Origin of the sequence: Kosakonia sp. H7A (assembly GCF_003028445.1) — a bacterium.
GTDB classification, from domain to species: domain Bacteria; phylum Pseudomonadota; class Gammaproteobacteria; order Enterobacterales; family Enterobacteriaceae; genus Kosakonia; species Kosakonia radicincitans.
Window position 1 is genome coordinate 1 of record NZ_PYTZ01000012.1, and the last position, 56,672, is coordinate 56,672.

Here is a 56,672-nt window from a genome sequence, read left to right on the forward strand (position 1 = left end):
GCAAAACTGCAAAACTGCAAAACTGCAAAACTGCAAAACTGCAAAACTGCAAAACTGCAAAACTGCAAAACTGCAAAACTGCAAAACTGCAAAACTGCAAAACTATTATTCGAGTAATTTTCTGTTTTTTTCTTCAATTTCCCTTTGTGGTACAGGCCGCCACGGTGGATATCACAGCAGAATTTGCGGCAGACATCAGCAAGCCGCAAAATAATCAATTTACCAATACCACTCCCGTTTCAGGATATTGCGTCAGATACAATTGCGCGAGTAATGAGAAAAGTTTTGCTGTTTCTGGCGTTTGGGCAGAAAAATATCTGGATTATTTATCCCCCGATCTGAATAAACATCATCCATCATTTACATTTGATAGTACTGCGCGAACAGTAACCTTAACCGATACGAAAACTGGCAACAGCATAAGTGCAGTTTTCCGGTTCGCGATGTTTGGTGCGACAATTAATCGTCTGGATGCCAATAACGGTATATTGAGTGATGCATTGAGTGGCTTAGGAACGGCCCCTTTGGGAGGGTGTGATGGAAATAGCACTGCAATGGATGAAAACTGGTACCGCTTGGGTTGGAGAATGCTACAAAGCACGAAGTTGACCTGTTACAGGAAAATGAATAATACAGGATTTCAGGGTAAGGTTAATATTGACCAGGTCAGTATAGGATATCTGTTAACTATCACTCCGAAACCGTTAAATATTTTAGCGGGAACATACGAAGGTGACCTTATTTATACGATTGGAGATAATGGTGACCTTGATTTCCATGCCGATGCGACTTTTGATAATGAAATTAGAATCCACTTAAAAGCGACCGTTGAACATGCATTTTTTATTAAATTCGCACCGGGCAGCGAAAATGTCCTGCTGGGCGCACAGGGAGGCTGGGAGCCGTGGATGAATGGCGGTCATATACCCCAGTCATTGAGTAAAGAGGTGCCTTTTATTGTCTCTTCATCCTCGAAATTTACCGTCAAGATGCAGTGCGGTATTGATGGCGGTAACCAGAATTGTGGTATAGAGAATACGCAAACCAACGAGAAAGTACCTGTGGAAGTGAGGCTGACACTCCCTGGATTTAAAAGCAATGGCACCGATGTCAATAACCTGCGGCTTACTTCGGCTGCCAATGGGGCAGTTATTGATCCGCCGGGTGCTTTTATTACATATCGTCGTTCGCACGTTGATTTTCGCGTGCTCAGGCCTGCGGTGGAAACGATGGTAAAAGCGCCAGGCTCAACGTGGAAGGGGTCGGTAACACTGGTTTTTGATGCCCAGACGCAGTAAACCCGCCAAAAAAGAAATCCCCGCGCATTGTCGCCAACGAGCGGGGGATTTCACCTTTACCGGGGTGGTTTCAGGAATGCTTAGCGGGCAACGACAAAACGTTTGTCATCGTCCATAAAGGCTTTTTCGCCCGCCGGAGCCACGATGGAACCAAAGTTCATATGGCCGCGCAGTTTCCAGTTCGCCGGAATATTCCAGCTGCTCTGCACGTCAGCATCAACGAGCGGGTTGTAGTGCTGAAGGTTAGCACCAATACCTTTTTCCGCCAGCGCCAGCCAGACGGCGTATTGGGCGATACCGGTACTGTGTTCTGACCAGACAGGGAAGTTATCGGCGTAGGCAGCGAACTGCTCCTGCAACCCTTTCACCACGTCCTGATCTTCAAAGAACAGCACCGAACCCGCAGCGGCGGCAAAACCATCCAGTTTGTCGGATGTCGCTTTGAAACTCTCTTCCGGAACAATTTTTCTCAACTGCTCGCGGGTCAGTTCCCAGAACTTCGCATGCTCTTTACCTAACAGAATCAACGCACGAGAACTCTGAGAGTTAAACGCAGAAGGTGCCTGGCGAATGGCTTCTTTAATGGTCTCGATAACAACCTCTTCTGCAACCGGCAGATCTTTACCAAGGGCATAAATGGTTCTGCGCTGTTTCGCTAAAGCAAGAAAATTGTCTGACATAACGGCTCCTGAAGTTGATGGTAATTCCGTGGTGTCGCTATTTGCGGCCTGCGGGAACAAAGCGCTAAAAAGTTTCTGCAACGGGTTCATGGCTCGCCTTATCCTGTTTGTTATTCCGGCTGGGTAATTTATTTCGTCAGTTCAGCAGTCATATACACGCCGTTGTCAGCACGTGCGCTGGTGATTTTGTAAGACGCATTGGCTTTTTCCGCCTGTGCAGCAATTTTGGCTTCAGCGGCGGAGAGCGTCGATGCACTGGCGCTGATGCTCTGGGCAAAAGAACCGAAAGAGAGGGCGGACAGTGCGGCAACTGCAACGAAAGTTTTGATGAATTTCATGGTCGTATTCCTGCATCATTTTGTTTGGGAGGGCTGTGTTGCCCTGATGTGATAAATCATATGCCTGATGAATACGAAGAAAAAGCTGAACTATTTGCGGATAACGTTCAAATAATTAGAACAACTATGGAATTAATTCTGCGCTAAAAGCGTAGCGATACCCTGCCGCAGACAGGGCAGGGAGAGGGAGCAAACATACTCAGACGGCGAACCAGCGCCGCCAGATAAAACGCAGTACGAAAAACTCAATGCAGCCAAGCAGTAAAAACCACAGGCAGTAGAGCAGAGTATAAAGCTGGTTCAAATCCAGCAGATGAAAGCGCTGCATCAGACTTTGCGCCAGTTGCAGGCCCAGTGATGGCGCGGGCAGCAGCAGGACAGAGATAAAAGCCATCAACAGGATTCCTGCCAGCGTAACCAGCGATTCGAGCGGGTGTTTCATAAGCGTTAATCATCGGTGAAAAAAAGCATTGTCGGGGAAAGCACGCCGCAGCGCAACGTTCCCCGTATGACGGATCACGCCACCACGAAGCGATCGACCAGCGTCGTCATGGTTTGTGATTGTTGATCCAGCATCTGGCTGGCGCTGGCGGCGCTGGCCACCAGCCCGGCGTTTTGCTGGGTCACCTGCTCCAGTTGGTTCAGCGCTTCATGCACCTGCGAGACGCCGAGTGACTGCTCGCCTGCCGCATGGGCGATATCGCTGACAAACGCCAGCATCTGGCCGGTATTGGCTTTCGCCGACTGCAACGCCCGGTCGGATGCCTGCACCAGCGTCACGCCCTGCTCGATCTGCTCCATGTTCCTGCTTATTAATTCGCGGATCTGCCGGGCATCGCTGGCGCAGCGCTGCGACAGATTACGCACCTCGGAGGCTACCACCGCAAAGCCCTTGCCCAGTTCCCCGGCGCGGGCGGCTTCTACCGCCGCATTCAGCGCCAGCAGGTTGGTCTGGAAAGAGATCTCGTCGATGGAACTGACAATGCTGGAGATCTGCTCGCTGGAACCGCGAATGGCGAGCATACTGCTGCTGGCTTCTGCCGCCACGCGACTCGCTTCCTGCACCTGCTGCTCCATCTCTTCGGTCAGCCTTTTCGCTTCAATGGCATTATCTGCCGTCAGATTCACCGCCGTGGCAATCTGCTCCATACTGGCGGCCGTTTCAACCAGCGATGCGGCCTGCTCATCGGTACGCGAAGCCAGATCCTGATTGCCATCGGCAATGTCTGCGCTGGCGCTGCGCAGCACGGCAGCGCCCTGTTTTATCTCGCTGACAATATGCTGAATGTTCTCAATGGCCTGGTTATAAGCGCGATTAAGCAGCGACAGCTCATCGCTACCGGGCACGTCGAGGCGCTGAGTCAGATCGCCATCCATCCCTTCGATGGTTGCCAGAGAGTGATGCAACTGACGGTGAATGCTGCTGGCGACCAGCAGGGCGAAGAACAGCGCCACCACCAGTGCCGCGACGCTAACCAGCGCAAAGATAATTACCCCGCGCCAGGCGCTGTCCGCCAGCGACTGCGCCGTGGCGAGTAGCGTATCGGAGGCTGAATCCTCCACCGTTTTGAGTGCATTAATCCGCGCCGTCTGAGCGGTGAACCAGTCTGCGGGAGCCACGCCAAAACTGCCGCTTGCCGCATGGTCAATCGCCTGCTGGCGCATTTCAAGGGCGTGCGTCGCCTGCGGTGCCTGCAACTGTGCGGCCAGTTTTTCATTCACTGCTGGCGTATTGAAGGCCTGCGCCGCCGCGAACCACGATAGTTGCTTGCCTACCGTTTCATTCAACTGGCGAAACTGGCCGTCGGTAAAGCGATCGGCGGAGAAGACGTTCGACATCAGCGCGCGCTCGATGCCGGTCTGCTCTTTGGCATTCAGGATGCTGTAATAGGCCGCCAGTTGGTTGACGATCGCCCCGTTATCGGTCAACTGGCTGATCCCACCAACGACATTCAGCAGGTCGTTAATCATTGCGCTGTACCACGCCAGGGATTCGGTACCGGTTACGCTCTGCCCGCGAATTTGCTGACGAAACGCGTCGATTCCCTGCTGATGCTGCTGAAATTGTTCCAGCGCGTGACGAATATCGTTATTCGCTTGCTGGAGAGGAAATTGTTTAAGCGCTTCAGTTAATTGCGTAATGGCTTTCGAAGAGTGTGGATATTGAACGTTTAATTCAGCGGAGAATTGTTGGCCTTTGCTGCCTAAATATCCGGCGCTCAATCCACGTTCTTTTTGCAATTCATGAATAACGCTTCCGGCATATTTTGCCAGCAATGTTAAGTTCATAATGGTGCGCATTTGCTGGCCTGTTTCAAGACGACTCAGGATGCCGTTAGACGCTAACCCTATGAGTGCAAACAATAAAGGAAAAAGTGCCAGCAATAATTTCAATTTCATTGATAAACGATAAATCCATCTCATACCGATGCCTCAGGTTGGCTTTAACTTATATGGCTTATCGGGGATAAAGAGGCATTCTTTATTTTTAACACGAGGCTTGTTGATATTTATCAATTCCGACAGGGGGTTCTACCACTTTATGATTACTATTTTGTAAGTAACACTGAAAATATATTTTAGCGCAGCAAAGCATTAAGCTGCGCTAAAATTATCGATTGAGTAAATTCTGATTATCCTGCCGCCCAAATTTCGGCATGTTTCTGCACCAGGCCAATTAATGAGCCGCCATCCGCTACAAAATCGCGCATCAGTTGCGCCTCATTCTTGCCGCGTTTGACTCGCGCTGCCAGTTCATCCAGTGCGCTACCGGCATGGAGCCTGTCGGCCCACGGCGCGATTTTTTCCAGCAGACGCGTGAGATCCTCGGCAATGGTGTGCTGCTCGCCGCTGTGAACGTCAGTAATAATCCCGTCCAGGCCGTAACGACACGCCTGGAAACGGTTGAACTTATACAGCAGGTAATCCTGCGGCTGGTGCTTAAAGGGGCGCTCGGCCAGCAGCCAGTGCGACACTGCCTGAATAAGTCCGGCAATATTAATGGCGTGGGAAAGCGTCAGTGGCGTGTCCATCACCCGCACTTCAACCGTGCCAAAATTGGGGCTGGGGCGAATATCCCAGTGCAGATCTTTAATGCTCTCAATCATTGAGGTGTAGCTTAAGCGGCGAAACAGACCGGTAAACTCCTGCCAGTTTGCCACCCACGGCATCGGGCCATTATCCGGAAAGGCGGAGAAAAGATTGAGGCGCGACGAGGCGTAGCGGGTGTCGGAGCCCTGGCTGTAGGGAGAAGCGGCGCTGAGCGCAATAAAGTGCGGGACAAAGCGGGAAAGGCCATGCAGCAAATAGATGGCGTCGTCGCCATTCGCGCAGCCGACGTGCACATGCTGGCCAAACACTGTTGCCTGCTGCATCAGATAACCGAACATCTCCACCGTGCGGGCATAGCGCTCATCCTCACACACCAACTGGCGCTGCCATTTCTGGAACGGATGCGTGCCGCCGCCGCAAATCTGTACGTGGTGAGCGGCCGCGGTTTGCAAAATTATCTGCTGCATGGCGGAAAACTGGTGAGCCGCCTGATGGATGTCGCGGCAGACGCCGGTGGCGATCTCCAGCATACTTTCGGTGATATCGTGCTTCACTTCGCCACCAGTCACCTGGCTTTTCATCGCGTCTATCAGCCGGGATGAGTCCTGGCTTAAATCGTAGCCCGGCGGGTTAACCACCTGTAATTCCACTTCAATACCGAGGGTCAGCGGATCCGAAACATGAAAATCGGCTAGTGGCATAGTCATCCCTTATGAAATGAGTTTCCATTATTATGGAAGTGAATGACTGATCCTTCCTCTTTTGCCGCCACGCACGTTATCCGCACTACAGTGATTACTTATGATTTATGCATGATCATGAAAAGATTTAATAAATAGTCGCACAGGAAAATAATATCGCTATGAAACCACCATTCTCCCGATTTAATGGTGCATTTTTGCAACATTTTTCCCGAAATGGGTGCGCTTACTGCCGCGAACTATATAAAGCTGTTATCCGTAACACCGCATAATGCCCTGAGTAATAACCGTTTCTGATATTTTCTGCGTCTGAATGCGATAAATTCTTGTTTATTCGGCTGGTATGTATCTTGCCTATTAAATGTCTCATTTATTTAACAGGGACACTGTGATGCTTAATCAATCTTTTTGGCGTAAACACCGTATTGCGGCCGCGATTGGCGCACTGGCGCTGGCAGGGGGATTACAGGCGCAGGCCTCAACATTGCGTATCGCCATGACCGCAGCGGATATCCCGTTAACGCTGGGCCAGCCTGACCAGGGTTTTGAAGGCAATCGCTTTACCGGTATTCCGTTATATGACTCGCTGGTGGAGTGGGATCTGTCGCAAGGCGAAAAACCGAGCGGGCTGGTGCCAGGGCTGGCAACCGAATGGCATGTTGATCCGCAAAACCAGAGCCGCTGGATCTTCACGCTGCGCCCTGGCGTGAAGTTTCACGACGGCACGGAAGTGAATGCCGACGCCATTGTCTGGAACGTGGGTAAAGTGCTGGATAAAGCCGCGCCGCAATATGCGCCGGGGCAAATCGGCAACACGTTGTCGCGTATGCCGACGCTGACCGGCGCTGAAAAAATTGACGATCACACGGTCGCGCTCACCACCTCAGAGCCGGATGCACTGCTGCCGTACAACATCACTAACCTGTTTATTGTCTCGCCGACGGCGTGGCAGAAAATTTATGACGCGGTTCCGGCTTCGACAGGCGATACCGCCGCACGCAGCAAACAAGCGTGGACCACCTTTGCCTCGCAGGCCGTCGGCAGCGGGCCATTCAAGCTGGAAAAACTGGTGCCGCGCCAGCAGTTAATCCTCGATAAGAACCCAGATTACTGGAATAAAGACCGCATTCCGCGCGTCGATAAAGTGGTGCTGATCCCGCTACCGGAAGCTAACGCCCGCACCGCCGCGCTGCTGTCGAAACAGGTGGACTGGATTGAAGCGCCAGCACCGGATGCGGTCGATCAGATCAAAGCGCAGGGTTTTAAAATCTACTCCAACACCCAGCCGCACCTCTGGCCGTGGCAGTTCTCATTCCTGGAAGGTTCGCCGTGGCGCGACATTCGTGTGCGCAAAGCCGCCAACCTCTGCCTCAACCGTTCCGAGCTGAAAAGCTATCTCGGCGGTTATATGTCCGAAGCGACCGGAGTGTATGAAGAGGGCAACCCGTGGCGCGGCAAACCGACATTCCAGATCAAATACGATCCCGATACCGCGCGTAAGTTGATGACCGAAGCAGGCTACAGCGAAAGCAAACCGCTGCACGTTACCGTGGCGACGTCCGCCTCGGGTTCCGGCCAGATGCAGCCGCTGCCGATGAATGAATACATCCAGCAGAGCCTGAAAAGCTGCTACTTCAACGTCGATATCAAGGTCAACGAGTGGAACACGCTGTTCACCAACTGGCGTTTAGGAGCGAAAGATCCGTCCGCACAGGGGGTTAACGCCATCAACGTCAGCGCTGCGGTGACCGACCCGTACTTCGGCATGATCCGCTTCTCTACCGCAAAAGCCTTCCCGCCTACCGCCACCAACTGGGGTTACTTCACCTCGCCGGAAACCGAAAAACTGGCGGCCGCCGTCAAACACGCTTTCACCCCGGCCGAGATGGATAAAGCCGCCGGTGAGCTGCATGCCGCGCTGGTGGATCAGGTGCCGTTCCTGTTTGTGGCGCACGACGTTGGCCCGCGCGCCATCTCCCCGGCCGTGACCGGCGTGGTGCAACCGCAGAGCTGGTTTATTGATTTAAGTCTGGTGAGCAAGAAAGAGTAACCGAGGAGGGGCCATGATCAGCACACTTTTTTACCGCGTTTTGCTGGCTATTCCGACCATGTTAGGGGTAGCGGTAATCTGTTTTCTGCTGGTGCAAATCGCGCCGGGCGATCCGCTGGTATCGGTGATGCCGCCGGATGCGTCCGAAGCGATGCGCCAGACGCTGATGCAGGCCTACGGTTTTGACAAACCGCTGCCGGTGCAGTTTGTGCACTGGCTGTGGCGGGCGCTGCATGGCGATCTGGGTATGTCGATCGCTACCGGTCGTCCGGTAATGAGTGAGGTGATGACTGCCGTCACGTACTCATTGCGCCTTGCGCTGCTGGCAACGCTGATTGGCTTTGTGCTCGGTAGCCTGTTTGGTTTTGTCGCGGGCTACTTTCGCAACAGCATTATCGATCGCGTGGCCTCGCTGCTATCGGTCTTCGGCGTCAGCGTGCCGCACTACTGGCTCGGCATGCTGCTGGTGATTGTTTTCTGCGTCAAGTTTGCGCTACTGCCCGCGACCGGCGGCGGGCCGATTGGCGAAACCGGCTGGCAGTGGGACTGGGCGCATCTGCAATTTATGCTGCTGCCCGCCGTCACGCTGTCGGTGATCCCCACCGGCATTATCGCCCGTACCGTGCGTTCGCAGGTGGCGGATATCCTGAGCCAGGAGTTCATCGTCGGGCTGCGCGCACGCGGCCTCAATGAATCACGCATCTTTCTGCATGTGGTGAAAAACGCCGCGCCGACCGCGCTGGCGGTCATGGGCTTGCAGGTTGGCTACCTGATGGGCGGCTCGATTCTGGTCGAAACGGTCTTTTCATGGCCCGGCACCGGGTTGCTGCTCAATACCGCCATCTTTCAGCGCGACCTGCCGCTCTTGCAGGGGACGATATGGGTGCTGGCGCTGTTCTTCGTGCTGCTCAATCTGCTGGTGGATGTGCTGCAAACCTCTCTCGATCCGCGCATTAAGAGGAGCTAACGATGGTGGATAGCGTAACGCCAAAAATCAACGTTGCCGCCGCGCCGGTTGCGGCGACGCAGGGCTACTGGCGCGGTGTGGGCGCGCGGTTATTGCGCGATCCAACGGGCATGGTAGTCGGAAGCATTATTCTGCTGTTGCTGCTGATGGCACTGTTCGGGCCGTGGCTGATCCTCAAAGATCCTTACCAGACCTCAATGTTTCTGCGCCTGAAACCGATCGGCACCGAGGGATTCCCGCTCGGTTCCGATGAACTGGGGCGCGACATGCTCTCACGCCTGATCCTGGGGACACGCCTGTCGTTGTTTATGGGGATTGTGCCGGTGGTATTCGCCTTTTTTATCGGCGGCGCCATCGGGATTATCGCCGGTTATGCCGGCGGGAAAACCAACACCCTGATCATGCGCACCATAGATATTTTCTACGCCTTTCCATCGGTGTTGCTGGCGATTGCGCTCTCCGGCGCGATGGGCGCTGGCATTGGCAATGCGCTGCTTTCGCTGACGCTGGTGTTTGTGCCGCAAGTGGCGCGTATCGCCGAAAGCGTTACCGCGCAGGTGCGACATATGGATTATATCGATGCTGCCCGCGCCACCGGTGCCAGTGCGTTCACCATTATTCGTGTGCAGGTGCTGGGCAATGTGCTGGGGCCGATTTTCGTCTTCTCTACCGGCCTGATTTCCGTCTGCATGATCCTCGCCTCCGGCTTGTCGTTTCTCGGCCTTGGCGTGCGTCCGCCGGAACCGGAATGGGGATTGATGCTCAACACGCTGCGCACCGCCATTTATACCCAGCCGTGGGTGGCGGCGCTGCCGGGGATGATGATTTTTATCACCTCCATCTCGTTTAACGTTCTGGCGGATCGTCTGCGCGCCGCCATGGCGATCAAGGAGTAACAGCATGCAACCTTTTATCAATGTCGATATTGGCGGCCCGGCGCAGCCGCTGCTGCGGGTGAACAATCTGCTGAAGCATTTTCACCTCGGCGTGCGTAAAGGCCATGACGTGGTGCAGGCGGTGGATAACGTCAGCTTCGAAGTGCACAAAGGGGAAACTCTCGGCGTGGTGGGGGAGTCCGGCTGCGGGAAATCAACCACCGCCCGGTTACTGATGCAACTGCTGACGCAGGACAGCGGCGAACTGGTGTTTGATGGCGAGGCTGTTGGTTCGTCGCGCTTGCCGCTGAAAGCCTATCGTCGCCAGGTGCAGATGGTGTTTCAGGACAGTTACGCCTCGCTGAACCCGCGTATGACCATGGAAGAGAGCATCGCCTTTGGCCAGCAGGTACATGGCATCAGCCGCAAAGAGGCCAATGAATATGCCCGCTATCTGCTGGCGCACGTCGGGCTGGAGCCTGCGCGGTTTGCGCATCGCTATCCGCACGCTTTATCCGGCGGTCAGCGCCAGCGCGTCAATATTGCCCGCGCGCTGGCAATGAAACCCCGGCTGGTGATCCTCGACGAAGCGGTTTCCGCGCTGGATAAATCCGTGGAAGCGCAGGTGCTGCAACTGTTGCAGGAGTTAAAACGCACCCTCGATCTTACCTATGTGTTTATCAGCCACGATCTGCACGTGGTGCGTTGGTTGTCGGATCGCATTCTGGTGATGTACCTCGGCGAAGTGGTGGAAATTGGCCCATCGGAAGCGCTGTTTACCGCTTCCGCACACCCTTATACCCGCGCGTTACTCAGCTCGATGCCGTCGATGGACCCGCATAACCGCACCGAGGTTTCACCGCTTTCCGGCGATCCGCCAAGCCCCATTTCACCGCCTGCGGGCTGCCGTTTTCACACCCGCTGCCCGCACGCCAAAGCGGTCTGTTCGCAGGTGAAACCGCAACTGGCGCTGGTCGGCGAGGCGCATCAAAGTGCCTGCCTGATGGCGCAGCCGGATTCGCCCTGGCACCGGGATATTCCGCTACAGGAGGTGAGTGATGTCGCATGAAGCGTTCGTCCATATTCGCGATCTTCGCGTCGAGTTTCGCCGTGACGGGCAGACCGTCAATGCGGTCAACGGTGTTTCGTTTGATGTCCGCAAAGGCGAAGTGATGGCGCTGATTGGCGAATCCGGCTCCGGTAAAAGCGTCACCCTGCGGGCCTTGATGCGCCTGCATCCGCCGCAGAGCAGCCGGCTTAGCGGCACGATGAATGTCGGCGGTGCAGCGGTGCTGGCGATGAACAGCCGCCAGTTGCGCCACTATCGCGGGAAAATCTGCGCGATGATTTTCCAGGAGCCGCTGCTGGCGTTTGACCCGGTTTACACCATCGGCCAACAAATTGTGGAAGGTTTGCAGCGTCACGAAGGGCTGTCGCGCAATGATGCGAAAGCGCGGGCGCTGGAGGCGTTGCGCCAGGTGCGTATTCCCAGCCCGGAGCGTCGTCTTGAGGCCTATCCGCACGAGATGTCTGGCGGCATGCGCCAGAGGGCGATGATTGCGCTGGCGCTCTCCTGCAACCCGGAACTGCTGCTGGCCGATGAACCGACCACCGCGCTGGATGCCACCGTGCAAATCCAGATCCTGATCCTATTGCGCGAGCAGCAAAAACTGCGCGATTTGTCGATTATCTTCGTCACTCACGACATTGGTGCGGCGGTGGAGATCGCCGATCGGGTGGCAGTGATGTACGCCGGGCGCATCGTGGAGGAAGCGCCGATTGCCGATATCCTCGCGCAGCCGCGCCATCCCTACACCCGCGTACTGCTCGGCAGCCGCCCGAAAGAGGGGCTGAAAAAGGGCGATGTGCTGCACTGCATTCCCGGTTCGCCGCCGGATCTGGCCGCTCTGCCGCCGGGGTGCGCCTTTGCCGCTCGTTGTCCTCACGCGCAGTCTGCCTGTCACCAGCAACAACCCGTTACGGAACAGGTCGCTGAACGCCATGTGGTCAGTTGCCACCGCTGGCGCGAACTGACAACCGACATCACACCACAGCAGGCATTCGCCTGAAACCGGGGAGGTAACATGCAGGACCCACGGGCTTTTATGCCTTATCCCTTCATCGCAGTGCCACAGGCGGAAAGCGGCCCGCTGAGCGGCCTGACGTTTGCCGCAAAAGATCTGTTTGATGTCGCAGGCTATCCCACCGGCGGCGGCAACCCGCACGTGCTTGCCGCCTCGGGCATCAAGACCACCACTGCGCCCGCCGTGCAAATGCTGCTGGACGGCGGGGCGCGGTTTGTTGGCAAAACCCACACCAGCGAACTGGCCTATTCGATGAGCGGCCATAACATCCATTACGGTACGCCACGCAATGGCGCGGCACCGCTGCGCATTCCTGGCGGCTCGTCGTCCGGCTCGGCCTCGGCGGTCTCCAATGGTCTGTGTGATATTGCGCTCGGTACCGACACTGGCGGTTCGGTACGCACGCCTGCCAGCTATTGCGGCCTGTTTGGTCTGCGCCCAACCCACGGGCGCATTTCGCTGGCAGGCTGCCAGCCGCTGTGTGCCACCATGGACACCTGTGGGTTCTTCGCCCGCACGCCGCAGGCCTTTAGCGCAGCGGCCAGTTGCCTGCTCGGTGACGACACCTTCACGCCTGCGCAGATCGAACTGGCCTGCCATGAAGCGCTGTTTGCCGCGCTCCCGCCGCATAGCCAGCAGGCGCTGTTGCCGGTACGGGAAAAACTCGCGCAGCACTTTGGTGAGATCGCCTTGCTGGATGCGCCGCTGCCGGAGCGCGAAGCCGTTTACACCGCGTTTCGCCAGATTCAGGGCTATGAAGCCTGGCAATCACAGGGACACAACATTGAAAGACTGGGCATGCAACTGGGGCCGGATGTGGCGGAGCGCTTTGCGTACGGCAAAGCGGTCACGGAGGCGGAATTCGCTGCGGCGTGCCAGCTTCGCGAAGCCTTTACGGCCTGGTGGCAGACGCAACTGGGCGATCGCATTCTGTTGCTGCCAACCGTGCCGGATGCGGCACCATTATTAACGGCCGCGCCAGAAGAGATCGAAGCCACGCGGCGCATCTCGCACGACCTGTTGCTGATCGCGGTGTTGACCCGTCGCCCGCAGGTCAATATTCCGGTGACGACGATTGACGGCGCGCCGCTGGGGATTTCACTCATCGGCCCGTGCGGCAGCGATGCGCTGCTGGTGTCGATGGCCACCACCTTTATGCAGGAGAAATAAGATGACAAGCGAAGTTTTGCACAGCCACGCGCTGACGCTGAGCGACTGCCGGGTTAACGGCGAGCGGTTATGGGATTCTCTGATGGAACTGGCGAAAATCGGCGCGACGCCAAAAGGTGGTTGCTGTCGCCTGACGTTAACCGATCTCGACCGGCAGGGGCGCGATTTGGTGATTGGCTGGGGCAAAGCCGCCGGGCTGAGTATCACCATCGATAAAATCGGCAACGTGTTTATGCGCCGCGAAGGGCGCAACCCGAACCTGCCGCCGATTGTGGCGGGCAGCCATATCGACACGCAACCGACCGGCGGAAAATTCGACGGTAACTTTGGCGTGCTGGCGGCGCTGGAAGTAGTGCGCACGCTCAATGATTTGCAGATTGAAACCGAACATCCGCTGGAAGTGGTGTTCTGGACCAATGAAGAAGGCTCGCGTTTTGTGCCAGTGATGATGGGTTCTGGTGTTTTTGCTGGCGTTTTCCCGCTGGAGAAAATCTACGCCGCCACCGATGCCGAAGGCAAAACCGTGCGGCAAGAGCTGGAGAAGATTGGCTACATTGGCGAGCAGACACCGGGTAATCATCCGCTGGCAGCCTACTTTGAAGCGCATATTGAACAGGGGCCGATTCTGGAAGAAGAGGACAAAGTGATCGGTGTGGTGCAGGGCGTACTGGGCATCCGCTGGTATGACTGCACCGTCACGGGGATGGAATCCCACGCCGGGCCAACGCCGATGCACCTGCGGCAGGATGCGTTGCAGGTGGCGACGCGCATTATGCAGGAAGTGGTGGCGATTGCCGGGCGCAGCGAGCAGGGGCGCGGTACGGTAGGTATGGTGCAGGTGCACCCGAACAGCCGCAACGTGGTGCCAGGCGAAGTGAAATTCTCCGTGGATATGCGCAACATCAGCGATGCCGCTGTCGATGAGATGGACGCGCAACTGCGCGCTTTTACCGCCAACGTGGCTCAGGAAACGGGGCTGGGCGTCACGCTGGAGCAGGTCAGCCATTATCCGGCCGCGCCGTTTGACGCGCAGTGCCAGCAGGCGATTGGCCGCGCGGCGCAGCAGCTTGGTTATCCGTCACGCCCGATTGTCTCTGGCGCTGGTCACGATGCGGTTTATATGAGTTACCTTGCGCCGACCGGAATGATCTTTATTCCCTGCAAAGACGGCATCAGCCATAACGAAATTGAGTATGCCTCGCCGGAACATGTTACTGCCGGAGCGAATGTGCTGCTGCAGGTGATGATGGAGTACGCGAAAGCACAGTGAGAAAACCGCCCTCATTGGGGCGGTTTAGCAGAACTGCTCAAGCTGCCCGCGCAGGACTTCCACACCGGGGGCAATGGCCTGCGGGTTAATGGCGTGAAAGCCCATGCGGAAGAAGTTATCCGGCGGCGCGGCATTGAGAAAATGGCGCGCGCCAGGTTCAATCAGTACGCCCGCATGCGCGGCCCGCCAGGTCAGTTGCTGTGTGCTGATATGCTCCGGCGTGCGCAGCCAGAACGCGTTGGCATGCTCGCTGCCGTCCATCATCTGGCACTCCGGTAAAAAGGTGCGCAGTGCATTGTACAAGCTGTCCCAGCGGCGAGCGGAATCCTCGTGGTAGCGGCGCAAATGGGTTTCGTAGTGCCCCTGAGAGAGGAAATGCGCCATCTGATACTGAATATTGGTCGGCGGATGGCGATACACCAGACGGCGCAGCGCGCGCGCCTCATCAATAATCTCCGGCGCAGCAACCATAAATCCAAGGCGCAGCCCCGGCGACAGCGCTTTCGACAGGCTGCTGACGTAGATTACCCGTCCGCTGCGATCGCTGGCTTTCAGCGCGGGCAGCGGGTTCTGCATAAAGTTACTTTCCGAGTCGTAATCATCTTCAATCACCACCGCATCGTGGCGGGTGGCGTATTCCAGCAACTGCGTGCGCCGCGCTTTGCTCATCGTCACCCCGGTCGGTACCTGATGGCCCGGCGTCACGTAGTAGTAGTCGCAGGGCGTTTCATCGAGCACCAGCCCTTCGCTGTCTACCGGGTGCGGCACAATCTGCGTATCGCTTAATAAAAAGGTGTTGATGGCTTCGCGAAAACTGGGGTTTTCCACCGCCACGCGGGTTTCCTCAGACATCAGCAGGCGCGTCAGCAGGTAGAGCGCATTTTGCGAGCCAAGGGTAATCAGAATCTCATCCGGCGCGGCGACAATGCCGCGTTTGGGCAGCACGCGTGTGCGGATCTGCTCAACCAGCATCGGCACATCCTGGTCGATATGGTCAATCACCCAGGCCGGATCGCGCACGCCGCCATGCAGCCAGTTCGCCGCCGCGCGCCAGGTGGCGAGGGGAAACTGCTGGGTATCGGGCTGGCCGTAGATAAACGGGTAGCGGTAGTGCATCCAGCCGGCGGGTTTGAGAATCGACTCCTGCTGGCTGGGGGTAATTTTCAGGCGATTGCCCCATCGTGGTGCATCGCCCTCGCATTCGGGTGCAGCCGCGACACTCTGCCCACTCGCCGGGCCAGCGGAGTAATAATCCGGATGCAGGTAGTAACCACTGCGCGGGCGGCTAACCAGGTAGCCCTCGTTGACCAGGCTTTCAAACACCAGCGCCGTGGTATTGCGCGAGACGCCAAGCTGGCTGGCGAGCTGTCGGCAGGAAGGGAGAGGGGTATCAGCCGGGAAAATACCGCTCAGAATGGCATTGACCAGCGATTCGCGAACTTGCTCCTGAAGTCCACGCCGGGCATCAAAATTTACGTTCAGTAGATGGCGAATCATGCTGCACTCCTCTCGATATATCTTCTACAGGAGTTGAGCAAGTTTCATACCAGATTCCGGCAAACTGACACATCCATTTGCAAAAACTGGCTCTATTCAGAAGCGACTTTGCCTCCCTATTGTAAAAACGCAGTCACAAAACGTCGGGCGAGTTCCTGTTTCGGCATATATCTTGCAAAGCTTCCGGCACCCCTGGAATGTACCGGTCTGGCAAATTAAATAAGGGTGGAGAGATGAAAAAAGTATTCGGCAAATATTGTCTTGCAGCCATGATCTCTTTGGCATTTTCATTACACGCAGTGGCAGCGGATTTACCTGAAATTGAAAAATCCGGCACGATGAAAGTCGCGACCGAAGATGATTATGCGCCGTTTAACTTTATGAATAACGGCCAGACGGATGGTTTTAACAAGGACATGCTTGAAGAGCTGCGTAAATACGCAAAATTCAATATCAACCAAAGTATTCTGCCGTGGACCGGATTACTCGCAGCGGTCTCCACCGGGCAATATGATATGGCTCTCACTGGCGCGGTAATTACCGACGAACGCCTCAATGTATTTAATTTCACTCCGCCGTGGGCCTCCGCGCAGCACTATTTTGTGAAACGCGCAGATGACAAAACGTTAAATACCATTGCCGATCTCAGCGGTAAAAAAGTGGGCGTTCAGGCGGGCAGCGCACTGCTGGCGCGTTTGCCGGAACTGAAAGCGATGCTGGAAAAAGTAGGCGGTAAACTTGGCCCGGTCGTTGAGTATCAATCCTACCCGGAAGCCTATGCTGACCTGGCGAACAAACGTGTCGATTACGTGATCAACGTGGTGATTTCGGTGAACGACCTGGTGAAAGCGAAGCCGAAAGTGTTCGCCAAAGGGCTGGCGGTTTCTGGCCCTGGCTATATGGCCTGGCCAATCCCGAAAAACTCGCCGGAACTGCTGAAGTTCATGACCGGGTTTATGAATCATATGACCGAAACCGGCAAGCTGACTGAGTTGCAGAAAAAATGGTTCGGTGAGACCTACGAGTTGCCGAAAGAACCGATCACCAGCGCCGATCAGTTCCACAAGTTAGCCGGTCTGTAAGTGTAACGCGGCGGGGCACCGCCGCACGTTTTAACAGGAGGGAACATGGACTTAATCTCGTGGCAGTTATTGATTGAAGGCGCATGGACGACCCTCTGGATCTCTTGCGTGGCGATTGCTTTCGGCGTGGTGATTGGCCTGGTGATCGCCTTTATCCGCATGATGAAGATCCCGGTTATTGATCAGTTATTGGTGGTCTACATCAGCCTGGCTCGCGCGACGCCGCTGGTGACGCTGGTGCTGTTTCTGTTTTTATCGCTGCCGACGCTCGGCATTAATCTCGATAAAACGCCCGCTGCTATTCTGGCGCTGACGTTGAATACCTCGGCATTTAACGCTGAAATCTGGCGCAACGCATTTCGTAATTTCCCGCGTGAGCAGCGGGAAGCGGCAGAATCCGTCGGTATGCGCCGCTGGACCTATTTCCGGCAAATCATGCTGCCGCAGATGTGGATTGAAAGCCTGCCTGCGCTGGTCAACGAGATGTCGTTCCTGATTAAAGGTAGCCCGGCAATTGCGATCATCGGTGTGGTGGATTTAACCCGCGTAACCAACCGCATTTCCTCGGTGACCTATGAACCGCTGTCGCCGATCCTGGCCGCCGGGTTGTTGTACGTCATTATTATCGGTCTGCTGCTGAAGTTGCAGGGCGCGGCCGAACGTAAAGCGAAGCGCCTGGCGCGATAAGAGGCGGAGGAGATATGAATCAGTGGGGAATTATTTGGGCGGCGCGTGAGAGTTTTTTTAACGGGCTGCTGGCAACGCTGGAACTGTTTATTATCGCTGCCGTTGTCGGGTTGTTTATTGGTATTACGCTGTGCTATGTCATGGAGTATCAGCATCGCGTTATTAATCGTCTGATTATCGCTTTTGTCAGCCTGATGCGCGCCGTGCCATTTTTAATTCTGGCGTATCTGCTATATTACGGCTTGCCGCAAGTTGGTATCAGTATGGAAGCCTGGACCGCCGGTCTGCTGGCGCTGGTGATTTATCACGGGGCTTATTTCTTCGAAATATTACGCAGCCAGCGGCGGATATTTTCCGCCGGGTATATTGAGGCCGCGCAGTCGCAGGGTTTTTCGCGCTATAAAACCTTTCGCCGTATTATTCTGCCAAATATCTTTTCGTCGTCGCTGCCGTTAATGGGTAACCAGCTTATTATTTGCCTGAAAGATACCGCGTTTCTGTGCATTATTACCGTGCAGGAGATTACCGCCGCCGCGAATAGCGTGCAGTCAACTTACTTTATTCCGTTTAACGCCTTTATTGTCGCCATTGCGCTCTACTGGGGGATCAGCATTTTGCTGGAGTTGTTGATTAAGCGGTTAAGTCATTATGGAGCTAAAAGAGGAATGAGCCATGCCTGAAGCAAGCGCGGTTAGCATCAAAAACCTGTCCAAACAGTTTGATAACGTTGAAGTGCTGCGGGATATCAACCTGACGGTGGAGAAGGGCACGGTGGTGAGCATTCTGGGTTCGTCCGGCTCCGGTAAATCGACACTGCTGCGCTGCATGAACTGGCTGGAGCAGCCGGATCGCGGTGAAGTGCGTATCAGCGGCCAGCGCATAGGGGTGGATGAGAAGACGGGCAAAGCGATGTCGCACAAAGATCTCTCCCATATCCGCGAGCGGGTTGGGATGGTGTTCCAGAGTTTTAACCTGTGGCCGCATTTGACGGTGCAGCAAAACGTCACCGAAGCGCTGGTGCATGTGAAAGGGATGAAGCGCGACGCGGCAAACGAGATTGCCCGCCGCCAGCTGGAAAAAGTGGGCATGAGCCACAAGGCCGATGTCTACCCGATTACCCTTTCCGGCGGGCAAAAACAGCGTGTGGCGATCGCCCGTTCGCTGGCGATGTCGCCGGAAGTGATCCTTTTCGATGAACCGACCTCGGCGCTGGATCCGGAGCTGGTGAATGAAGTGCTGGGGGTGATGAAAGATCTCGCGGCAGAAGGTTATACGATGGTGGTGGTGACCCACGAGATGGATTTCGCCCGTCAGGTGTCGGATGAAGTGGTGTTTCTGGAAAAAGGGCTGCTAATCGAGAAAGCACCGCCGGAGAAGTTTTTTACCAATCCGGATTCGGACAGGGTGAGGAAGTTTTTGCAGTCGAGCCGGTGAAGTTGGTGGGCTCTGCGGAATAGTTCCGTTCACCAGACTGTACCTTAATGAAAGAACGAAAAGCACGGGCCAGTTATATCGCCGGACGGCATTCCTGTCGCGATACAGAGTTTTTATAAGCCACAATATTACAGCGGCGGGGTTGGTCCCCGCTGAAATCGGCGAAACGAGACAGGACGTCGAGTCGAGCCGAGCCGACCGCAGGCAGATGTGCGGGAGGTGAGCACGGTGCGAAGCTCCGATTTCCCGCGGGGCCGCAGGGATTGAAAAGGGGAGCGCGGCAAGCTCCCCTTTTCCTGTTCACGTATGTTGATGTTCAGCTGGTTACCGAACGTCTGGTGAACGGAACTATTCCTCAGAACCAGGCAACCCTCAATGCTGAATATTTTCCCGTGAAAAATTGACCTTTACCGGTGCGGGAAAAAAAGCCTCATGCAGCGCGACCTGGTTTCGCCCACGTTTTTTCGCGTTATACAGCGCGCCGTCGGCTTCGCTGTACAGCGTTTCGAAGCTGCTCTCTTTCACGCCGAGACTGACGCCGAAACTGGCGGTGACCAGCTGCTGCGGCAACACGTCCAGCGGCGAAGCATTCAGCGAGGCGTGAATATAGCTGGCGGTAATCATCGCCTCTTCCACCCTGGCGTTCGGCAGCACAATGGTAAATTCCTCGCCGCCGACGCGGCCGATAGCGGCGCTCTCCGGCACGGCGCGGCGTACGCGCGACACCAGCGCGCAAATCACCCGATCGCCGGTCGGATGACCATATTCGTCGTTAATACGTTTGAAATGATCAATATCCAGCAGGATCAGCGCCACATCGCCTTTCAGCAGGCCACTGTTGATCTGGTTGATGATCGCGCTGCGGTTAAACACATCGGTCAGCGGATCGTGCGTTGCTTCGTACTCCAGGCGCGCGGCAAGTTGCTGGAGCTGCTCGTTCATTCGCGTCAGTTCGCGCTCGGCGCGGTCGCTGCGGGAGATCAGACGATACGATTCACGGATCAGACGCTGGTAATGTCTGGAAACGGCCCACAGTTTTTCGCGGCAGACCTCCGCCGGAAGTTGCGCATCGGCAGCCGCCAGCCGGGCTTCTTCGAGTACGGAATATTCCTCCCTGAAGAGCTCATTAATATCTAGCATGCGGTGATGTCCGGGATAAGAAACACAGCCAGTGACGGGAAGTCGATGCGCAGCTCCTGACCAAACTCTTCGGAGATGTCATCTTCCGGGTCGTAGTACCAGTACAGCTCGCACGGCGCGCCGCTTTTCGCGTGATTATTCAGGATCTCAAACAGTGTAAACAACAGCTTGGTGCTTGAACTGTTGAAATAGCTAAGCGCGACATGTAATTGCAGCGGCGCGCTGGTCTGTTGCCCGCTTTGCAGCCAGCCCTCCAGCGCATCCAGCAGCGGGCGGAAGAACGCGGCGGCATTCTCCGGGTAGGCTTCGCCTTTCAGCAGCAGCTTTTGCGCGGCAAAATCAAATTTCACCTCCGGCGTGGCGGCGGTGGCGGACAATTCAATAGCAGGCGTCAATGTCATATCAGTCATGGCAAAACGTTGCCTTTAAGTGAAAGGCGGAAAGGGAGCTTGCCGCCAGTGGATGAATGCGATACTCCAGCGGAACGCTGGTATCGCGCGCCATGGTCAACAAACCGATATTGGCCCCTTTGCTGGTTGCCGGCGCTTCGCTTCTCAGCCCCTGCTTCCAGGCGTCGCGGATTTCTGCCTGCGACATGCCACGCAACACTTCAAGGTTCGTTTGCAGCAGGGTGGAAGCTTCCGGCCCCACCAGGTTTGCCGTTTCCAGGTAGTAATGGGTCTGATCCATATGAAAACAGACCGAACCAAAGCGCAGCTCGTGTTCAACGGCCGATAAAAACCGATCGTCGGCGGAGTAGCGCACAATGTTTTGCCCCATCTCGATAAATGCCGAGAAGAGTTTGCGGCGCGTCACGGCGGAGGATTCATGTTTATCCAGCCAGGCGCGGATCACTTCGCCCAGCGAAACAATATGTTGCTGGGAAAAATAGCCGGTATAAAAAAGCTCAACGGCGTTTTGCCGTTGCAGCGTAAAAAGGGGTAACAGAACGGCGTCTTTGACCTGCAGGTCGTTTATTTGCATGCTTTTATCTACCAACGAAAACCAAACCATGTCATGTCATCGCGCGACGTTTGCTGCCCCTGCCACGCTGTCAGCGCCGTCAGCAGGGCGTCAGAAAGCGCAGGTAGCGGTAGCGCACGGTGCTGCGCCAACAATGACTGAATACGTTTCTTACCAAACATCACGTTGCGCGGGCCGCCGGGCTGATCGGTGACGCCATCGGAAACCAGCAACAGTGTGTCACCACGGCGCAACGGCGCCTGATAACGTTGCCACTGGTAATCCACCGGCGTATCGGTATAGCCCACGCCTTTGCGGCAACTCTCCAGTACCTCGCTCTGCCGGGATTCTGCGCCCAGCAGAAAAGCGTGCATACGGGCGCTGGCCCAGCGCATCTGTTCGTTTTTCGTATCAACAAACAGGGCGATGGCGTCGCAACCATCATTTGACTGGCCGCTGTCCGCCGACGGATGCATCTGGCTGAGCGTCTGTTTTATATGTTGATTGATATGGCTCAGCAGTTGTTCCGGCGCGTCAATCGGCGCCAGCGTCAGCGCTTTTTCCAGCGCCGAGGAGAAGATAAAGGTCATAAACGCGCCCGGCACGCCGTGTCCGGTGCAATCGGCCAGCACCATCAACCAGCCATTCTCCGCGCGCTGAAAAGCATAAATATCGCCGCCGACGCAGTCGCGCGGATGCCAGTGCAGGCACCAGTCTTGCAGGGTTTTATCAATGGCAGTGCGTGAACGGCTGAGCATGGATTCCTGAATAATGCGCGCATATTCAATGCTTTGCATAATTTGCAGATGCTGTTTAGCCTGCAAGTCGGAAACGGTACGAATCAGATCGATGCCGAGGCCAATGCCGACATATTGCCCCTCTTCAGTGAGGATAAAACCTTCGGTCACCGCTTTGTCGCCGGTTTCAATGACCCGCCCGGAGAGATATTCAAGACCTGCACTCGCATCGACAATCAGCGGGTTTTTATCCATAAACGCGATACAACTCTTCTGATCGTACAGCTCGTGGAAAAAGGGGCGGCTCATCTGCGAGAGGAAAATATGTCGGTTAATCATGCCGATAGGCCGGTTTTTTTCCAGCACCGGCAGACCGATCAATGACTTGTGTTCATTGAACAGCGACATCACCTGCAGGTTATTGGCGTCCGGCGTCACGTGCGGGACGGCAAGGCGCAAAATACCCGCGTTAAGCTGCCGGGAAGAGATCGGTATGTCCATCATCCACGCAAAACCCTGTATTAAGAATAATCCTAGATTATGGGGCGTTTGTGACGGTTTGATTTCAATTAGGTAACTCGATGAATAACGGGAGATTATTGCTACTTAAGTGAAATATTGGCGGTAAGAGCAGTTGTGCAGGCAAAAAAAAGCCCGCGCTTGACGTGCGGGCAAAAAATACTGGAAGCAATGTGAGCAATGTCGTACCGAATATCTGAGTGATTAACTCAACTATTCGGTAATGAGAAAGATAATCTTTATCATCTTTCCGATCAACCCCAAATTTTGTGCGACTTCATGCTGTTAAGGATTCCAGGGCGACAAACTCCTGCCAGCTCACCTCATCGATGGCGATCCCTTCTTCAATCCGGCGCGCCCTGGCCCGCTGTTCCGGCTCGCCGGGGATCTGCACGTCGCGGCCCTGCTGGTCGTGGCGTACCCAGTCCACCTGCGCCAGCACTTCCTGCTGATAACTTTCGCCTGCGCCTAACTTTTTGGGATCGAACAGAATCGACAGCATGTTGTTGATAATGCCAGCGCGCGGCGCAATGTCATGACTTTCGGTTTCGCCGCCGGTCAGCGCTGCCCCCAGCAGACTGCAAATCAGCGACAGCCCGGCACCTTTGTGCCCGCCGAATGGCAGCAGCGCACCGCGCGGCTCGCTCATCAATACGCCGGGATCGGTGGTCGGCTCACCGTTAGCATCCACCGCGCAGCCTGGCGGGATTGGGCGACCTTCGTTCCATGCCACGCGGGCTTTGTTCCCGGCGATAGCGCTGGTGGCGAAATCGAGCACTACCGGTGGGCGATCCGCCAGTGGAATACCCACGCAGAAGGGGTTGGTGCCGAGCCGCGCCCGCAGCCCGTCAAACGGCAGCACCGCCGAAGGGGCCGCCACATTGGCAAAATGGATCGATACCAGCCCGGCAGCGGCAACCTGTTCCGCCCATGCGCCAATGCGACCAAGATGGTGTGAATTGGATAAACCGACCAGCGCCACACCAAATTGCTGCACGCGATCGATCCCGGCCTGCATCGCCTGTTCGCCCAGCAACTGGCCGAAACCGTGCCCGCCATCGAAGGAGAGCACCGCGCCTGCATCACGTACGGTATGCAGGCGGGCATCCGGTTTCAGATCGCCTGCGAGAATGGCGCGAATATAGCGCGGTAGCAGCGTGACGCCGTGGGAATCGTGGCCTTTTAATGAGGCTTCAACCAGATTATCTGCGACTTTTTGCGCAATATCCGCAGGCGTATTCACCCGTAGCAGATGCTGTTGCAGCAGCGTGCGCAATTGTTGATGTGAAAATAACGGCATAATCCCTGAACTCATTAAGGAAATAAAGAGGAGCTTTCGACTATAACGAGGATATATTTGTCACCTAACCATTAAAAATAACTATCCTTTCCCGCCCGCTGAATAACGCCTGCGCCTTATCTGGCTATTGTTAATTTTTAACTAAGCATTGCAGATTAAATCATTTCCTTTTTCTGACCCCGCCAGCCAATCATTTTCTTTTGAAAAATTAAAAAAACGGGGAACAGAGATGAAGAAATTACACCAGACGCTCGCAGGCGTTTTGGCGCTTGCCACGCTTGGCGGTATCAGCCCGTCCGCGCTGGCGGAGGGGAAAATTAGCATTGCACAGCAGTTTGGCATTGGTTATTTAATTCTGGACGTGGTGCGCGACCAGCAGCTAATTGAAAAAGAAGGTAAAAAAGAGGGGCTGGATATTCAGGTTGAGTGGCGCACCATTTCCGGCGCCACTGGTATGAATGAAGCGCTGCTCTCCGGCGCGCTGGATGTGGCCTCCGCAGGCGTGCCGCCGCTATTAACGCTGTGGGATCGCACCAAAGATCGGCAGAATGTAAAAGCCATTGCCTCGCTCGGTTCCATGCCCAACTATTTGCTCAGTAATAACCCGGCGGTAAAAAGCATTAAAGATTTGAGCGATAAAGACAGAATTGCCGTCCCGGCTGCGGGCGTCGGTTTCCAGTCGCGGACATTACAGATTGAAACTGCCAAATTATATGGCGATGCCGATTTTAAACGCTTCGACAATATTAGCGTCAGCCTGCCGCACCCGGATGCCAGCGCAGCATTAATTGCCGGTGGTTCGGAAATTACCACTCACTTCTCCAGCCCGCCGTTCCAGTATCAGGCGCTGGAACACAGCAACGTCCATAAAATTCTCAGTTCGTATGATGTGTTGGGCGGACAGGCCACCTTTAACGTGCTTTATACCACGCAGAAATTCCACGACGAGAACCCGAAAACCTATAAGGCGTTTTATCGTGCCCTGAGCGACGCCGCCAAAATCATCAACGCCGATAAAAATGCGGCGGCGGAAACCTATATTCGCGTGGAAAAATCACGGCTGCCATTACCGCTGGTACAGAAAATTGTGAACGACCCGGAGATCAGCTTCACCATTTCGCCGGAACGCACCGGTGTGTACGCCGAAAAACTCCATGAACTTGGGGTGCTGAAAAACAAAGCCGCCTCGTGGAAAGACTACTTCTTCGACGAAGCGTGGGAAAACCCAGGCAGTTAAACCATCACCCAGGAGGCCGCGATGGCAACTCACCACAACGACGGGCCGCTGTTGCAGGTCAGCCATGTTGATATTGAATACCGCACCCGCGAACGGCTGGTGCGGGCAACCCACGACGTCAGTTTTGATGTCTGGCCTGGCGACCGCTTTATTCTGCTCGGCCCTTCCGGCTGCGGGAAATCGAGCCTGCTGAAAGCGACGGGCGGCTTTCTGGCGCCGCGTGGCGGCGAGATCACGTTGCAGGGCGAGGCGATCGCAGCGCCTGGTCCGGAGCGGATGATGGTGTTCCAGGAGTTTGATCAGTTGCCGCCGTGGAAAACGGTGCTGGAAAACATCATGTTCCCGCTATTGGCCAGCCGCAAAGCCAATCGCGCAGAAGCCAGAGAAACGGCGCTGCACTTTCTCAATAAAGTCGGGCTGGCCGGGTTTGCCGATGCGATGCCGCATACCCTCTCCGGTGGCATGAAACAGCGCGTGGCAATTGCCCGCGCGCTGGCGATGAAGCCGCGCATTTTGTTGATGGATGAGCCGTTTGCCGCGCTGGATGCGCTGACGCGCCGCACCATGCAGGAGGAGCTGCTTGCGCTCTGGGAAGAGGAGCGCTTTACCCTGCTGTTTGTCACGCACTCCATTGAAGAGGCGCTGGTGGTCGGCAGCCGTATTCTGGTGTTGTCGCCGCACCCGGGCCGGGTTCGCGCCGAGCTGAACTGTCATCAGTTCACGCTCAACGATTTTGGTAGCGAGGCATTCCAGCATGCCGCGCAGCATATTCACGATCTGCTGTTCCCCTCTGGTGGAAACCGCACATCTCCTGTTTCTGGTGAGGAGCCCGCGTATGTCGCAGCCACCCTACATTCGTCCTGAATTTGAACGTGAACTGCCGCCGCTGCGCGATGTGGCCGTTGAAGCGCCGTTGCCGCTCGGCCAGCGGCTGTGGAATATGACGTGGTTACGTAAAACCTTTATTGTGCTGCTGGTGCTGGCGTTATGGGAAATCGCCGCGCGCGTGCAACAGAATGATTTGATGCTGCCCGGCGTGCTGCAAACCTGGCACGCCTTCAGCGAAGATATGCGCAACGGCGAGTTGCCGCAGAAGATTGTTAACTCGCTGAGCATTTTGCTGAAAGGGTATCTGATTGGCAGCGTGCTGGCGCTGGTGGCCAGCGCGCTGGCGGTGACCACCCAGTTTGGCCGCGACTTGCTCAGCACACTCACGGCGATGCTCAACCCGTTACCGGCGATTGCGCTGTTGCCGCTGGCGCTGCTGTGGTTTGGTCTTGGCAATGCCAGCCTGATCTTTGTGCTGGTACATTCGGTGATGTGGCCGATTGCGCTGAACACCTGGTCGGGCTTTAGCGGCGTGCCGGAGACCCTGCGTATGGCCGGGCGCAATTATGGTCTTAGCGGCCCGCGTTATGTGGTGACGATCCTGATCCCGGCATCCCTACCGGCCATTCTCTCCGGGCTGAAAATCGGCTGGGCCTTTGCGTGGCGTACGCTGATTGCCGCCGAATTGGTGTTTGGTGCCTCCAGCGGGCAGGGCGGTCTGGGTTGGTATATCTTCCAGAACCGCAACGAGTTATTCACCGACCGCGTTTTTGCCGGGCTGGTTACGGTGATAGCCATCGGTTTATTGGTTGAAGGCGTGGTGTTCGCCAGCCTTGAGAAAGTCACCGTCAAACGCTGGGGTATGCAGCGTTAATCTCCCGCCTTTTATCCTCTTCTGTACCCGGCAGCAGGTTGATTGCCGGGTATCGTTCTTAAAACCAAATATTGATCTTTGCGAAGGCTTTTGTAATTTTTTGTCAGTACTATCCAGGAGCGGCAAACAGAGATAACGAGAGAGCGATGAGCCTATTCTGGTGTGTGATCCCGGTACTGGTGTTGTTATTTGTGAAAGCGTGGAATTCCGCGAGGCTTAACGAACATTACCAACGTTCGCAGCGTGCATTGCGTGCGATTAAGGGCAATATGGTTCGTCAGCAACCGTCGTGGATTACCGACGCTTCTCTGCGCATGCAATTCAACGCTTCGCTAACTAAGCAGACGCTGGAAAAAGGCGTGCCGGCGTGGTTTCTGGAAAGCATTGCCGAAGATGAGGAGGGGATGCGCTATCTGACCCGCCACGCCGCGCTGATGGAGCTCTACGGCGCGAACTTTCGCGATCAGGCGCTGGCGGCCGCCGAGCTGGTCGACGGCGCCTGGCAACGCGCGCAATTCCGCGGTTATTGATCCGCCGGACGGCGGGCAAAACTGGCGGAGAGGCGATCCAGCAAAATGGCCATCAGCACCACCACGACGCCGCTCTGTAAACCGAGGCCAATTTCCAGTTGCTGAATGCTGCTGAGAATATCATTCCCCAGCCCACCGGCTCCGACCATCGAGGCGATGATCACCATCGACATCGCCATCATTATCGTTTGATTCACCCCGGCCATGATCGACGGCTGCGCGGCGGGTAATTGCACTTTCCACAATAACTGCCACGGCGTACAACCAAAGGCGATGCCCGCTTCCAGCCGGGCGCTGTTCACCTGGCGAATGCCTAAATCCGTCAGACGCACGACCGGCGGCATGGAAAACAGAATGGTGGCGAAAATGCCCGGTGGTCTGCCGAGGCCGAACAGAATCGTCGCCGGGATCAGATAGACAAACGCGGGCATGGTCTGCATAAAATCGAGCAGGGTGCGCACCACGCTGCCGACGGCCGCACGGCGGGCGCTCCAGATGCCAAGCGGAATGCCGAGCAGCAGGCTGAAAAAGGTGGAAGATAAGGTCAGCGCCAGCGTGATCGCCGCATGATCGCTGTAACCGCTGTAAATGATGTACAGCGTGGCGAGCAGGGCGAACAGCGCAAACCCTTTGCCGATCCGCCATGCGCCGATGACCACCGCCAGCGTCACCAGCCCCCACGGCGACAGCGCGCTAATTAGCTGCTCCAGGCCACCGGCAAACAGATCGATTATCCGGGCGATACCGTCAAATAACCCGCCAGCATGGGCCAGCAGTGCGTGGACGGCATCGTCAATCTGCCGACTAAAATCTAATGGATAAGCCATGGTATTCCTTAGCGTGTCGTCCAGATATCGGCGTAGTTTTCCGCCATTTGCCAGCGAGACACATCAACGCCGGAGAAAAAGTGACGCACATAAGGCGTGGCGGGCGCGTTGATCAGCGCTTCCGGTTTCCCTACCTGCACCAGTCTGCCCTTTTCCATAATGGCGATGCGCGAACCGAGCCGCAGCGCCTCTTCCATATCGTGCGTGACGAAGACAATTGTCCGCTGCGCTTCGGCCTGAAGCACCAGCAACAGCGACTGCATTTCACGGCGGATAATCGGATCGAGCGCGGAAAAGGCTTCATCCATCAACAGTACCGACGGATTCACTACCAGCGCTCGTGCCAGCCCGACGCGCTGCTGCATTCCGCCGGAAAGCTGATGCGGATACTGTTTTGCCACATGGCTCAACCCGACTTTCTCCAGCATTGTCAGCGCCCTTGCTTCCCGCGCTTCACGCGGAACGCCCGCCACTTCCAGCCCGAACGCCACGTTTTCCAGTACGTTGCGCTCGTCAAACAGGGCAAACGACTGAAACACCATACCCATCTGTTCACGACGCAGCGCGATAAGTTCGCGGTCGGATAACGCGGCAAGCGGCTGGCCCTGAAAGCGCACCTCGCCGGAGCTGGCCGGAATAAGATGATTGAGCGTACGCAGCAGTGTCGACTTGCCCGAACCGGATAAACCGACGATGACAAATATTTCACCGGCGAAGATTTGCAGATTAATATCATGCAATGCTTGCACCGCAGTGCGGTTATCGCGCCGGGAAAACAGACGTTTTTTGCGCGTGGAATAATAAGATTTATTGACCGCACTTAACTCGAATAACGGTTGTGACATAGTTCATACTTTATTATCGGGAAGATGTTTACACCCTAGCGTAAAAGAAATAGAGGGAGAATTGATTTTAACTTTGCGGATATGCTTTTTCCGCATTAGCTTATTTATATTCCGGCAATCAATGCGCTATTTTCATGAAATCCCCAGGCTTCATCTAATAACCAGGCTTTTATTTTTTCCTGCTGCGTACTGAGCGGTTTATGGCTGGCGGAAATAAGATAATAACCGCGTTCGGTACGCACTTGTGGACCGCACTGCACCAGCTGGCGGCTGGCGATAAACGGCGCAATCAGCGGCTGCCAGCCGAGCGCAATGCCCTGGCCTTCCAGCGCGGCCTGGATCACCAGCGAGTAGGCGTTAAAGGTGCGTGAGGCGCTGTGGCTCTGGCCGTAAACCTGATGGTGGCGGAACCAGTCTTCCCAAGTTATCCAGCGCTGCGGGCGGGTTTCCGGCAGCTTTAACAGCGGGTAGCTCAGCAACTGTTCGGCGTTATTTTCAGCGCCAATTTTCTTTTTAATCTCCTGATTACAAACAGGAAAAACGATCTCCGGGAACAGCCGCTGGGTTTGCGCGCCCGGCCAGTTGCCGAGGCCGAAATAGATCGCTAAATCGGCGTTACTGTCGCGAAAATTGTAGTCATTCGGCGAGGTGGTCACCTGCACTTCCACGCCGGGGATCAGCGCCTGCAGCCGCTCCATGCGCGGCAGCAGCCAGTAGCTGGCGAAGCCCATATCGGTGTCGATGCGCAGCACGCTGCGCTGGCGGCGCGTGCGCTCCAGTTGCTCGCTGATGTCATTCAGGCTGCTGCGAACAATCAGGTACAGGCTGTGGCCGGATTCGGTTAATTGCACGCCGCGATGACGGCGTTCAAATAACGGTGCATTGAGCCGGCTTTCCAGCGTCTGAATACGCTGGCTAACCGCCGGTTGCGAAAGTCCTAACTCATTGCCTGCGGCGGTAAAATTACCTAACCGCGCCGCTGCTTCAAATACCACTAAAGCCTGTAAAGGCGGAAGCTGTAATTTGTCTGCCATAAATCCACCTTATTTCATGATAAAGAAATAACCCCTTCACGGAGTTTAATAAGCGTGAGATAAACCTATCACGTTTTAATTGAATATTTTATTGTTGGACGCAGTATGCTTATAAAGAAACCGAATATCGTTATTCTGATGGCCGATCAATTAACCGCCAGCGCATTAAAAACCTATGGTAATAACGTTAGCCTGACACCGAATATCGATAAATTGGCCGACGAGGGGGTGGTGTTTGAATCCGCCTACTGCAACAGCCCGCTGTGTGCGCCGTCGCGGGCGTCGCTGATGACCGGGCAATTTATCTCGCGCAATGCCGTCTATGATAACGCCGCCGAGTTTCATGCCGATTCGCCCACCTTTTGCCACTACCTGCGCGAACAGGGCTACCGCACCTGGCTCTCCGGCAAGATGCATTTCTGCGGCCCGGATCAGTTGCACGGTTTTGATGAGCGCTTGACCACCGATATCTACCCGGCTGATTTTGGCTGGACGCCGGACTGGGAACGACCGGAGCGCCGTCTCGACTGGTATCACAATATGAGCTCGGTGCTGGAAGCGGGCGAATGCGTGCGCACCAACCAGCTTGATTTCGACGATGAAGCGCTGTTTCTGGCGCGCCAGCGGCTGTATGACGCCGCGCGTCGTCCTGCGGAACAACCTTTTATGTTGCTGCTGTCGCTCACCCATCCGCACGATCCATTTGCGATTCCGCGCCGTTATCTTGACCGTTTTCGCGAGGAAGCGATCGATATGCCGAAAACCCGCAAGCAGGATGTCGAGGAGGATGCGCACTCCGCGCGTCTGCGGGCGATGTATCAACTGGAAGAGGGCTTGCTCAGCGATGAGCAGATCCGTCGCGCGCGGCATGCTTATTACGGTGCGCTGGCTTACGTTGATGACTGCTTTGGCGAAATCATCAACACCCTGCAAGAAACCGGGCTGGCGGAAGATACCGTGGTGCTGGTGGTGGCGGATCATGGCGAAATGCTCGGCGAGCGCGATCTCTGGTACAAAATGACCTTCTTCGAAAATGCGGTGCGCATTCCGTTTATCGTGCATAACCCGGTGCGCTTTGCGCCGCGACGCATTGCTCACAGCGTTTCTCTGGTCGATCTGCTGCCGACGCTGGTTGAGCTGGCAAGCGGTGAAGACCGTAAAGCGCAGGCGATTGCGCCGCTGGATGGCAACAGCCTGGTACCGCATCTGCGCGGCGAATCGGGGCCGGACGGTGCCTGCAGCGAATACCTCGCCGAAGGCGCGCTGGGACCGATGCTGATGATCCGTCGCGGCCCGTGGAAATACATTCACTCCTTCAGTGAAGCACCACAGCTCTTCCATCTGCAAAACGATCCTGATGAGCGGCAAAACCTGGCCGCAAGCAGCGATTATCAGCAGGTCAGCGCTGAGTTTGCCGCTGAAGTTTCCCGCCGCTGGGATCTGCCTACGCTGCGCGAGCAGGTGCTGGCAAGCCAGAAACGGCGGCTGTTTTTAACCCGTATTGCAGGCAGCGATGCCATTCCGAAGTGGGATTTTCAGCCGCATCAGGAGGCGTCGCAACGCTACATTCGTAACCATCAAACGCTGGATGAACAGGAAGCTTTTGCCCGTTATCCGCGCCCTTTAAAACAACCGGCAGGGAAATAACAATGAAAAAACGTGTGAGCAAACTTTTACTGCTGGCGCTGGCTGGCGGGGTTTCATTGAGCAGTTATGCCGCCGACGAAGCCCGTTGCGCGACGATTACCCAGTCCGATCCGGGCTGGACGGATATCGCCTCGACAAACGCGCTCTCCGGCGTGGTGCTTAATGCGCTGGGTTACCAGCAAAAGGTGCAAAATCTCTCAGTCGCGCTGGCGTTTCAGGGGCTGAAAACCGGACAGGTCGATGTGTTTCTCGGCAACTGGATGCCTGCGCAGGAGCCAGTCATCAGCAAATTTACCGCTGATGGTTCGATTAACGTGCTGGGCGCGAACCTGCCTGCGGCGCGCTTTACGCTGGCCGTGCCGGATTATGTCGCGGCGGCCGGAGTGAAAGATTTTGCCGATCTGCAAAAGTACGCGGCGAAATTCGATAACAAAATTTACGGCATTGCGCCGGGCGCGCCTGCTAACCAGAATCTGAAAAAGATGATCGATAAACACGATTTCGGCCTGCAAAACTGGCAACTGGTGGAATCGAGCGAAAGCGGCATGCTGGCGCAGGTCGCGCGTGCGGTGGAGCGTAAGCAGTGGATCGTCTTTCTTGGCTGGGAACCGCATGCGATGAATACACGTTTCAAGCTGGCTTACCTGAGCGGCGGCGATGCGTATTTCGGGCCGAACTACGGTAGCGCCACCGTGAATACAGTGACACGCAAAGATTTCGCTACAGCATGCCCGAACGCCAACCGTTTTTTCAGCCAGTTGAAATTTGATGTCGCGCTGGAAAACGCGGTGATCACCCGCGTGCTGGATAAGCAAGAAGATGTGCAGGCGGCCGCCAAAGCTGAGCTGGCAAAACGCCCGGAACTGCTGAAAGCGTGGCTTGCAGGTGTTACCACGCGTGACGGTCAACCCGCGCAACCGGCAGTGGAAAAAGCGCTCGGCCTGTAATCTCCTCCCAACATCCTCACTCCGCGCCGGGCTGGTTGTTCCTTTCCGGCGCATTTTTTCCCCCTGACAACACAATGCAACAATAGTTCTTGCTTGAATAAAATGAATGAGTATAGTTCTCATTCTCTTTAGTGTTTGTGGGCGCAGCACGGAATTTTCCCGCAAAAACAGTAGGCGTAAACGCTTACAGGGACACGAAGAAGTGGCGAGCTGCGCCGGGCAAAACTGCCTTCATCAAAAAGTACGCACCTGAGCGTAACGCGCTGGCTCGCCTGTTGATGACATTAACGGTAAAGGATCTTTCCGATGACGATGAAAACCCCCGCGCTGGCGCTGCTGGCAACCCTGGTACTGGCCGGATGCAGCGCTCAGCACACCACATCGGCGCAACCTGTCGCCGAAACGCCAAAAACCGCTGCCGCGTCATTACCAGCGAATGTACAAAAACGCGATCTGGCAAGCGGCCTGTATGAAATGGCGCTCAGCCCGCAGGGCGATGCGCTGTACGTTTCCAGCGCGGAAGGCTTTAAAGATGTGCAGGGCGGGGTGGTTTACAAACTGGATCCTGCGACGCTGAAAACCCTCGGTTCCACTCATACCGATTTGAAAAACTTCGGTATGACGATCTCCCCGGACGGTAAAACGGTTTACGTTACTAACTCCCTTGATGGCGGCATCAGCGCTATCGACACCAGCAATGGCAAAGTGCTGGCCCGCACGCTGTTCCCGGAACGCAATGAGAAAGGCCTGCCGTACGGCGCGCGTGAAATCCTGCTGCACAACGGTGTGCTGTATGTTGGCGCGGTGGCTGATCCGGCGCTGGTGTGGGTGGTGGACGCCAAAACCCTGAAAGTGAAAGCACGGATTAAAAATGCCGGGAAATGGGTCACGGGCCTGCACTGGTCTGAGCAAACTCAGCGCCTGTATGTGGCGAACGGCGTCGGTGAAATTCTGGTCGTCAACCCGCGCAACAACCGCATTGAACAACGCTGGAAACCGCTCGGTGATAAACCGGCGCTGCTGCTGAATATTGCCGAAGACAGCGAGACCGGCCGTCTGTTCGTTACCGATAATTCGAAAGCTAAAACCACGCTGGTACTGGATATCCATAGCGGCAAGGTACTGAAACAGCTCGATCTGGGCGGTTCGCTGGCGGTGAAATTTAACCCGAAACGCCACGAAATCTACCTTACCCAGCGTGAAGCGGGCAAAGTGCTGAGCCTCGATGCCACCAGCCTTGCGGTGAAGCAGAGCTGGGATCTGCCGCCGAATCCAAACAGCCTGCTGCTCTCTGCCGACGGCCAGACGCTGTTTGTCACTGTCAAACAGGCGTTTAACAAAGATCACTCTACCAACGGGCCGGACAGCGTCGTCCGTATCGCCCTTAACCAGTAATCAATCTGGCCCGGAAACGGGCCGTTTTTCCACACACTTCGATATGAGTCGATGATGAATAACAGCAAAACGATCCATCCTTCTTTGCGCAAGACGTTACTTGCGCTGGCCATTGGCGCAGCGGCGCACTCAGCGCAGGCCGCGACGACAAATGCCAACACCAGCCAGACGAAAGACGACACCATTGTGGTGCAGTCGACCACCAGCAGCGACTTCAAACCGGGCGGCGATGCGCTGGTTCCGGCGTATCTGGATGGTCAGGTCGCGTACGGCGGTCGCCTTGGGATGATGGGCGAACAGAAGGCGATGGATGTGCCGTTTAACGTGATCGGCTACACCTCGAAGTTAGTGCAGGATCAACAGGCGAAAACCATTGCCGATGTGGTCAGCAATGATGCGGGCGTGCAGGTTGGCCAGGGTTACGGCAACATGGCGGAAACTTACCGTATTCGCGGCTTCGAGCTGGATGGCGACGATATGCTGATGGGCGGCCTGGCCGGTATTGTGCCGCGCCAGGTGGTCGATACCCAGATGCTTGAGCGCGTGGAAGTGTTTAAAGGTGCCAATGCCCTGATGAATGGCGCGGCGTCCTCCGGCGTCGGCGGGATGATCAACCTCGAACCGAAACATGCCGATGATACGCCGTTGACGCGCGTCGGCGTCGATTACTCCTCGCGTTCGCAGCTTGGCGGTTCGCTGGACGTTGGCCGTCGCTATGGTGATAACAATCAGTTCGGCGTGCGTGTCAACCTGTTGCACCGCGAAGGCGAAGCCACCGTTGAGGATGACAACCGTCGTACTACGGCGGCGTCGATTGGCCTGGATTATCGCAGCGATCGCTTCCGCAGCTCGCTGGATCTCGGTTATCAGAAAAAGACCTTCCACGGTGGCTCGATGGGCGTGAACATCAGCGCAGTGGATTTTGTTCCAAAGGTCCCGAGCAACACCAAAAACTACAGCCAGCAGTGGGCGTACAGCAATATCGAAAACGAATTTGGCCTGGCGCGCGCGGAATATGATCTGACCGATATCTGGACGGCATATGCCGCATTTGGTGGTCAGCACTCGCATGAAGAGGGGATTTACGGCGCGCCAAAAGTGAATGATGAGCAGGGCGATGCGACGATTGGCCGCCTCGACACCAACCGCATCAGCGACTCCTGGAGCGGCATGGCCGGTGTGCGCGGTAACTTCGATACCGGCTTTGTATCGCACAAAGTGAACGTGGGCTATTCGGCCAATATCAAGCGGGACAAGGTGGCGTGGCGCATGTCGGCCGCGGCGGATAACCCGGCAGTGAACATCTATGATAACTCGTCGGTTGCGATGCCTGATTACAGCTACGTCGGCGGCAACTACAGCGATCCGCTGACCACTGGCCGCACCCGTTCACAGGGCTGGCTGCTGAGCGACACGCTGGGCGTTCTGAACGACACTGTGCTGTTCACGGCGGGCGCGCGTTACCAGAAAGTGTGGGTTCACAGCTACAGCAATGCGACGGGCGCAGAAGATGACACCGCACGCTTTATCCAGGATCGCTGGATGCCAACTTACGGCATCGTTTATAAGCCGTGGGAAGTGGTCTCCTTCTATGCGAACCATACCGAAGCGCTGCAACCGGGCAGCACCGCGCCGGAAGGCGCCGCTAACCAGTATCAGACCACCGGCATTGCGCACTCGAAACAGAATGAAGTTGGCGTGAAAACGGACTTTGGCCGCGTGGGCGGTACATTGTCGCTGTTTGAAATTAAGAAACCGACCGCCATTCAGAACAGCGATACCAATATCTATGCGCTGAACGGCGAGCAGCGTAACCGCGGCGTTGAGTTGAATCTGTTTGGTGAACCGATGCTTGGCCTGCGCCTGAACGGCAGCGCCACCTGGATCGATGCCGAGCTGACCAAAACCGAAGATGGTATTAATCAGGGGAACCGGCCTATTGGCGTGGCGCGCTTCTATGGCGTGCTGGGCGCGGAATACGACATCAAACCGGTTGACGGCCTGACGGCGACGGCAAGAATCAACCATACCGGTTCGCAGTATGCGAATAACGCCAATACCAAAAAACTCGACAGCTATACCACGCTGGATCTGGGGGTACGTTACCGTATGCACCTCAATCAGGATAAAAACGAGATGGTCTGGCGTGTCGGTGTGGATAACGTCACCAATGAGAAATACTGGGCCAGTGTCGAAGACAACGGCACCTATATCTATCAGGGTGATGCGCGTAAGTTGAAAATCTCTATGAGCTACGACTTCTAAGCGCGCGTTTCGCAGGCGGGCGTCTTGCCCGCCTGTTTCAGGCTGTTCAGCACCGCTTTCATCCCGCGATTGACCACCTTATCCTGCCGCATTACCAGCGCCAGCGTGCGCTGTAACGGCGGTTGTAGCGCCTGTACGCGCAACCCGCGTCTATCCTCCTCAGCCTGCACGGCGACTTCAGGCACAAGGCTGTAACCGAGACCGGCGCGCACCATGCGTTTGATGGCTTCAATGCTGCCAAGCTCCATCACCGGCGTGACGGCGGCGGTTAACCAGCCGTCAATCAACTGGCGGGTACTGCTGCCGGACTCAAAGACAATCAGCGGTAAGGCCTGCAATAGCGCAGGCGTGGCATCGGGCAACGCAGGCGAATAGCTGGCGCTGATGGCGACAAAATCTTCATCAAACAGCGGTGAAATGGCGAGGTTGCGCCCGCTCGCGGGCAGCGTCACCAGGCCAATATCGATACGATTCTCTTCCACCGCGCGCACAATATCCGTGGTATTGCCGGTGCGTACGCCAACGGTCAGTAACGGAAAATCTTCGCGCAGTTGTTGCAGCACGGGTGGCAGCAGATGAATGCAGGTGGTTGCGCCAGTGCCGAGCGTGACGCTGCCGCTAATCTCCTGCTGATGCTTTGCGACAGATTGCACGGCGGCGCTGACCGCGTTTTCGATTTCCGCACAGTGTGCGAGAAAGGTTTTTCCCGCAGCGGTCGGTCGCAGGCTGCGCCCGGTGCGCTCAATCAGCCGCGTCTGGAGAGCCTGTTCAAGCTGGCGGATTTGCAGGCTGACCGCCGGTTGCGAAATACCCAGCACTTCTGCCGCAGCGGTAAAACTTCCCCGGGCGATCACCAGTTTGTAGGTTGCCAACTGGTCGAGGCTAAATTGCGCCATGGCAAAGTTTTCCTTATCGCGGTTATAAGCGCCGCCCGGTGCCTGTTTTGCCGCGCGGCAGATAACCTGTGCGAAAGCGGGAACAGAGGACGGATGATGGAAATTATTGAGGCAGAAGAACAACATCTGCGTGCGATTACACAGATATATGCTTACCACGTGACGCAGGGGAACGCCACTTTTGAGACCGAAGCGCCGGATATCGACGAGATGCGCGCAAGGCTTAAGAAAATTCGCCTTGCCGGGCTGCCGTGGTTTGTGGCCGTTCAGGATGGAGAGGTTCGGGGATATTGCTATCTCTCCCGCTACCGCGAGCGCCGCGCTTACCAGTATACGCTGGAGGATTCCATCTACGTTGATGAGACGTTTCGTCGCCAGGGCGCAGGCAAAGCGCTGCTCGCCCGCGCGGTGGCATGGGCCGAAACGCAGGGCTACCGGCAACTGATTGCCAACGTCGGCAACAGCGAAAACGAAGGTTCGTTACGGCTGCACAGCCGAGCCGGATTTGTGGTGATCGGCACGCTCAAAAGCGTGGGGATGAAGCACGGGCGCTGGCTGGATACCGTGCTGATGCAGCGCCCGTTGGGGGAAGGAGATTTCACATTGCCACAGGCCAGCTAAGTGCAGCGGGTTATGCCAGCTCCTGCTGCGTGACGAGGCTTTCAAACCAGTTCAGTTCCGCCATTTTGCCGCTATACCACTGCTCGCAGAACGCGCTGCCGAGATGCTCTGCCAGATAGCTATTCTGGCGAAACATCTCCAGCGCCGGTTGCTGAAACAGCGGTAATGTCGGTGCGGTGTGGGTGAAATTCGCCAGCGTATCGTCATCGACTCGCTCCAGACCGTACAGGATGCCGCTGAGGATGGTGGCCATTACCAGATAGGGGTTGGCATCCGCGCCTGCGAGGCGATATTCGATGCGCCGGTTACGGGCGTCGGAACAGGGAATACGCAAGGCGGCGTTGCGTTTGTTGTAACCCCATGAATGAAAGAGCGGTTCGCTGAGGTTCTTGCGTAAACGGCGGAATCCGTTAACCCCTGGCGCCATAATTGCCACTGACGCTGGCATCAGTTCCAGCATCCCGGCCAGCGAGAGGCGCACCATGTCGTTGAGTTCTTCTGCGGGACAGGCGAAAACATTTTCACCGTGAATGTCATTGAGACTGATATGAAAATGCAGGCCGTTACCCGCCAGCCCGGAGAAGGGCTTAGCCATAAAGTTGGCCTGAAAGCCAAATTCCCCGGCCACCGTACCGGTGAGCCGACGCAGCGCCAGGATCTGTTCGCAGGCTTCCACGACATGATGCGAGTGGGGCATATTCAGTTCGAATTGTCCGGCCTCGGCTTCACTCACCACGCCAGAGAGCGGAAGCCGCTGCGCTGCCGCCAGGCTTTCCAGCTCTTCGATAAACGCCGAGTAGGTGGAGGGCACCGCCATATGAAAACAGCCCTGCGGGCGGGTTTTTGGCGCGGCAGGATCAACAAGGTAAAACTCAATTTCGGGGGCGACGACCGGATAGAGACCGTGGTAATGAAACCGCCGCACTACATTTTGCAGGATCGCCGCTGGTTCCAGCGCATAAGGCCGGTTGTTTTCATCAAGCATGGTTAACAACAGCTGAGCATTATGCTGCGGATCGTGGGCGCCGGGGCGCAGTGTGCCGGGAACAGGCAGGCATAAATTATCCGGTTCTTCGTTAATCAGCGTATCGGATGAGATTATTTTCCCTTCGCGATCCATGGTGTAAACAGACTGCGGGAAATAACATCCTTTGCTTATGGAAAATAAATTATCCACAGAGACTCTTTTCCCCCTGAATATGCCATGCGTATCGTTCAGATAAATATCCACATGCTTTGTTTCAGGGTAATGGTTCAGGTAGTCTCTTATTTCGTCAGTAAGCGTTTCCTGCAATTCATTGATTTTGATATCACTTTCTGTTCCGTTGGATGGAATTGACAGCGCCGGAATGGGCATGGAAGTAAACAGCGTGCGGATATTCTTCAGCAGTGGAATAGTCATCAACGAGTTCATAGTGTTCTTTCTGTCAGGCCTTGCGGCGATGAACTCAGCATAAAAGAGCCATTTTTATTTTGATATAAATGCCGCGTAAAAAGGAAATGCGAGGCAGTAAAAATACTATAAAAACAGTGTCGTTAAAGCGTGGCCGACATAATACGCAGCGGCGATAAAAAAACAGAATGCTGCAAAAAATAGCCGCAGATAGCGTCACTGTTCGCCGTTTTATGTAAGTTCTCACAACAATTCGACAGCAGATCGGTTACACTCGCCGCACAGAAAAGCCACATGACAGGAGGTGTCTATGCTGGAAAAACTACGTACCCGCGAGGGGAAAAAATTTATCACGGCGGTGGTGATTGTGTTTTGTATTGCCGTCAGTGTGATCTCGAAAGCCGCCTTCGAGGGCGTGGAAGAGCAGTACAATCTGCCGATGGAAACGTGGACCACCTCGATGTTTATCATCCAGGGCGCATGGGTGGCGATTTACAGCCTGATGTTTACCATTATTGGCTCGCTGCCCTTCGGGTTTTACTTCCTCGGCCCGAAAGACGACAAAGGCTAACGCTTCCTGCCCTGGCGCGTGCCGGGGCGCTCTCCTGTTGCAAAAATTCCTCTGCTAAGACCACAGCATAAACTGCTGCATTAAACGGCAAGCTCCGTGGGTTAACCGTTGCTACAACATCCCGCCCTCTCATATCGCTGATTATGATTTTGCGCGCGCGTTTTTACACCTGCGTAACCTCGCTGTTAACAATTAAAGATCAAAAAATGTACGCCGATAGAGCAGGTATCAGGGAGCATGTGATGAAAGGAATATTGATGTAGCAGGTTTATACCAGGAGAGCTGTAATGGCCAGACAACTCGTGAGTAAAAAAATGAGTACCCGTGCGCAGATGCTGCTGACGGGTGCTATCACCATCACCCTCGGATTTGTGGTAACGATTGGGGTGCTGAGCTGGCAATCCAGTAATGCGCAAAAAAGTCTCGCCGAACACTATCTCCAGCAGATCGCTCAAAACGAAGCGCTGAAAATCCAGCAGCAACTCAGTTACGCCCGCGATGTGGCGCATAACCTCGGACATAGTCTGATTGCCCTGCCGCAGGGCGGCGTCACCGATCGTAAAGTGGTGGACAAGATCATGGAATCCACCTTGCGCGATAACCCGGATTACCTCTCTATTTCGGTCATTTTTGAAGAAAATGCCTATGACGGGCGCGATGCGGAATTCACCGACAAGCCCGATCAGGCACCAAAAGGGCGTTATGCCTTCTTTGTCGATCGCGATCAGTCCGGCAGCTACAAAATGCATCCGCTGCTCTCTTATCTGACGCCGGGCCAGGGCGACTACTATCTGCTGCCGCAGAAAAGCCAGAAAGATACGCTGATTGAACCCTACAGCTATGCCTATAACGGTGTGCCGACGCTGCTGACCTCGGTGGCGGCGCCGATTGTCAGCGACGGCAAATTGCACGGCGTGGTGACATCCGATATTTCGCTGGCGTCGTTGCAGCAGAAAGTGAATCAGATCAAACCGTGGGCGGGCGGCGGCTACGCGGTGCTGCTTTCGACTGCCGGAAAAGTGATTTCTTACCCGGATAAAAACCTGACCAGCAAACCGTATCCCGGTAAAACGGACAACTTCAGCAGCAGCGTGGTGGAGCAGGACGATCCGATCCTCGGTGAGAAAGGCCTGATTACCTGGCAGCCAATTACCATCGGCAACAGCAGCGATAGCTGGTATCTCGGCGTTGTCGCGCCGGTGAGCCAGGTGATGGCGGCGGCGAATCGCCAGCTACTCAGCGCCATTATTCTTGGTGTGATCAGCATCCTGCTGGTCAGTGCGCTACTGGGGATTCTCTTCAGCCGCAAAGTGCTGAAGCCGATTGGCGGCGAGCCGCTTGAAGGCGCGACCATTGCACTCTCCGTGGCGGATGGCAAGCTGGATAACGCTATCCATGTTAAACAGGGCGATCGCAGTAGCCTGTTCTATGCGCTGCACACCATGCAGGCGCAGTTGCGGCAGATTGTCGGCCAGATAAAAGAGGCCAGCGACTCCGTGCGCCAGGGCGCCGGGGAGATTGTCAGCGGTAATATCAATCTCTCGTCGCGCACCGAGCAGCAAGCGTCGGCGCTGGAGCAAACGGCCGCCAGCATGGAACAGTTCAGCGCGACGGTGAAACATAACGCGGAAAACGCACACCAGGCGACGGTACTGACGGCGAATGCCACCCAGATCGCCAGCCGTGGCGAGAAGCTGGTCAGCCAGGTGGTATCTACCATGGCGCAGATTGATGACAGCGCGCGCAAGATCGGCGATATCACCGCCATCATTAACAGCATTGCTTTCCAGACCAATATTCTGGCGCTGAACGCAGCGGTAGAAGCGGCGCGGGCGGGCGAGCAGGGGCGCGGTTTTGCGGTAGTGGCCTCAGAAGTGCGCAACCTGGCGCAGCGCAGCGCCAACGCCGTGAAAGAGATTGGCGCGCTGATTGAAGAGTCCGGCAAGCGGGTGGAAACCGGCGTTCAACTGGTCAACGACGCCGGGAAAACCATGCAGGAGATGACGCAAGCGGTGAACTCGGTACAGTCGATCATTACCGAGATCGTCAGTGCATCGGATGAGCAGGCCAAGGGTATCGGCCAGGTGACCATCGCGGTGAACGAGATGGACGGCGTAACGCAACAGAACGCCTCGCTGGTGCAGCAGATGGCCGCTGCCGCCACCTCGCTTGAGGATCAGGCGCAGCAGCTTGCGCAAAGCGTGCAGCAATTCCGGCTGGAAGCGTAACGCCGCAGGTCGCGCTATTCGGCGACCAGTTCGATGCGGTTGCCGTCCGGATCGAGGATCACCGCTTCATAAAAACCATCGCCAGTCCATCTTGCCGGGCTGGCGAGTTTATCCTGCTGGCGCGCTTTTTCTGCCATCGCATCCACGGTTTCGACGCGGCCAACGGTAATGGCGATATGCGCCCAGCCGACAAATTCCGGGTTTGCTGGCGCATCGGCCAGTTCCGGCAGCGTCATCAGCTCAATCGTCGGGCCATCTTTTAGCGAGATAAAGTACGAGGCGAATCCCGCGCGATTTTTACTGACATATTTTTCATTACTGCTGGCGGAAAAAAAGTCGCGCCAGAACGTTCGCTGAGCGTCGAGGTTACGCGTCCAGAGCGCGACGTGGGCAATTTTCATTGTTATCTCCTTGAAGGGGTGTAGGGGTAAGCATTGATGATATGACGACTCGCGTTGTTTATCCTTCCTCTCTTTTCCATTTCTTGCCAGCCCTGACCTGAGATGTTAAAAGGTGCCCCTTTATAAAACCAGAAAGGGGAAGGACGTGAAAAACGCGTCACAGGCAGCGGGTAACGTAACCGATGCCGGGCCGGAAACAGGGCCGACACTACAACGGGGATTAAAAAACCGTCATATTCAGTTAATTGCGCTGGGCGGCGCGATTGGTACCGGGTTGTTCCTTGGTATCGGCCCGGCGATTCAGATGGCCGGGCCTGCCGTGCTGCTGGGTTACGGTATCGCCGGGATTATCGCTTTCCTGATCATGCGCCAGCTTGGTGAAATGGTGGTGGAAGAGCCGGTTTCCGGTTCGTTTTCGCACTTTGCCTATAAATACTGGGGACCGTTTGCCGGTTTTCTCTCTGGCTGGAACTACTGGGCAATGTTTGTGCTGGTGGGCATGGCCGAGCTGACCGCCGCCGGGATCTATATGCAGTACTGGTTCCCGCAGGTGCCGACCTGGATCTGGGCCGCCGCGTTCTTTGTCATTATCAACGCCGTCAACCTGGTGAATGTGCGTCTGTATGGCGAGACCGAGTTCTGGTTTGCGCTGATCAAAGTGGTCGCCATCATCGGTATGATCGCTTTTGGCCTGTGGATGCTGTTTACCGGCCACGGCGGCGAACGCGCCAGCTTCGATAACCTCTGGCGTTATAACGGCTTTTTCGCCACCGGCTGGCATGGGCTTATTCTCGCGCTGGCGGTGATTATGTTCTCTTTCGGCGGTCTGGAACTGATTGGTATCACCGCCGCCGAGGCCAGCGAGCCGCACACCACCATCCCGAAAGCAGTGAATCAGGTGGTGTACCGCATTTTGCTGTTCTATATCGGTTCTCTGGTCGTGCTGTTGGCGCTTTATCCGTGGATTGATGTCAAAGCGAACAGCAGCCCGTTCGTGATGATTTTTCACGATCTGGACAGTAATCTGGTCGCTTCTGCGCTGAACTTCGTGATTCTGGTGGCTTCTCTGTCGGTGTATAACAGCGGAGTTTACTCCAACAGCCGTATGCTGTTTGGCCTCTCTGTGCAGGGTAACGCGCCCGCGTTTCTGACCCGCGTCAGCCGTCGCGGCGTGCCGATCAACTCGCTGTTTCTTTCGGCGGCCATTACCTCGCTGGTGGTGCTGGTGAACTATCTGCTGCCGCAAAAAGCGTTCGGTATGCTGATGGCGCTGGTGGTGGCGACCCTGCTGCTGAACTGGATCATGATTTCGCTGGCGCACCTGAAGTTTCGCGCCGCGATGCGCCGTAAAGGGCGCGATCCGCAGTTCAGAGCGCTGCTCTTCCCGGCGGGCAACTATCTGTGCATCGGTTTTATGCTGATGATCCTCGTGTTGATGTACACCATGGACGATATGCGCCTGTCAGCCGTACTGCTGCCAGCGTGGATCGCATTCCTGTTCGTGGCTTTCAAGCTGCTGCGTCGCGCACCGCAGCGCGCGTAATCCCGCTCTCTTCCCGCCGGATTCGGCGGGAATTTCCACGATTGCCCGCGAGTTTGCTGACTTCCATTGATTACACTGACGTAATATCAGAAAGCGTAATGATGGACTGACGTGATATTTCCCGCGCCAGCGTCTGCTATTTCAGGCATGATAACGAGAAATTTCGCCAGCCGTCCGCGCTGGCTTTTTTATTGTTCTGGAGCTGACATGACCCGGCAACGACAAGCCGACCTCTTCCTCGTTCTGACCACCATGATTGCCGCCTGCGGCTGGATTTTCTCCCGCGAGGCGATTTCTGGTATGCCGGTCTTCGCCTTTCTCGGGCTGCGTTTTTTCGGCGCCGCGCTGGTGCTGCTGCCGTTTTGTCGTGGGCAGCGTATTCCGTGGGAAAAAATGCGCCAGGTGGTGATTAGCGGCCTGTGGATGGCGCTTAATCTGTGTCTGTGGATCTGGTCGGTATCGACCACGGCGTCGCTGGGCGAGGGGGCATTTATCATGAGCCTGTCGATGCTGTTTGTGCCGCTGGTTGCCTGGGGAATGATGCGCACCCGACCAGCGCGCGCATACTGGGAGTGCCTGCCGGTGGCGATTATCGGCCTCGGGCTGTTAAGCCTGCATATGCCTATTACATTTCATGCCAGCCAGGGCTGGTTCCTGCTGACGGCGTTCGTGCAATCGATCTACTTTTGCTATACCAGCCGCTGTGCGCGGGAAGTGCCGCTGCTGTCGTTGACCGCAGTGCAACTGGCGATTACCGGTATCGCCGGATTAGCGATTTCGGCGCTGTTTGAATCATGGACGCAGCCGTTCACCGCCACCACCGCAGGCTGGCTGGCGGCCAGCATCCTGATAGCCACCAGTTTGCGCTTTGGCCTGCAATTGCAGGGGCAGAAATATGCCGCCGTTGCCAGCGCCGCCATTATTATGGTGCTGGAGCCGCTATTGACGGTGATTGCCGCCTCCCTCTGGTACGGCGAACGTCTGCCGCTGCAAAAAATTATCGGCGGAGTGCTGATCCTGCTTGCACAGATCTGGTTCCGCTGGCGTATGGTGTCGCGCCTGCCATCAAAGGCGTAACGTTCCTGCCAGCACCGTATGTGCCGCGCCGCTCATCTGCACGCGGCCATCGTCGGTGCAGTGAAGCGCCAGCACGCCGCCGCGCCGTGATGCCTGGTAAGCGGTAAGCGAGCGCTTACCCAGTCGCTCGGACCAGTAGGCTGCCAGCGCACAGTGCGCCGAGCCGGTGACCGGATCTTCATTGACGCCAACCCACGGTGCAAAATAGCGCGACAGCACATCATATTCCCCATCACCTGGCGCGGTAACGGCCACACCGCGTCCCGGTAATGCGCTCAGGGCCTGGAAGTCGGGCTGCAATGCCTGCACGATCTGCGCATCCTCAACCACCACCAGCTGTTTTGGGCCAAACTGGCCGTAATCTCGCACTTGCGCGCTCTCCAGCCCCAGCGCATCAAGTAATGCGGGCGGCACCGCGCTGTGCAGTTGCGGGGTGAGTAACGGGAAATCGAGCTGGATACTCGCTGCGCCGAGCGTGGCGGATAGCGGGCCAGAGAGTGTCTGAAACGTGATCGTATCACCCACTTGCAGCAGCCCGGTCTGGCGCAGGATATGTGCCGTCGCCAACGTACCGTGGCCGCACAAATCCACTTCAGCCTGCGGAGTGAACCAGCGCAGGTTGTTATCGGCAAGATTGAGAAACGCGGTTTCCGACACCGCCATCTCATCGGCAATCTGCTGCATTAACCCGCTTTCCAGCCCGTGCGGCGTGATGCATACGCCCGCCGGGTTGCCAGAAAAAGGACGCGCACTGAACGCGTCCACCTGATAAATATCGAGTTCCACCGCCTCGCTCCCTTCGTAACAAAGTGATAACACTACCCCTGTTTCGCGACAACGGATAGCGTTCTTTAACTGGCCGGACAACGGTGAGCCAGTTGCTGGCGCGCGCTGACTGCCGCTGCTGCCAGTACCAGCATCATGACCACTTCTGTCACCAGAAAGCCGCTCAGCGCGGTGCTGTAATTGCCGTTTGACTGACCGACCAGATAGAGAAATACGCTGCCGAGCGCTGCCGGGCCGAGACCCAGTGTCGACTGTTGCAGCGTGCTGAGCAGCGCGCTGCCAGCGCCTGCATCCTGCATGGTGATATCCCGCATTCCGATGCGGTAAAAGCTGTTCACAATCAGCGCCTGGCCGTAGCCAATGAGTGCAGTGGAAGGCGCCAGCGCCAGCACGCCGACCATCCGCCCGGAGAGCTGCAACGTGGCAATCAGCGCCAGCAGGCCGCTCACCTGGATGACCAGCCCGGTCAGTAAAATCGTACGCATGCTGTAACGGGCAATCAGTTTCGGCGCATACCAGGCGGAGACAAAATAGGCGATACCGAGCGCCACAAAGCTGTTGCCGGACTGGTACGGCGTCATTCCCATGCCCGCCTGCAACGTCAGCGCCATGCAGAACATAAAGCCGGACCAGGCAGTGAAAAACAGCAGCGCAATCAGCAGACCAAAACGAACGCTGTGCAGCTTAAGCAGATGCGGCGGCACCAGCGGAATCAGACCGGCGCGCTGTTGTTGCAAGGCGCTGGTACGCATCCACAGAGCCAGCGGGAACAGCGCCAGCAGCGCGGCCTGTGTTGGCCACGGCCAGTGCAGATCCGGGCCAAGCGCCAGCGGGAACAGCAGACAGCAGAGGATTAGCGCCAGCGCGAAAGTGCCCTGCCAGTCAATACTTGTCCGGGTGTCGTTGCGCGTCTCCGGCAGGTAGCGGTTCAGCGCCAGTATCAGCAGACAAATCGGTACGTTGATAAAGAAGGCGTTGCGCCAGCCCAGCCCGGCGATATCTGCCGATACCAGCCAGCCGCCGCACATCTGGCCAATAATGAATGACACGCCGCCAATACCGCCATACAGACTAATGGCGCGGGCATGCGCGGTGCCTTTTAACGTGACATGCAATGTGGCGAGAATTTGCGGCACGATCAGCGCCGCGCCGATGCCCTGCAACGTGCGGGCGGCCAACAGAGCGGAGACAGAGTTTGCCAGGCCGCACAGCAGCGAGGCGAGGCCGAAGAGCGCTACGCCCGCTAAAAACAGGCGCTTGCGGCCAAAGTTATCGCCCAGCTTGCTGCCCATCGCCAGACAGACGGCAAATGCCACGCCGTACAGGGCGACGATCAACGCCAGTTGCGTGGCGCTGGTGTGCAACGATTGGGTGATCGAATCGAGCGCAACGTTGGTGATTGAAGTATCTATCTGGGGCAGCATCTGCCCGGTCAGCAGAAGGATCAGGCCTGCCCGGCCTGGTGAAACAGCAGACGTTTTCATGGTGACTCCATTGCGTCATTCATCAGATAGACGTAGCATCACCGATTAGAAAAACGGGTACCAGTTCTTGCGTATACTGGTATTGGCACTACCATGCTGGAGAGTGTGATGACGCTGATAAGCGATCGAATGATGGATGTGACCATCCAGGATGAAAACCGCAAACAGCTCGGCGCATTTTTACGCGCCCGCCGGGAGAGTCTCGATCCGCAGCGTCTGGGGCTGCCGCGCAGTGGTCGGCGGCGCACGCCGGGGCTGCGGCGTGAAGAAGTGGCGCTGCTGGCTGATGTTGGCGTCACTTGGTATACCTGGCTGGAGCAGGGACGGGATGTGAACCCTTCGTCAGCGGTTTTACAGGCCATTGCCAGCGCGTTGCAGTGTTCTCCCACTGAAACGCGGCACCTGTTTTTACTCGCCGGATTAGCGCCTGCCGAAACGCTGAATGTGCCGCAATGCGAGGGAATTAGTGAGGGCACACGCCGTCTGCTGGATAGCCTGCTGCCGCAACCGGCCAGTATTCAGAAACCTAATTTTGATATTGTGGCGTGGAATGTCGCTTTTGAACGCCTGATGGGGATTAAATTCGGTGAAATCCCCGAAGATGAGCGTAATTGCATCTACCTTTATCTCACGCATCCGCAGTGGCGCAACCGTCTTGGCAGCGATGACAGCATATTGCAGACATTTGTGGCCTATTTTCGTGCGGCGATGGCGGAGCACCGTGGCGATCCGTTATGGGAAGCGAAGCTGGCGCGTTTTTGCGCGGCATCGACCGAATTTGCCACGCTGTGGCGGAAATATCTGGATGTGCGCGGCGTGGAAAACAAGCTGAAGCTGTTTACCCATCCGCAACTGGGAGAGTTTACCTTACAGCAAATGTACTGGTACTCAGCGCCGCGTAACGGTTCGCGGCTGCTGGTTTATCTGCCGGTGGATGCAGCGGGCGAGCGGGCGCTTAACTGGCTGGCTGAGAACGCGTAGGGCGCAGGCGCTGCTGCTGTTTACGCGAAAGGCCATCCACCACCCGATCCCACGACGCCTGAATCAGCGAGGCAAGCAGCGATTCGTCGATCTCTTCCCCCGCATAGACGGAAATCCAGTGCTTTTTGTTCATGTGATATCCCGGTTCAATACTGGGGTAGATTTGCTGGTTGAGCAGGGCGGTTTGCGGCTCTGCTTTCAGGTTTACCATTGGCCTGCCATGGGCGGTGGCAGTCAGCATAAAAATTTTGCCACACACTTTGAACACATCATATTCCGGGCCAAACGGCCAACAGTGCTCGGTAAACGGCATCTCAAGCGCAATACGGTGCGCGCAGGTCTGCAATGTTTTACTGTCCATCTATCCCCTCAGCTGTCAGTGCGCGCCACATCGCTTCAAAACCGAGGCGTTTGATCTCTTTGGCGCGGGAGGGATCGCGGCTGGCAAAGGTAATGGTGGTATCCGCCAGCGTCAGGAAAATGGCATCGCCAAAAGGCGCGAATTCGCCGTCGAGAAAAATCGGCAATACCGAGCGGTGGCAGAGCTCGTGCAGCTCCGGAAAGATATCGGTAACCTGCTGGCGGGTTTCCGGGCGCAGTTTTTCGCTGACGGAAATTTGCCGCACCGCACAGTGGCCGTTGGGATGACGAATTCCCCAGTCGATATAGCTGTCCCAGACCGAATGCGTATGCACTTTCGGATCGTTGATGGAGCGATCGAGATTCTCCAGCATGGTGCCGCACAAGTCAGTTTTCAGATGCAGGTAAAGTGCATTCAGCAGGTCGTCTTTGGTGGCGAAGTAGCGAAACAGCGTCCCTTCCGCAACTCCCGCATTGCGGGCTATTAAGGCGGTGGAAGCGGCGATCCCGGACTGCGCGATGGCTTCGGTTGCTGCTTCCAGTAACGCTTGCTTTTTGTCTTCACTCTTTGGACGAGCCACTACATTTTTCCTCACACGTTATAAAAACCACGATTGAAACATGCCCACCAGGAGGCTGCAACGTCGAATGTCAAAGAAAGAAAATGATCTTGACGGTTTGCTGTTGCTTTCTATAATGAGTGCTTACTCACTCATAATCAAGTTTAGTTCATATCGTCTCTACGGACTGGAGCGATTTCTTCGGGTCAGGATATGAAGCGTCTCATTTTCAGCGTGGTCATGGTTATGCTCGTTGCGTCCGCCGCCAGTTTACCCTTTGTTTTAAATGCAGGATTTGGCAAAGCGCCGCAAGGCGAACAGCTTACGGAAGTTGAAAAATCACCCCATTACCGTGACGGCAAATTTCAAAATACGCTGCCGACGCCAGGTTTTACCGGCAAGAAAAATATGCTGGCCGCGTGGTGGGATTTTCTGGTCACCAAACGGGAAAATGTCCGTCCTCAGCAACCGCTGCCAATGGTGCAAACGGATCTCGCCAGCCTGCCTGTGGAACAGGACACGCTGGTATGGATGGGGCACTCTTCGTGGTACCTGCAACTGGCGGGCAAACGCATCCTGATCGATCCAGTGCTGAGCGACTACGCCGCGCCGTTTTCATTTCTCAATAAAGCGTTTGCCGGGAATGAGGCATGGACAGCGCAGAGCCTGCCGGAGATCGATCTGCTGATCATTTCTCACGATCACTATGACCATCTGGATTACGCCACCATCAAAGCGCTGATGCCGAAAATCAAACGGGTCGTGACGCCGCTGGGCGTCGGTTCGCACCTGCGTTACTGGGGCATGAATCCGCAGATTATTCATGAAGCGGACTGGCAGCAGAAGGTGGCGATCGGCGATGAACTGACGGTACATGTGCTGCCGGCGCGCCATTTTTCCGGGCGCGGCCTGAAACGTAACCAGACGCTGTGGGCCAGTTTTATGTTCGTCACCGACCAGCGTAAGGTCTATTACAGCGGCGATACCGGCTATGGCCCGCATTTTAAAGCCATCGGCGAGCAGTTTGGCCCGGTGGACATCGCCATCATGGAAAACGGTCAGTATGACGAAGACTGGAAGTACATCCACATGATGCCGGAACAGGCCGCGCAGGCGGCGGAAGAGATTAATGCACGCGCGGTTCTGCCGGGCCACGCGGGGCGTTTTGTGTTGGCAAAACACACATGGGACGATCCGTACAAACGGCTGGCGGCAGCAAGTCGGGGCAAAAGTTTTCGTTTACTAACACCGATGCTGGGCGAACCGGTTCTTGCGGCTAACGATGCGCAGGAATTCCGTGCCTGGTGGGAATAAACCCGTTTATTAATCGAAGAGCAGAGGGGGAGCGCAGTATGACTATTTCCGCTCAGGTTATCGACACTATCGTCGAGTGGATCGACGACAATCTCCATCAACCGTTACGTATTGATGATATTGCAGCGCACGCGGGCTATTCCAAATGGCACCTGCAACGCCTCTTCATGCAGTACAAAGGGGAGAGTCTTGGACGTTATATTCGTGAGCGTAAACTGGCGCTTGCTGCGCAGGATTTACGCAATACCGATCAGAAGGTTTACGATATCTGCCTGAAGTACGGCTTTGATTCGCAACAAACCTTCACACGTACCTTTACCCGCACGTTTAATCAGCCGCCGGGTGCGTATCGTCGGGAAAATCACCTACATACGCATTAAACGCACAAACTAAAAACCGGCCATCAAGGCCGGTTTTTTTACTCATCGATCGTCTGCGTTATACCGAGACGCTGTAAGAACCCACAGATCCCTTCACGGGCGAGTAATACCGCCAACAGCTTCTGTTCTTCGGGCGTCATGTTCTGTAAAACTTTGACAATCTCCCGCAGCGAACTATTTTCACTCGCATAGGATGGTGCCGGCTCTGCGATAGAGTAAGGAGAATGGCGCTGGCGCATGGAAGGCGTTTTCATCACGAAATTCCGCACTTCTTTGGTGATGTGAATCAGCCTTGCCCGACCACCTTTGATACCGGGGAGCGCTTCCGTTTGCCAGCCTTGTTCACGGATCCAGCGATTAACGGTTTGTCTGGCAACACCGAGAAAATCGGCTAGCTCTTCAGTCGTCATTTTGTTAGCGAGTTTCATCATTTTATTTCTGATTGCGGATGCCAAGACGTTGCAATAACCCGGTTATGCCGTCACGTAAGAGTAGAGAGGTGAGCTGCTTTTGCTCGGCGTCGGTCATCTCTTTCGCCAACGAAATAAGCAAAGCTTCAAGTGAGTTGTTGCTGATAGTACGCATCGCAGGGGCTGGCTCTTCGCTACGCTGTGCGCTGCGAATAAAGGCGCGGACTTGCTCATTCACATGCACCAGCCGGGCTTTTCCTCCTTGCACTCCGGGTTTTGGCGAGGTGATCCAGCCTTCTTTGCGCACCCATTTATTGATGGTTTGCCGGCTGTACCCGGTAAGACTGGCTAACTCTTCTGGTGTCATTCGTTCCTTGAGCATGTAATTTCCCGAATGGTTGTAAGGGTAATTAATGGCTTATGTTATAGCACCATTTTACGGGAAAATGTGACACGTTTAACTACTGACTGCGAGGAGCTACGCAATGTCCTTAATTTGCATGCTTTTTCAGCGATTGGTTGACGCGGTACGATTTTGCCGTTGACACCTGGCAAGGGAATTCATATTATGCCGCCCGTCAACACGACACGCTTTACGCAATGGGGCTATAGCTCAGCTGGGAGAGCGCTTGCATGGCATGCAAGAGGTCAGCGGTTCGATCCCGCTTAGCTCCACCAAATTCCGAACCCAACGGAGTTGGTGCGTAAAGACAAATTGTGGGGCTATAGCTCAGCTGGGAGAGCGCTTGCATGGCATGCAAGAGGTCAGCGGTTCGATCCCGCTTAGCTCCACCATAATTTCAAACCCTCGCGTTTACGCGGGGGTTTTTGCTTTTCTGGCTTCCAATTTGTCAATTTATTACAGCAAAAACTGGAAAAGTAGTAGTCCGGTAAAGCCGCAGTAATGAAAGCTATTCGACGGTCTGATAACTTGATTCATGTAATGAATAAACCTATTATTCTGGCTATTCTATTCTTCTGCCGGGATCATTTAATTAACTTTGATGACATATGAAAAATACAGTTGTATAAGAAAATTTCTGCTCGCGTTAATTTTATGCCTGGTAGCGCTTTCTGTTTCTCGTTTTATTTCACCGCGCGCAGTTGTCGATTCCTCTACGCTATTTCTGGCATGGCTACCATTAAGCGTAATGCTGGCGATTATTTTTTTATTCGGCCGTCATGGAATAATTCCAATAATCATTAGCTTTGCCGTAGTGAATGAGAGCACATTTCATCTCCCGTATACGGAAGCGGCGGTATTGTTATTCTGCCAGTTATTCCCGGTATTTGCAGTCTGCGCTATTGTGCGCTGGCGGCTTGGCGCGCGCTGGCGTCACGGTATGCCAAATAGAGACATAGCGGTACGCGTGGTGTGGATGGGATTTGTTGCGCCTGTTGGCATTAAGGCGTCAATGTATATTGCCGGAGCCTGGTTTAACTATCCGATTAATATCTCGAATTTTTTCGGTTCCGGAGCAATCATTTTCTCCATAATTGATATACAAAGTCTGATTTGCGCAGCGCTCATTTTTACCATGATTATCTATTATCCGTTACGGATGATAATCAATCCGCGTTTTGCCCGAACATTCTGGTATCGCAATCGTCAGCCTTTTTTATCAGCTAAAAACCGATTATTTATGCTGGGCTGGCTGGGGGCGTTAGTTACGACCGTTATTATATTGTGCTCACCTTTTAAAACCGACTATATTGCCGGATATTTAGTACCGATTATTTTCATCCTTTTTACGCTGGGGATCAGCAGGTTAAGTTATTCATTTATTACACTTAGCTGGTCTGTTTCGGCGTTTATGCTGCTGGCTTATAACAATAACTTCCTGCAGGGGGTAAATTCCGACTACTCGCTGGCGTTTGTCATGTCAGTGTTGATCAGCTTTACCATTTGCATGTTGTATATGACGCAGGTTTTTCACCGCAATGAGTGGCTGAAAAGACGCTGGCAGTTACAGGCAATGAGCGATCCGCTGACCGGTCTGCCAAATCTTCGCGCGCTGGAAAAACAGATGGAACAACAGCCCAACGGCGTGGTGTGTTGTCTGCACATGAAGAATATGGAGTTTCTCAGCAAGCATTTCGGCATGATGATGCGGGTGCATGTGAAGCGCTGCGTTACCCGGCAGCTACAATCCCTGTTGCAGGAAGGCGAGCGTTTTTTCCAGTTGCCAGGCTGTGAACTGTTGCTGCTGTTAAACGGGCCGGAAACGGCGGCACGCTTACAGCATATGACCGATTATCTGAACAGTCGTCGCATCTTCTGGAACAACGTCGGCCTTGATATCGAATTTGGCGCCTCCTGGGGGGAGCTGCACGCGTACGGCGAAGCGCTGCATCAGACGCTGGGGCAATTGAGCTGGCTGGCAGAGGAGGCCAGCGTCGGGCATCAGGTACTGGCTCTTACCAACAGTTTACAGGCGGTAGCTGACCAGACGACGGACCGTGTTTTGCTGCTTAATAAGGTTAAACGCGCGCTGGATGAAAATGGCATTCAGCTTTATGGCCAGCCGATTGTTGATGCGCAAGGGAAGGGATATCAGGAAATTCTCACCCGGCTTATCAGCGAGGGTGAAATCATTACGCCGGATCAATTTATCCCGGTTATCGCGCAGTTCAACCTGGGAACACGCTTCGATATGCTGGTGGTTGAACGCCTGTTGCAATGGATGCAGCAGCATCCGCAAAACAACCAGTCTGCGCGTTTTTCAGTGAATCTGATGCCAATGACGCTGATGCAAAAAGCGTTTGCTCCGCAATTTCTGGCACTGTTTGAGCGCTATGCGATAGCGCCGCAGGCGGTGATTATTGAGATCACCGAAGAGCAGGCTTTTTCTAACTCTGAGGTGAGCATTCTTAACATCCTGCAATTGCGCCAGGCGGGATTCAAAATTGCTATTGACGATTTCGGTACCGGTTATGCCAACTTTGAGCGCCTGAAACGGCTACAAGCGGATATCATCAAAATCGATGGCTGTTTCGTACGGGATATTCTTCAGGATCAGCAAGATGTGATGATTGTGAAAGCCATTTGCGAGTTGGCGAAAGCGAAATCGCTTACCGTTGTGGCAGAGTATGTGGAAAACGAAGCGCAACGCGAACTGCTGCTGGAAGCGGGAGTGGATTATCTGCAAGGATATTTGTTTGGCAAGCCGCAACCGCTGGCTGATGGCGAATAAAAAACCGGGGAATTCCCCGGTTTTTTTGTCGCTTGTGTCGCTATCAGATCACCAGCGCGGCGATGGCGGCAGAGAGCACGCTGACCAGCGTCGAGCCGTACACCAGCTTCAGACCAAAGCGGGAAACGACGTTGCCTTGCTCTTCATTCAGGCCTTTGATCGCGCCAGCGATAATGCCGATAGAGGAGAAGTTTGCGAAGGAAACAAGGAACACTGACAGGATGCCTTCAGAGCGCGGGGAGAGGTTAGCTGCGATTTTTTGCAGATCCATCATTGCCACGAATTCGTTAGACACCAGTTTGGTTGCCATGATGCTGGCTACCTGCAATGCTTCGTGCGCCGGCACACCCAGAACCCAGGCGATCGGATAGAAGATGTAACCGAGAATGCCCTGGAAGGAGATGCCGAAAATAGCAGCAAACAGCGCGTTCAGGCCGGAGATCAGCGCGATAAAGCCGATCAACATTGCCGCCACGATAATCGCCACTTTAAAGCCCGCCAGAATGTATTCACCCAGCATTTCGAAGAAGCTCTGACCTTCGTGCAGTTTTGCCATCTGCAGGTTTTCTTCGCTCTCTTCAATACGGTACGGGTTGATCAGCGACAGAACAATAAAGGTGCTGAACATGTTCAGTACCAGCGCCGCCACCACATATTTCGGCTGGAGCATGGTCATGTACGCGCCGACGATGGACATGGAAACCGTAGACATTGCTGTCGCGGCCATGGTGTACATGCGGTTGCGTGACATTTTGCCGAGGATATCTTTATAGGCGATAAAGTTTTCGGACTGACCCAGAATCAGGGAACTGACGGCGTTAAAGGACTCCAGTTTGCCCATGCCGTTAACTTTGGAAAGCACCGTCCCGATGGCGCGAATAATGATTGGCAGCACACGAATGTGTTGCAGAATACCGATCAATGCAGAAATAAAGACGATCGGGCACAGCACTTTCAGGAAGAAGAACGCCAGGCCTTCGTCATTCATTTTACCGAAGACGAAGTTAGTACCTTCGTTAGCAAAACCGAGCAGTTTTTCAAACATTTCGGAGAAGCCTTTTACGAAGCCAAGGCCAATGTCAGAGTTCAGGAAGAACCAGGCCAGTAAAACTTCAATCACCAGCAGTTGAATAACAAAACGAATGCGGACCTTCTTGCGATCGCTGCTGAAGAGCAGGGCAAGCAGCGCCACAACAGCAAGCGCCAGTACAAAGTGCAGAACGCGGGACATATTTGCTCCAAATATGAGACGGGTAGAAATTTCGTGCACATTCTATGTAACAAGCGGAAAGAAAACGAGATCAAACACACACTATATTGATGTCCTGTGACCAGACTCAAAAATAGTGATCAAACATACATTTCTGTTATGTTAAGTAAAGGAGTGAAAAGTTACGTTGAAATGCTACACTCTTAACATAATTCGACGATGGTTCCTGCTACCGCCGTCACCATCCTTGAGATCCGGCCCTTCTATCGTTTCTGGCTATCAGAGAAATCAGGTAAATCCACTTTAAATGAACTTGATAATCATTCTCATTTTGCTAACATGAAACATAGCAAAGGCTATATTTAGGGGCAATAAATGAACAATAGTCGCGTTGAGAATAGCAGTGGGCGTGCAGCGCGCAAGTTAAAGCTGGCGTTAATGGGGCCTGCGTTTATTGCCGCGATTGGCTACATCGATCCGGGAAATTTCGCCACCAATATCCAGGCAGGGGCCAGCTTTGGCTACCAGTTGCTGTGGGTTGTCGTGTGGGCCAACGTTATGGCGATGTTGATCCAGTTGCTGTCTGCCAAACTCGGTATCGCCACCGGAAAAAATCTCGCTGAGCAGATCCGCGATCACTATCCGCGTCCGCTGGTGTGGTTTTACTGGATTCAGGCGGAAATCATCGCCATGGCGACCGATCTGGCTGAATTTATTGGCGCTGCGATTGGCTTCAAATTGATCCTTGGCGTTTCACTTCTGCAAGGCGCAGTACTCACTGGTATTGCGACATTCCTTATTTTGATGCTGCAACGTCGCGGGCAAAAACCGCTTGAGAAAGTCATTGGCGGGCTGTTGTTGTTTGTGGCGGCGGCATACATTGTTGAGCTGGTCTTTTCGCAGCCGAAGCTGGCGCAACTGGCGCAAGGCATTATCATCCCCAGTTTGCCGGGAACGGATGCCGTGTTCCTTGCCGCTGGTGTGCTTGGTG

The 56,672-nt window shown here is 55.3% G+C and carries 54 protein-coding genes and 2 tRNA genes (1 of these 56 running past the window's edge); 32 read left to right on the forward strand and 24 right to left on the reverse strand.

Going from position 1 to position 56,672, the window contains the following annotated elements:
• The coding region (locus CWM66_RS25125; protein ID WP_233218426.1) for a hypothetical protein at window positions 1-1,298 on the forward strand (1,298 nt) is incomplete at its 5' end.
• Between the two features lie 80 nt (window positions 1,299-1,378).
• Here the strand turns inward: CWM66_RS25125 and CWM66_RS25130 are convergent.
• From CWM66_RS25130 to CWM66_RS25150, 5 genes are all read right to left on the reverse strand, one after another.
• A complete protein-coding gene (locus CWM66_RS25130; RefSeq protein WP_071921151.1) occupies window positions 1,379-1,978 on the reverse strand; it encodes a nitroreductase family protein in 600 nt (199 codons plus the stop codon).
• Between the two features lie 128 nt (window positions 1,979-2,106).
• Window positions 2,107-2,316: a DUF1471 domain-containing protein gene (locus CWM66_RS25135; protein ID WP_007370927.1), complete on the reverse strand. Its 210-nt coding sequence runs from the start codon at window positions 2,314-2,316 to the stop codon at window positions 2,107-2,109.
• Window positions 2,317-2,515: 199 nt separating this feature from the next.
• Complete coding sequence (locus CWM66_RS25140; RefSeq protein ID WP_007370928.1) at window positions 2,516-2,758, reverse strand: DUF1158 domain-containing protein; 243 nt, start codon at window positions 2,756-2,758, stop codon at window positions 2,516-2,518.
• 74 nt (window positions 2,759-2,832) lie between these two features.
• Entirely contained in the window at window positions 2,833-4,740 is a 1,908-nt protein-coding gene (locus CWM66_RS25145) for a methyl-accepting chemotaxis protein (protein ID WP_199200064.1), read from the reverse strand.
• 209 nt (window positions 4,741-4,949) lie between these two features.
• On the reverse strand, window positions 4,950-6,068 hold the full coding sequence (locus tag CWM66_RS25150; protein WP_007370930.1) for a YbdK family carboxylate-amine ligase: 1,119 nt from the start codon (window positions 6,066-6,068) through the stop codon (window positions 4,950-4,952).
• 391 nt (window positions 6,069-6,459) lie between these two features.
• Here CWM66_RS25150 and CWM66_RS25155 point away from each other — a divergent pair, with 391 nt between their 5' ends.
• The 7 genes from CWM66_RS25155 to CWM66_RS25185 are packed head-to-tail and all read left to right on the forward strand — an operon-like array spanning window position 6,460 to window position 14,484.
• A complete protein-coding gene (locus tag CWM66_RS25155) occupies window positions 6,460-8,118 on the forward strand; it encodes an ABC transporter substrate-binding protein (protein WP_071921149.1) in 1,659 nt (552 codons plus the stop codon).
• A 13-nt stretch (window positions 8,119-8,131) separates the two neighbouring features.
• Window positions 8,132-9,085, forward strand: coding sequence for an ABC transporter permease (locus CWM66_RS25160; RefSeq protein ID WP_007370932.1), 954 nt, complete (start codon window positions 8,132-8,134; stop codon window positions 9,083-9,085).
• Between the two features lie 2 nt (window positions 9,086-9,087).
• Window positions 9,088-9,981, forward strand: a complete 894-nt coding sequence (locus CWM66_RS25165) for an ABC transporter permease (RefSeq protein ID WP_071921148.1) — start codon at window positions 9,088-9,090, stop codon at window positions 9,979-9,981.
• Window positions 9,982-9,985: 4 nt separating this feature from the next.
• Window positions 9,986-11,029, forward strand: coding sequence for an ABC transporter ATP-binding protein (locus tag CWM66_RS25170; RefSeq protein ID WP_007370934.1), 1,044 nt, complete (start codon window positions 9,986-9,988; stop codon window positions 11,027-11,029).
• On the forward strand, window positions 11,019-12,029 hold the full coding sequence (locus CWM66_RS25175) for an ABC transporter ATP-binding protein (RefSeq protein ID WP_107147535.1): 1,011 nt from the start codon (window positions 11,019-11,021) through the stop codon (window positions 12,027-12,029). Before CWM66_RS25170 ends, CWM66_RS25175 begins: the two co-directional genes overlap by 11 nt.
• A gap of 15 nt (window positions 12,030-12,044) precedes the next feature.
• Window positions 12,045-13,214: an amidase gene (locus CWM66_RS25180; RefSeq protein ID WP_107147537.1), complete on the forward strand. Its 1,170-nt coding sequence runs from the start codon at window positions 12,045-12,047 to the stop codon at window positions 13,212-13,214.
• 1 nt (window position 13,215) lies between these two features.
• Window positions 13,216-14,484 carry a Zn-dependent hydrolase gene (locus CWM66_RS25185; protein ID WP_090396365.1) on the forward strand — a complete coding sequence of 423 codons (1,269 nt, stop codon included), beginning with the start codon at window positions 13,216-13,218 and terminating at the stop codon, window positions 14,482-14,484.
• Window positions 14,485-14,508: 24 nt separating this feature from the next.
• Here CWM66_RS25185 and CWM66_RS25190 read toward each other — a convergent pair whose 3' ends face one another.
• Window positions 14,509-15,981 (reverse strand): PLP-dependent aminotransferase family protein, encoded by a 1,473-nt coding sequence (locus tag CWM66_RS25190; protein WP_107147539.1) that lies wholly within the window; start codon window positions 15,979-15,981, stop codon window positions 14,509-14,511.
• 233 nt (window positions 15,982-16,214) lie between these two features.
• Between CWM66_RS25190 and CWM66_RS25195 the strand changes: the two genes are divergently transcribed.
• The 4 genes from CWM66_RS25195 to CWM66_RS25210 are packed head-to-tail and all read left to right on the forward strand — an operon-like array spanning window position 16,215 to window position 19,184.
• Window positions 16,215-17,063 carry a transporter substrate-binding domain-containing protein gene (locus CWM66_RS25195; RefSeq protein WP_007370939.1) on the forward strand — a complete coding sequence of 283 codons (849 nt, stop codon included), beginning with the start codon at window positions 16,215-16,217 and terminating at the stop codon, window positions 17,061-17,063.
• 45 nt (window positions 17,064-17,108) lie between these two features.
• Window positions 17,109-17,750, forward strand: a complete 642-nt coding sequence (locus CWM66_RS25200) for an amino acid ABC transporter permease (RefSeq protein ID WP_007370940.1) — start codon at window positions 17,109-17,111, stop codon at window positions 17,748-17,750.
• Window positions 17,751-17,764: 14 nt separating this feature from the next.
• A complete protein-coding gene (locus tag CWM66_RS25205; protein WP_007370941.1) occupies window positions 17,765-18,430 on the forward strand; it encodes an amino acid ABC transporter permease in 666 nt (221 codons plus the stop codon).
• Window positions 18,423-19,184 carry an amino acid ABC transporter ATP-binding protein gene (locus tag CWM66_RS25210; RefSeq protein WP_007370942.1) on the forward strand — a complete coding sequence of 254 codons (762 nt, stop codon included), beginning with the start codon at window positions 18,423-18,425 and terminating at the stop codon, window positions 19,182-19,184. The genes CWM66_RS25205 and CWM66_RS25210 overlap by 8 nt, the downstream gene beginning before the upstream one ends.
• Before the next feature lie 372 nt (window positions 19,185-19,556).
• On the opposite strand, the gene CWM66_RS25215 is transcribed toward CWM66_RS25210, so the two are convergent.
• From CWM66_RS25215 to CWM66_RS25235, 5 genes are all read right to left on the reverse strand, one after another.
• On the reverse strand, window positions 19,557-20,324 hold the full coding sequence (locus CWM66_RS25215) for a GGDEF domain-containing protein (RefSeq protein ID WP_007370943.1): 768 nt from the start codon (window positions 20,322-20,324) through the stop codon (window positions 19,557-19,559).
• Entirely contained in the window at window positions 20,318-20,734 is a 417-nt protein-coding gene (locus CWM66_RS25220) for a DUF1987 domain-containing protein (protein WP_007370944.1), read from the reverse strand. Before CWM66_RS25220 ends, CWM66_RS25215 begins: the two co-directional genes overlap by 7 nt.
• Window positions 20,727-21,308: a SiaB family protein kinase gene (locus CWM66_RS25225; RefSeq protein WP_369878944.1), complete on the reverse strand. Its 582-nt coding sequence runs from the start codon at window positions 21,306-21,308 to the stop codon at window positions 20,727-20,729. The genes CWM66_RS25220 and CWM66_RS25225 overlap by 8 nt, the downstream gene beginning before the upstream one ends.
• A gap of 8 nt (window positions 21,309-21,316) precedes the next feature.
• Complete coding sequence (locus CWM66_RS25230) at window positions 21,317-22,525, reverse strand: SpoIIE family protein phosphatase (protein ID WP_079518380.1); 1,209 nt, start codon at window positions 22,523-22,525, stop codon at window positions 21,317-21,319.
• A 295-nt stretch (window positions 22,526-22,820) separates the two neighbouring features.
• Complete coding sequence (locus CWM66_RS25235) at window positions 22,821-23,843, reverse strand: malate/lactate/ureidoglycolate dehydrogenase (protein WP_007370947.1); 1,023 nt, start codon at window positions 23,841-23,843, stop codon at window positions 22,821-22,823.
• Window positions 23,844-24,072: 229 nt separating this feature from the next.
• Between CWM66_RS25235 and CWM66_RS25240 the strand changes: the two genes are divergently transcribed.
• From CWM66_RS25240 to CWM66_RS25255, 4 genes are all read left to right on the forward strand, one after another.
• Complete coding sequence (locus tag CWM66_RS25240; RefSeq protein WP_007370948.1) at window positions 24,073-25,080, forward strand: ABC transporter substrate-binding protein; 1,008 nt, start codon at window positions 24,073-24,075, stop codon at window positions 25,078-25,080.
• A 21-nt stretch (window positions 25,081-25,101) separates the two neighbouring features.
• Window positions 25,102-25,944, forward strand: coding sequence for an ABC transporter ATP-binding protein (locus CWM66_RS25245; RefSeq protein WP_007370949.1), 843 nt, complete (start codon window positions 25,102-25,104; stop codon window positions 25,942-25,944).
• Window positions 25,916-26,782 (forward strand): ABC transporter permease, encoded by an 867-nt coding sequence (locus tag CWM66_RS25250; RefSeq protein ID WP_007370950.1) that lies wholly within the window; start codon window positions 25,916-25,918, stop codon window positions 26,780-26,782. The genes CWM66_RS25245 and CWM66_RS25250 overlap by 29 nt, the downstream gene beginning before the upstream one ends.
• A 146-nt stretch (window positions 26,783-26,928) precedes the next feature.
• Window positions 26,929-27,312, forward strand: a complete 384-nt coding sequence (locus CWM66_RS25255; RefSeq protein ID WP_007370951.1) for a hypothetical protein — start codon at window positions 26,929-26,931, stop codon at window positions 27,310-27,312.
• Here the strand turns inward: CWM66_RS25255 and CWM66_RS25260 are convergent.
• From CWM66_RS25260 to CWM66_RS25270, 3 genes are all read right to left on the reverse strand, one after another.
• Window positions 27,306-28,139: a proline/glycine betaine ABC transporter permease gene (locus CWM66_RS25260; RefSeq protein WP_007370952.1), complete on the reverse strand. Its 834-nt coding sequence runs from the start codon at window positions 28,137-28,139 to the stop codon at window positions 27,306-27,308. The genes CWM66_RS25255 and CWM66_RS25260 overlap by 7 nt on opposite strands.
• 8 nt (window positions 28,140-28,147) lie before the next feature.
• Window positions 28,148-28,984, reverse strand: a complete 837-nt coding sequence (locus tag CWM66_RS25265; protein ID WP_233218427.1) for an ATP-binding cassette domain-containing protein — start codon at window positions 28,982-28,984, stop codon at window positions 28,148-28,150.
• Window positions 28,985-29,088: 104 nt separating this feature from the next.
• Window positions 29,089-30,018, reverse strand: a complete 930-nt coding sequence (locus CWM66_RS25270) for a LysR substrate-binding domain-containing protein (protein ID WP_035889016.1) — start codon at window positions 30,016-30,018, stop codon at window positions 29,089-29,091.
• Between the two features lie 105 nt (window positions 30,019-30,123).
• Here CWM66_RS25270 and betC point away from each other — a divergent pair, with 105 nt between their 5' ends.
• The 4 genes from betC to CWM66_RS25290 all read left to right on the forward strand — a co-directional run bounded on the left by betC (window position 30,124) and on the right by CWM66_RS25290 (window position 36,272).
• The gene (betC, locus tag CWM66_RS25275) at window positions 30,124-31,665 is read left to right on the forward strand and encodes a choline-sulfatase (protein WP_107147541.1); all 1,542 of its coding nucleotides are present in this window, start codon (window positions 30,124-30,126) and stop codon (window positions 31,663-31,665) included.
• Between the two features lie 2 nt (window positions 31,666-31,667).
• Window positions 31,668-32,612 (forward strand): choline ABC transporter substrate-binding protein, encoded by a 945-nt coding sequence (choX, locus tag CWM66_RS25280; protein ID WP_107147543.1) that lies wholly within the window; start codon window positions 31,668-31,670, stop codon window positions 32,610-32,612.
• 306 nt (window positions 32,613-32,918) lie between these two features.
• Entirely contained in the window at window positions 32,919-34,007 is a 1,089-nt protein-coding gene (locus CWM66_RS25285) for a YncE family protein (RefSeq protein WP_035889019.1), read from the forward strand.
• Between the two features lie 51 nt (window positions 34,008-34,058).
• Complete coding sequence (locus tag CWM66_RS25290) at window positions 34,059-36,272, forward strand: TonB-dependent siderophore receptor (RefSeq protein ID WP_107147545.1); 2,214 nt, start codon at window positions 34,059-34,061, stop codon at window positions 36,270-36,272.
• Here CWM66_RS25290 and CWM66_RS25295 read toward each other — a convergent pair.
• On the reverse strand, window positions 36,269-37,168 hold the full coding sequence (locus tag CWM66_RS25295; protein ID WP_107147547.1) for a LysR family transcriptional regulator: 900 nt from the start codon (window positions 37,166-37,168) through the stop codon (window positions 36,269-36,271). The genes CWM66_RS25290 and CWM66_RS25295 overlap by 4 nt on opposite strands.
• A gap of 96 nt (window positions 37,169-37,264) precedes the next feature.
• Here CWM66_RS25295 and CWM66_RS25300 point away from each other — a divergent pair, with 96 nt between their 5' ends.
• Window positions 37,265-37,789 (forward strand): GNAT family N-acetyltransferase, encoded by a 525-nt coding sequence (locus CWM66_RS25300; protein WP_107147580.1) that lies wholly within the window; start codon window positions 37,265-37,267, stop codon window positions 37,787-37,789.
• A gap of 10 nt (window positions 37,790-37,799) precedes the next feature.
• Here CWM66_RS25300 and CWM66_RS25305 read toward each other — a convergent pair whose 3' ends face one another.
• Window positions 37,800-39,203 carry a glutamine synthetase family protein gene (locus CWM66_RS25305; RefSeq protein ID WP_107147548.1) on the reverse strand — a complete coding sequence of 468 codons (1,404 nt, stop codon included), beginning with the start codon at window positions 39,201-39,203 and terminating at the stop codon, window positions 37,800-37,802.
• Window positions 39,204-39,492: 289 nt separating this feature from the next.
• Here CWM66_RS25305 and CWM66_RS25310 point away from each other — a divergent pair, with 289 nt between their 5' ends.
• Both CWM66_RS25310 and CWM66_RS25315 read left to right on the forward strand, forming a co-directional pair.
• Window positions 39,493-39,753, forward strand: a complete 261-nt coding sequence (locus CWM66_RS25310; protein WP_007370964.1) for a DUF2534 family protein — start codon at window positions 39,493-39,495, stop codon at window positions 39,751-39,753.
• 287 nt (window positions 39,754-40,040) lie between these two features.
• Window positions 40,041-41,981: a methyl-accepting chemotaxis protein gene (locus CWM66_RS25315; protein ID WP_007370966.1), complete on the forward strand. Its 1,941-nt coding sequence runs from the start codon at window positions 40,041-40,043 to the stop codon at window positions 41,979-41,981.
• A 14-nt stretch (window positions 41,982-41,995) separates the two neighbouring features.
• Here CWM66_RS25315 and CWM66_RS25320 read toward each other — a convergent pair whose 3' ends face one another.
• Window positions 41,996-42,382 (reverse strand): VOC family protein, encoded by a 387-nt coding sequence (locus tag CWM66_RS25320; RefSeq protein WP_007370967.1) that lies wholly within the window; start codon window positions 42,380-42,382, stop codon window positions 41,996-41,998.
• 145 nt (window positions 42,383-42,527) lie between these two features.
• Here CWM66_RS25320 and pheP point away from each other — a divergent pair, with 145 nt between their 5' ends.
• Window positions 42,528-43,925, forward strand: a complete 1,398-nt coding sequence (pheP, locus tag CWM66_RS25325; RefSeq protein WP_035889029.1) for a phenylalanine transporter — start codon at window positions 42,528-42,530, stop codon at window positions 43,923-43,925.
• A 207-nt stretch (window positions 43,926-44,132) separates the two neighbouring features.
• Window positions 44,133-45,002, forward strand: coding sequence for a DMT family transporter (locus CWM66_RS25330; protein ID WP_007370969.1), 870 nt, complete (start codon window positions 44,133-44,135; stop codon window positions 45,000-45,002).
• Here CWM66_RS25330 and CWM66_RS25335 read toward each other — a convergent pair.
• Both CWM66_RS25335 and CWM66_RS25340 read right to left on the reverse strand, forming a co-directional pair.
• Window positions 44,991-45,788 (reverse strand): PhzF family phenazine biosynthesis protein, encoded by a 798-nt coding sequence (locus tag CWM66_RS25335; protein ID WP_007370970.1) that lies wholly within the window; start codon window positions 45,786-45,788, stop codon window positions 44,991-44,993. The two genes, CWM66_RS25330 and CWM66_RS25335, sit on opposite strands and share 12 nt — an antisense overlap.
• A gap of 65 nt (window positions 45,789-45,853) precedes the next feature.
• Window positions 45,854-47,272: an MFS transporter gene (locus tag CWM66_RS25340; protein ID WP_107147550.1), complete on the reverse strand. Its 1,419-nt coding sequence runs from the start codon at window positions 47,270-47,272 to the stop codon at window positions 45,854-45,856.
• Between the two features lie 108 nt (window positions 47,273-47,380).
• On the opposite strand from CWM66_RS25340, the gene CWM66_RS25345 reads away from it, so the two are divergent.
• Window positions 47,381-48,253, forward strand: coding sequence for a helix-turn-helix transcriptional regulator (locus CWM66_RS25345; RefSeq protein WP_072440012.1), 873 nt, complete (start codon window positions 47,381-47,383; stop codon window positions 48,251-48,253).
• Here the strand turns inward: CWM66_RS25345 and CWM66_RS25350 are convergent.
• Window positions 48,228-48,614 carry an MmcQ/YjbR family DNA-binding protein gene (locus CWM66_RS25350; protein ID WP_107147552.1) on the reverse strand — a complete coding sequence of 129 codons (387 nt, stop codon included), beginning with the start codon at window positions 48,612-48,614 and terminating at the stop codon, window positions 48,228-48,230. The genes CWM66_RS25345 and CWM66_RS25350 overlap by 26 nt on opposite strands.
• Window positions 48,604-49,194: a TetR/AcrR family transcriptional regulator gene (locus tag CWM66_RS25355; protein ID WP_007370974.1), complete on the reverse strand. Its 591-nt coding sequence runs from the start codon at window positions 49,192-49,194 to the stop codon at window positions 48,604-48,606. Before CWM66_RS25355 ends, CWM66_RS25350 begins: the two co-directional genes overlap by 11 nt.
• A gap of 192 nt (window positions 49,195-49,386) precedes the next feature.
• Between CWM66_RS25355 and CWM66_RS25360 the strand changes: the two genes are divergently transcribed.
• The gene (locus tag CWM66_RS25360; protein WP_079517599.1) at window positions 49,387-50,487 is read left to right on the forward strand and encodes an MBL fold metallo-hydrolase; all 1,101 of its coding nucleotides are present in this window, start codon (window positions 49,387-49,389) and stop codon (window positions 50,485-50,487) included.
• Between the two features lie 38 nt (window positions 50,488-50,525).
• Window positions 50,526-50,867, forward strand: a complete 342-nt coding sequence (locus CWM66_RS25365; RefSeq protein WP_107147554.1) for a RamA family antibiotic efflux transcriptional regulator — start codon at window positions 50,526-50,528, stop codon at window positions 50,865-50,867.
• A gap of 38 nt (window positions 50,868-50,905) precedes the next feature.
• Here the strand turns inward: CWM66_RS25365 and CWM66_RS25370 are convergent, their stop codons facing one another.
• Complete coding sequence (locus CWM66_RS25370) at window positions 50,906-51,298, reverse strand: YfeC-like transcriptional regulator (protein ID WP_007370977.1); 393 nt, start codon at window positions 51,296-51,298, stop codon at window positions 50,906-50,908.
• A 1-nt stretch (window position 51,299) separates the two neighbouring features.
• A complete protein-coding gene (locus CWM66_RS25375; RefSeq protein ID WP_035889037.1) occupies window positions 51,300-51,659 on the reverse strand; it encodes a YfeC-like transcriptional regulator in 360 nt (119 codons plus the stop codon).
• Between the two features lie 220 nt (window positions 51,660-51,879).
• Here CWM66_RS25375 and CWM66_RS25380 point away from each other — a divergent pair.
• The 3 genes from CWM66_RS25380 (at window position 51,880) to CWM66_RS25390 (ending at window position 54,471) form a co-directional block, all read left to right on the forward strand.
• A tRNA-Ala gene (locus tag CWM66_RS25380) sits at window positions 51,880-51,955 on the forward strand.
• A 41-nt stretch (window positions 51,956-51,996) separates the two neighbouring features.
• Window positions 51,997-52,072: transfer RNA gene (locus CWM66_RS25385), tRNA-Ala, on the forward strand.
• Between the two features lie 209 nt (window positions 52,073-52,281).
• Complete coding sequence (locus tag CWM66_RS25390) at window positions 52,282-54,471, forward strand: EAL domain-containing protein (RefSeq protein WP_035889038.1); 2,190 nt, start codon at window positions 52,282-52,284, stop codon at window positions 54,469-54,471.
• Window positions 54,472-54,514: 43 nt separating this feature from the next.
• On the opposite strand, the gene CWM66_RS25395 is transcribed toward CWM66_RS25390, so the two are convergent.
• Entirely contained in the window at window positions 54,515-55,702 is a 1,188-nt protein-coding gene (locus CWM66_RS25395) for a NupC/NupG family nucleoside CNT transporter (RefSeq protein ID WP_107147556.1), read from the reverse strand.
• Between the two features lie 354 nt (window positions 55,703-56,056).
• On the opposite strand from CWM66_RS25395, the gene CWM66_RS25400 reads away from it, so the two are divergent.
• Window positions 56,057-56,672, forward strand: partial view of an Nramp family divalent metal transporter gene (locus CWM66_RS25400; RefSeq protein ID WP_007370982.1) — the start only. 623 nt of this gene lie beyond the right edge of the window; 616 of the gene's 1,239 nt are visible here — the first part of the coding sequence; its start codon is at window positions 56,057-56,059; the stop codon falls past the right edge of the window.

Excerpts from the sequence above, each read along its gene's own strand:
- CWM66_RS25130 (WP_071921151.1), bottom strand. The coding sequence starts at position 1,978 with ATGTCAGACAATTTTCTTGCTTTAGCGAAACAGCGCAGAACCATTTAT.
- CWM66_RS25135 (WP_007370927.1), bottom strand. The coding sequence starts at position 2,316 with ATGAAATTCATCAAAACTTTCGTTGCAGTTGCCGCACTGTCCGCCCTC.
- CWM66_RS25140 (WP_007370928.1), bottom strand. The coding sequence starts at position 2,758 with ATGAAACACCCGCTCGAATCGCTGGTTACGCTGGCAGGAATCCTGTTG.
- CWM66_RS25145 (WP_199200064.1), bottom strand. The coding sequence starts at position 4,740 with ATGAGATGGATTTATCGTTTATCAATGAAATTGAAATTATTGCTGGCA.
- CWM66_RS25150 (WP_007370930.1), bottom strand. The coding sequence starts at position 6,068 with ATGCCACTAGCCGATTTTCATGTTTCGGATCCGCTGACCCTCGGTATT.
- CWM66_RS25155 (WP_071921149.1), top strand. The coding sequence starts at position 6,460 with ATGCTTAATCAATCTTTTTGGCGTAAACACCGTATTGCGGCCGCGATT.
- CWM66_RS25160 (WP_007370932.1), top strand. The coding sequence starts at position 8,132 with ATGATCAGCACACTTTTTTACCGCGTTTTGCTGGCTATTCCGACCATG.
- CWM66_RS25165 (WP_071921148.1), top strand. The coding sequence starts at position 9,088 with ATGGTGGATAGCGTAACGCCAAAAATCAACGTTGCCGCCGCGCCGGTT.
- CWM66_RS25170 (WP_007370934.1), top strand. The coding sequence starts at position 9,986 with ATGCAACCTTTTATCAATGTCGATATTGGCGGCCCGGCGCAGCCGCTG.
- CWM66_RS25175 (WP_107147535.1), top strand. The coding sequence starts at position 11,019 with ATGTCGCATGAAGCGTTCGTCCATATTCGCGATCTTCGCGTCGAGTTT.
- CWM66_RS25180 (WP_107147537.1), top strand. The coding sequence starts at position 12,045 with ATGCAGGACCCACGGGCTTTTATGCCTTATCCCTTCATCGCAGTGCCA.
- CWM66_RS25185 (WP_090396365.1), top strand. The coding sequence starts at position 13,216 with ATGACAAGCGAAGTTTTGCACAGCCACGCGCTGACGCTGAGCGACTGC.
- CWM66_RS25190 (WP_107147539.1), bottom strand. The coding sequence starts at position 15,981 with ATGATTCGCCATCTACTGAACGTAAATTTTGATGCCCGGCGTGGACTT.
- CWM66_RS25195 (WP_007370939.1), top strand. The coding sequence starts at position 16,215 with ATGAAAAAAGTATTCGGCAAATATTGTCTTGCAGCCATGATCTCTTTG.
- CWM66_RS25200 (WP_007370940.1), top strand. The coding sequence starts at position 17,109 with ATGGACTTAATCTCGTGGCAGTTATTGATTGAAGGCGCATGGACGACC.
- CWM66_RS25205 (WP_007370941.1), top strand. The coding sequence starts at position 17,765 with ATGAATCAGTGGGGAATTATTTGGGCGGCGCGTGAGAGTTTTTTTAAC.
- CWM66_RS25210 (WP_007370942.1), top strand. The coding sequence starts at position 18,423 with ATGCCTGAAGCAAGCGCGGTTAGCATCAAAAACCTGTCCAAACAGTTT.
- CWM66_RS25215 (WP_007370943.1), bottom strand. The coding sequence starts at position 20,324 with ATGCTAGATATTAATGAGCTCTTCAGGGAGGAATATTCCGTACTCGAA.
- CWM66_RS25220 (WP_007370944.1), bottom strand. The coding sequence starts at position 20,734 with ATGACTGATATGACATTGACGCCTGCTATTGAATTGTCCGCCACCGCC.
- CWM66_RS25225 (WP_369878944.1), bottom strand. The coding sequence starts at position 21,308 with ATGCAAATAAACGACCTGCAGGTCAAAGACGCCGTTCTGTTACCCCTT.
- CWM66_RS25230 (WP_079518380.1), bottom strand. The coding sequence starts at position 22,525 with ATGGACATACCGATCTCTTCCCGGCAGCTTAACGCGGGTATTTTGCGC.
- CWM66_RS25235 (WP_007370947.1), bottom strand. The coding sequence starts at position 23,843 with ATGCCGTTATTTTCACATCAACAATTGCGCACGCTGCTGCAACAGCAT.
- CWM66_RS25240 (WP_007370948.1), top strand. The coding sequence starts at position 24,073 with ATGAAGAAATTACACCAGACGCTCGCAGGCGTTTTGGCGCTTGCCACG.
- CWM66_RS25245 (WP_007370949.1), top strand. The coding sequence starts at position 25,102 with ATGGCAACTCACCACAACGACGGGCCGCTGTTGCAGGTCAGCCATGTT.
- CWM66_RS25250 (WP_007370950.1), top strand. The coding sequence starts at position 25,916 with ATGTCGCAGCCACCCTACATTCGTCCTGAATTTGAACGTGAACTGCCG.
- CWM66_RS25255 (WP_007370951.1), top strand. The coding sequence starts at position 26,929 with ATGAGCCTATTCTGGTGTGTGATCCCGGTACTGGTGTTGTTATTTGTG.
- CWM66_RS25260 (WP_007370952.1), bottom strand. The coding sequence starts at position 28,139 with ATGGCTTATCCATTAGATTTTAGTCGGCAGATTGACGATGCCGTCCAC.
- CWM66_RS25265 (WP_233218427.1), bottom strand. The coding sequence starts at position 28,984 with ATGTCACAACCGTTATTCGAGTTAAGTGCGGTCAATAAATCTTATTAT.
- CWM66_RS25270 (WP_035889016.1), bottom strand. The coding sequence starts at position 30,018 with ATGGCAGACAAATTACAGCTTCCGCCTTTACAGGCTTTAGTGGTATTT.
- betC (WP_107147541.1), top strand. The coding sequence starts at position 30,124 with ATGCTTATAAAGAAACCGAATATCGTTATTCTGATGGCCGATCAATTA.
- choX (WP_107147543.1), top strand. The coding sequence starts at position 31,668 with ATGAAAAAACGTGTGAGCAAACTTTTACTGCTGGCGCTGGCTGGCGGG.
- CWM66_RS25285 (WP_035889019.1), top strand. The coding sequence starts at position 32,919 with ATGACGATGAAAACCCCCGCGCTGGCGCTGCTGGCAACCCTGGTACTG.
- CWM66_RS25290 (WP_107147545.1), top strand. The coding sequence starts at position 34,059 with ATGATGAATAACAGCAAAACGATCCATCCTTCTTTGCGCAAGACGTTA.
- CWM66_RS25295 (WP_107147547.1), bottom strand. The coding sequence starts at position 37,168 with ATGGCGCAATTTAGCCTCGACCAGTTGGCAACCTACAAACTGGTGATC.
- CWM66_RS25300 (WP_107147580.1), top strand. The coding sequence starts at position 37,265 with ATGGAAATTATTGAGGCAGAAGAACAACATCTGCGTGCGATTACACAG.
- CWM66_RS25305 (WP_107147548.1), bottom strand. The coding sequence starts at position 39,203 with ATGAACTCGTTGATGACTATTCCACTGCTGAAGAATATCCGCACGCTG.
- CWM66_RS25310 (WP_007370964.1), top strand. The coding sequence starts at position 39,493 with ATGCTGGAAAAACTACGTACCCGCGAGGGGAAAAAATTTATCACGGCG.
- CWM66_RS25315 (WP_007370966.1), top strand. The coding sequence starts at position 40,041 with ATGGCCAGACAACTCGTGAGTAAAAAAATGAGTACCCGTGCGCAGATG.
- CWM66_RS25320 (WP_007370967.1), bottom strand. The coding sequence starts at position 42,382 with ATGAAAATTGCCCACGTCGCGCTCTGGACGCGTAACCTCGACGCTCAG.
- CWM66_RS25330 (WP_007370969.1), top strand. The coding sequence starts at position 44,133 with ATGACCCGGCAACGACAAGCCGACCTCTTCCTCGTTCTGACCACCATG.
- CWM66_RS25340 (WP_107147550.1), bottom strand. The coding sequence starts at position 47,272 with ATGAAAACGTCTGCTGTTTCACCAGGCCGGGCAGGCCTGATCCTTCTG.
- CWM66_RS25345 (WP_072440012.1), top strand. The coding sequence starts at position 47,381 with ATGACGCTGATAAGCGATCGAATGATGGATGTGACCATCCAGGATGAA.
- CWM66_RS25350 (WP_107147552.1), bottom strand. The coding sequence starts at position 48,614 with ATGGACAGTAAAACATTGCAGACCTGCGCGCACCGTATTGCGCTTGAG.
- CWM66_RS25360 (WP_079517599.1), top strand. The coding sequence starts at position 49,387 with ATGAAGCGTCTCATTTTCAGCGTGGTCATGGTTATGCTCGTTGCGTCC.
- CWM66_RS25365 (WP_107147554.1), top strand. The coding sequence starts at position 50,526 with ATGACTATTTCCGCTCAGGTTATCGACACTATCGTCGAGTGGATCGAC.
- CWM66_RS25370 (WP_007370977.1), bottom strand. The coding sequence starts at position 51,298 with ATGATGAAACTCGCTAACAAAATGACGACTGAAGAGCTAGCCGATTTT.
- CWM66_RS25375 (WP_035889037.1), bottom strand. The coding sequence starts at position 51,659 with ATGCTCAAGGAACGAATGACACCAGAAGAGTTAGCCAGTCTTACCGGG.
- CWM66_RS25390 (WP_035889038.1), top strand. The coding sequence starts at position 52,282 with ATGACATATGAAAAATACAGTTGTATAAGAAAATTTCTGCTCGCGTTA.
- CWM66_RS25395 (WP_107147556.1), bottom strand. The coding sequence starts at position 55,702 with ATGTCCCGCGTTCTGCACTTTGTACTGGCGCTTGCTGTTGTGGCGCTG.